Origin of the sequence: Microbacterium sp. JC 701, assembly GCF_021026215.1 — a bacterium.
Classification (GTDB): domain Bacteria; phylum Actinomycetota; class Actinomycetes; order Actinomycetales; family Microbacteriaceae; genus Microbacterium; species Microbacterium algihabitans.
Map to the genome: position 1 here is coordinate 1,497,222 of NZ_JAJNCV010000001.1, position 57,316 is coordinate 1,554,537.

The 57,316-nt window shown below is 71.1% G+C and carries 53 protein-coding genes and 1 tRNA gene (1 of these 54 running past the window's edge); 27 read left to right on the forward strand and 27 right to left on the reverse strand.

The annotated features are described in order from the left end of the window. Positions 1–185: 185 nt before the first annotated feature. Both LPW41_RS07080 and LPW41_RS07085 read right to left on the reverse strand, forming a co-directional pair. On the reverse strand, positions 186–569 hold the full coding sequence (locus tag LPW41_RS07080) for an RNA-binding S4 domain-containing protein (protein ID WP_144828148.1): 384 nt from the start codon (positions 567–569) through the stop codon (positions 186–188). A gap of 42 nt (positions 570–611) precedes the next feature. Beyond that, entirely contained in the window at positions 612–1,190 is a 579-nt protein-coding gene (locus tag LPW41_RS07085; RefSeq protein WP_144828145.1) for a GNAT family N-acetyltransferase, read from the reverse strand. 123 nt (positions 1,191–1,313) lie between these two features. Here LPW41_RS07085 and LPW41_RS07090 point away from each other — a divergent pair. Further along, positions 1,314–1,387 (forward strand) — tRNA-Pro (locus LPW41_RS07090). A 100-nt stretch (positions 1,388–1,487) separates the two neighbouring features. On the opposite strand, the gene LPW41_RS07095 is transcribed toward LPW41_RS07090, so the two are convergent. Further along, positions 1,488–1,757 (reverse strand): hypothetical protein, encoded by a 270-nt coding sequence (locus LPW41_RS07095; protein WP_144828142.1) that lies wholly within the window; start codon positions 1,755–1,757, stop codon positions 1,488–1,490. Between the two features lie 22 nt (positions 1,758–1,779). Next, on the reverse strand, positions 1,780–2,394 hold the full coding sequence (locus tag LPW41_RS07100) for a hypothetical protein (protein WP_230704427.1): 615 nt from the start codon (positions 2,392–2,394) through the stop codon (positions 1,780–1,782). A 127-nt stretch (positions 2,395–2,521) separates the two neighbouring features. On the opposite strand from LPW41_RS07100, the gene LPW41_RS07105 reads away from it, so the two are divergent. The 3 genes from LPW41_RS07105 (at position 2,522) to LPW41_RS07115 (ending at position 5,369) form a co-directional block, all read left to right on the forward strand. Then, positions 2,522–3,229: a hypothetical protein gene (locus LPW41_RS07105; RefSeq protein ID WP_144828137.1), complete on the forward strand. Its 708-nt coding sequence runs from the start codon at positions 2,522–2,524 to the stop codon at positions 3,227–3,229. Between the two features lie 216 nt (positions 3,230–3,445). Beyond that, entirely contained in the window at positions 3,446–4,552 is a 1,107-nt protein-coding gene (locus LPW41_RS07110) for an acyl-CoA desaturase (RefSeq protein ID WP_186325370.1), read from the forward strand. 469 nt (positions 4,553–5,021) lie between these two features. Next, complete coding sequence (locus tag LPW41_RS07115; protein WP_144828131.1) at positions 5,022–5,369, forward strand: YnfA family protein; 348 nt, start codon at positions 5,022–5,024, stop codon at positions 5,367–5,369. Positions 5,370–5,376: 7 nt separating this feature from the next. Here the strand turns inward: LPW41_RS07115 and LPW41_RS07120 are convergent, their stop codons facing one another. The 3 genes from LPW41_RS07120 to LPW41_RS07130 all read right to left on the reverse strand — a co-directional run bounded on the left by LPW41_RS07120 (position 5,377) and on the right by LPW41_RS07130 (position 7,982). Further along, positions 5,377–5,571: an alternative tryptophan synthase beta-subunit gene (locus tag LPW41_RS07120; RefSeq protein ID WP_230704428.1), complete on the reverse strand. Its 195-nt coding sequence runs from the start codon at positions 5,569–5,571 to the stop codon at positions 5,377–5,379. A gap of 402 nt (positions 5,572–5,973) precedes the next feature. After that, positions 5,974–7,278 carry an ABC transporter permease gene (locus LPW41_RS07125; protein WP_144828124.1) on the reverse strand — a complete coding sequence of 435 codons (1,305 nt, stop codon included), beginning with the start codon at positions 7,276–7,278 and terminating at the stop codon, positions 5,974–5,976. Further along, positions 7,275–7,982, reverse strand: coding sequence for an ABC transporter ATP-binding protein (locus tag LPW41_RS07130; RefSeq protein WP_154095881.1), 708 nt, complete (start codon positions 7,980–7,982; stop codon positions 7,275–7,277). The genes LPW41_RS07125 and LPW41_RS07130 overlap by 4 nt, the downstream gene beginning before the upstream one ends. A 132-nt stretch (positions 7,983–8,114) precedes the next feature. On the opposite strand from LPW41_RS07130, the gene LPW41_RS07135 reads away from it, so the two are divergent. Both LPW41_RS07135 and LPW41_RS07140 read left to right on the forward strand, forming a co-directional pair. Beyond that, a complete protein-coding gene (locus LPW41_RS07135; protein WP_186325369.1) occupies positions 8,115–9,308 on the forward strand; it encodes a histidine kinase in 1,194 nt (397 codons plus the stop codon). Further along, complete coding sequence (locus LPW41_RS07140; protein WP_144828116.1) at positions 9,305–9,970, forward strand: response regulator transcription factor; 666 nt, start codon at positions 9,305–9,307, stop codon at positions 9,968–9,970. Before LPW41_RS07135 ends, LPW41_RS07140 begins: the two co-directional genes overlap by 4 nt. Positions 9,971–9,977: 7 nt before the next feature. Here the strand turns inward: LPW41_RS07140 and LPW41_RS07145 are convergent, their stop codons facing one another. Next, complete coding sequence (locus LPW41_RS07145) at positions 9,978–10,412, reverse strand: DUF2000 domain-containing protein (protein WP_230704429.1); 435 nt, start codon at positions 10,410–10,412, stop codon at positions 9,978–9,980. Positions 10,413–10,461: 49 nt separating this feature from the next. On the opposite strand from LPW41_RS07145, the gene LPW41_RS07150 reads away from it, so the two are divergent. Together LPW41_RS07150 and LPW41_RS07155 are read left to right on the forward strand one after the other, a co-directional pair. Beyond that, entirely contained in the window at positions 10,462–11,253 is a 792-nt protein-coding gene (locus LPW41_RS07150) for an AraC family transcriptional regulator (protein ID WP_154095879.1), read from the forward strand. Continuing rightward, positions 11,250–11,645, forward strand: a complete 396-nt coding sequence (locus tag LPW41_RS07155) for a ribonuclease inhibitor (RefSeq protein ID WP_230704430.1) — start codon at positions 11,250–11,252, stop codon at positions 11,643–11,645. Before LPW41_RS07150 ends, LPW41_RS07155 begins: the two co-directional genes overlap by 4 nt. A gap of 12 nt (positions 11,646–11,657) precedes the next feature. Here the strand turns inward: LPW41_RS07155 and LPW41_RS07160 are convergent, their stop codons facing one another. The 10 genes from LPW41_RS07160 to LPW41_RS07205 form a co-directional block, all read right to left on the reverse strand. Further along, positions 11,658–12,485 carry a siderophore-interacting protein gene (locus LPW41_RS07160; protein ID WP_222123884.1) on the reverse strand — a complete coding sequence of 276 codons (828 nt, stop codon included), beginning with the start codon at positions 12,483–12,485 and terminating at the stop codon, positions 11,658–11,660. Next, complete coding sequence (locus LPW41_RS07165; protein WP_144828109.1) at positions 12,478–13,509, reverse strand: iron chelate uptake ABC transporter family permease subunit; 1,032 nt, start codon at positions 13,507–13,509, stop codon at positions 12,478–12,480. The genes LPW41_RS07160 and LPW41_RS07165 overlap by 8 nt, the downstream gene beginning before the upstream one ends. Then, positions 13,506–14,546 (reverse strand): iron ABC transporter permease, encoded by a 1,041-nt coding sequence (locus tag LPW41_RS07170; RefSeq protein ID WP_230704431.1) that lies wholly within the window; start codon positions 14,544–14,546, stop codon positions 13,506–13,508. The genes LPW41_RS07165 and LPW41_RS07170 overlap by 4 nt, the downstream gene beginning before the upstream one ends. Further along, complete coding sequence (locus LPW41_RS07175) at positions 14,543–15,463, reverse strand: iron-siderophore ABC transporter substrate-binding protein (RefSeq protein ID WP_230704432.1); 921 nt, start codon at positions 15,461–15,463, stop codon at positions 14,543–14,545. Before LPW41_RS07175 ends, LPW41_RS07170 begins: the two co-directional genes overlap by 4 nt. 173 nt (positions 15,464–15,636) lie before the next feature. Beyond that, positions 15,637–16,584 carry a hypothetical protein gene (locus LPW41_RS07180; protein WP_230704433.1) on the reverse strand — a complete coding sequence of 316 codons (948 nt, stop codon included), beginning with the start codon at positions 16,582–16,584 and terminating at the stop codon, positions 15,637–15,639. Positions 16,585–16,622: 38 nt separating this feature from the next. Beyond that, on the reverse strand, positions 16,623–17,597 hold the full coding sequence (locus tag LPW41_RS07185) for an alpha/beta hydrolase (protein WP_230704434.1): 975 nt from the start codon (positions 17,595–17,597) through the stop codon (positions 16,623–16,625). Positions 17,598–17,742: 145 nt separating this feature from the next. Next, positions 17,743–19,518 carry a Na+/H+ antiporter gene (locus LPW41_RS07190; RefSeq protein ID WP_230704435.1) on the reverse strand — a complete coding sequence of 592 codons (1,776 nt, stop codon included), beginning with the start codon at positions 19,516–19,518 and terminating at the stop codon, positions 17,743–17,745. 274 nt (positions 19,519–19,792) lie between these two features. Beyond that, positions 19,793–23,140: an ATP-binding protein gene (locus LPW41_RS07195; RefSeq protein ID WP_230704436.1), complete on the reverse strand. Its 3,348-nt coding sequence runs from the start codon at positions 23,138–23,140 to the stop codon at positions 19,793–19,795. After that, on the reverse strand, positions 23,137–23,838 hold the full coding sequence (locus LPW41_RS07200) for a DUF4194 domain-containing protein (protein WP_154095874.1): 702 nt from the start codon (positions 23,836–23,838) through the stop codon (positions 23,137–23,139). Before LPW41_RS07200 ends, LPW41_RS07195 begins: the two co-directional genes overlap by 4 nt. Beyond that, the gene (locus LPW41_RS07205) at positions 23,831–25,306 is read right to left on the reverse strand and encodes a DUF3375 domain-containing protein (protein WP_230704437.1); all 1,476 of its coding nucleotides are present in this window, start codon (positions 25,304–25,306) and stop codon (positions 23,831–23,833) included. The genes LPW41_RS07200 and LPW41_RS07205 overlap by 8 nt, the downstream gene beginning before the upstream one ends. A gap of 275 nt (positions 25,307–25,581) precedes the next feature. Here LPW41_RS07205 and LPW41_RS07210 point away from each other — a divergent pair, with 275 nt between their 5' ends. The 5 genes from LPW41_RS07210 to LPW41_RS07230 are packed head-to-tail and all read left to right on the forward strand — an operon-like array spanning position 25,582 to position 33,339. Beyond that, entirely contained in the window at positions 25,582–26,937 is a 1,356-nt protein-coding gene (locus LPW41_RS07210; protein WP_230704438.1) for a hypothetical protein, read from the forward strand. After that, positions 26,931–28,559 (forward strand): S8 family peptidase, encoded by a 1,629-nt coding sequence (locus LPW41_RS07215; protein ID WP_154095872.1) that lies wholly within the window; start codon positions 26,931–26,933, stop codon positions 28,557–28,559. Before LPW41_RS07210 ends, LPW41_RS07215 begins: the two co-directional genes overlap by 7 nt. 17 nt (positions 28,560–28,576) lie before the next feature. Continuing rightward, positions 28,577–30,163: a S8 family peptidase gene (locus LPW41_RS07220; protein WP_230704439.1), complete on the forward strand. Its 1,587-nt coding sequence runs from the start codon at positions 28,577–28,579 to the stop codon at positions 30,161–30,163. A gap of 13 nt (positions 30,164–30,176) precedes the next feature. Continuing rightward, positions 30,177–31,730 (forward strand): S8 family peptidase, encoded by a 1,554-nt coding sequence (locus LPW41_RS07225; protein ID WP_154095870.1) that lies wholly within the window; start codon positions 30,177–30,179, stop codon positions 31,728–31,730. A 46-nt stretch (positions 31,731–31,776) separates the two neighbouring features. After that, entirely contained in the window at positions 31,777–33,339 is a 1,563-nt protein-coding gene (locus LPW41_RS07230; protein WP_230704440.1) for a S8 family peptidase, read from the forward strand. Positions 33,340–33,351: 12 nt separating this feature from the next. On the opposite strand, the gene LPW41_RS07235 is transcribed toward LPW41_RS07230, so the two are convergent. The 4 genes from LPW41_RS07235 to LPW41_RS07250 form a co-directional block, all read right to left on the reverse strand. Then, positions 33,352–35,337, reverse strand: coding sequence for a glycosyltransferase family 39 protein (locus LPW41_RS07235; protein ID WP_230704441.1), 1,986 nt, complete (start codon positions 35,335–35,337; stop codon positions 33,352–33,354). A gap of 136 nt (positions 35,338–35,473) precedes the next feature. Continuing rightward, complete coding sequence (locus LPW41_RS07240; RefSeq protein WP_308071701.1) at positions 35,474–36,976, reverse strand: APC family permease; 1,503 nt, start codon at positions 36,974–36,976, stop codon at positions 35,474–35,476. Positions 36,977–37,059: 83 nt separating this feature from the next. Further along, a complete protein-coding gene (locus tag LPW41_RS07245; protein WP_154095867.1) occupies positions 37,060–38,454 on the reverse strand; it encodes an aspartate aminotransferase family protein in 1,395 nt (464 codons plus the stop codon). Beyond that, complete coding sequence (locus LPW41_RS07250; protein ID WP_144828063.1) at positions 38,451–38,921, reverse strand: Lrp/AsnC family transcriptional regulator; 471 nt, start codon at positions 38,919–38,921, stop codon at positions 38,451–38,453. The genes LPW41_RS07245 and LPW41_RS07250 overlap by 4 nt, the downstream gene beginning before the upstream one ends. A gap of 224 nt (positions 38,922–39,145) precedes the next feature. Between LPW41_RS07250 and LPW41_RS07255 the strand changes: the two genes are divergently transcribed. Continuing rightward, the gene (locus tag LPW41_RS07255; RefSeq protein WP_230704536.1) at positions 39,146–40,780 is read left to right on the forward strand and encodes a cellulase family glycosylhydrolase; all 1,635 of its coding nucleotides are present in this window, start codon (positions 39,146–39,148) and stop codon (positions 40,778–40,780) included. 148 nt (positions 40,781–40,928) lie between these two features. Next, positions 40,929–42,920, forward strand: coding sequence for a glycosyltransferase family 39 protein (locus LPW41_RS07260; protein WP_230704442.1), 1,992 nt, complete (start codon positions 40,929–40,931; stop codon positions 42,918–42,920). A 15-nt stretch (positions 42,921–42,935) separates the two neighbouring features. Here LPW41_RS07260 and LPW41_RS07265 read toward each other — a convergent pair whose 3' ends face one another. Then, positions 42,936–43,727, reverse strand: coding sequence for an alpha/beta fold hydrolase (locus LPW41_RS07265; protein ID WP_144828057.1), 792 nt, complete (start codon positions 43,725–43,727; stop codon positions 42,936–42,938). A 57-nt stretch (positions 43,728–43,784) separates the two neighbouring features. On the opposite strand from LPW41_RS07265, the gene LPW41_RS07270 reads away from it, so the two are divergent. The 6 genes from LPW41_RS07270 (at position 43,785) to LPW41_RS07295 (ending at position 47,428) form a co-directional block, all read left to right on the forward strand. Then, positions 43,785–44,351, forward strand: coding sequence for a mismatch-specific DNA-glycosylase (locus tag LPW41_RS07270; RefSeq protein WP_154095865.1), 567 nt, complete (start codon positions 43,785–43,787; stop codon positions 44,349–44,351). Continuing rightward, entirely contained in the window at positions 44,348–44,761 is a 414-nt protein-coding gene (locus tag LPW41_RS07275) for a DUF2809 domain-containing protein (RefSeq protein ID WP_230704443.1), read from the forward strand. The genes LPW41_RS07270 and LPW41_RS07275 overlap by 4 nt, the downstream gene beginning before the upstream one ends. A gap of 48 nt (positions 44,762–44,809) precedes the next feature. Continuing rightward, positions 44,810–45,106 carry a DUF1905 domain-containing protein gene (locus tag LPW41_RS07280; protein ID WP_154095863.1) on the forward strand — a complete coding sequence of 99 codons (297 nt, stop codon included), beginning with the start codon at positions 44,810–44,812 and terminating at the stop codon, positions 45,104–45,106. A gap of 6 nt (positions 45,107–45,112) precedes the next feature. Next, the gene (locus tag LPW41_RS07285) at positions 45,113–45,574 is read left to right on the forward strand and encodes a prepilin peptidase (RefSeq protein WP_230704444.1); all 462 of its coding nucleotides are present in this window, start codon (positions 45,113–45,115) and stop codon (positions 45,572–45,574) included. Positions 45,575–45,654: 80 nt separating this feature from the next. Further along, complete coding sequence (locus tag LPW41_RS07290) at positions 45,655–46,713, forward strand: YhjD/YihY/BrkB family envelope integrity protein (RefSeq protein ID WP_230704445.1); 1,059 nt, start codon at positions 45,655–45,657, stop codon at positions 46,711–46,713. Further along, positions 46,706–47,428: an NAD(P)H-hydrate epimerase gene (locus tag LPW41_RS07295; protein WP_230704446.1), complete on the forward strand. Its 723-nt coding sequence runs from the start codon at positions 46,706–46,708 to the stop codon at positions 47,426–47,428. Before LPW41_RS07290 ends, LPW41_RS07295 begins: the two co-directional genes overlap by 8 nt. Before the next feature lie 22 nt (positions 47,429–47,450). Here LPW41_RS07295 and LPW41_RS07300 read toward each other — a convergent pair whose 3' ends face one another. Next, entirely contained in the window at positions 47,451–48,206 is a 756-nt protein-coding gene (locus LPW41_RS07300) for a glutamine amidotransferase (protein WP_144828037.1), read from the reverse strand. A 68-nt stretch (positions 48,207–48,274) separates the two neighbouring features. On the opposite strand from LPW41_RS07300, the gene LPW41_RS07305 reads away from it, so the two are divergent. After that, on the forward strand, positions 48,275–48,502 hold the full coding sequence (locus tag LPW41_RS07305) for a response regulator (protein WP_144828034.1): 228 nt from the start codon (positions 48,275–48,277) through the stop codon (positions 48,500–48,502). Next, positions 48,499–49,158, forward strand: coding sequence for a CYTH domain-containing protein (locus LPW41_RS07310; protein WP_230704447.1), 660 nt, complete (start codon positions 48,499–48,501; stop codon positions 49,156–49,158). The genes LPW41_RS07305 and LPW41_RS07310 overlap by 4 nt, the downstream gene beginning before the upstream one ends. Positions 49,159–49,410: 252 nt before the next feature. On the opposite strand, the gene lpdA is transcribed toward LPW41_RS07310, so the two are convergent. Both lpdA and LPW41_RS07320 read right to left on the reverse strand, forming a co-directional pair. Then, a complete protein-coding gene (gene lpdA, locus LPW41_RS07315; RefSeq protein WP_144828027.1) occupies positions 49,411–50,808 on the reverse strand; it encodes a dihydrolipoyl dehydrogenase in 1,398 nt (465 codons plus the stop codon). 9 nt (positions 50,809–50,817) lie between these two features. Continuing rightward, positions 50,818–51,480: a copper resistance CopC family protein gene (locus tag LPW41_RS07320; protein WP_230704448.1), complete on the reverse strand. Its 663-nt coding sequence runs from the start codon at positions 51,478–51,480 to the stop codon at positions 50,818–50,820. A 294-nt stretch (positions 51,481–51,774) separates the two neighbouring features. On the opposite strand from LPW41_RS07320, the gene LPW41_RS07325 reads away from it, so the two are divergent. From LPW41_RS07325 to LPW41_RS07335, 3 genes are all read left to right on the forward strand, one after another. Next, the gene (locus tag LPW41_RS07325) at positions 51,775–52,263 is read left to right on the forward strand and encodes an FHA domain-containing protein (protein WP_144828024.1); all 489 of its coding nucleotides are present in this window, start codon (positions 51,775–51,777) and stop codon (positions 52,261–52,263) included. Beyond that, the gene (locus LPW41_RS07330; RefSeq protein WP_144828021.1) at positions 52,263–52,949 is read left to right on the forward strand and encodes a MerR family transcriptional regulator; all 687 of its coding nucleotides are present in this window, start codon (positions 52,263–52,265) and stop codon (positions 52,947–52,949) included. Before LPW41_RS07325 ends, LPW41_RS07330 begins: the two co-directional genes overlap by 1 nt. A 94-nt stretch (positions 52,950–53,043) precedes the next feature. Continuing rightward, positions 53,044–53,589, forward strand: coding sequence for a MerR family transcriptional regulator (locus LPW41_RS07335; protein WP_136587758.1), 546 nt, complete (start codon positions 53,044–53,046; stop codon positions 53,587–53,589). A 515-nt stretch (positions 53,590–54,104) separates the two neighbouring features. Here the strand turns inward: LPW41_RS07335 and LPW41_RS07340 are convergent. Continuing rightward, positions 54,105–54,917, reverse strand: coding sequence for a ParA family protein (locus LPW41_RS07340; protein ID WP_144781970.1), 813 nt, complete (start codon positions 54,915–54,917; stop codon positions 54,105–54,107). Between the two features lie 68 nt (positions 54,918–54,985). Between LPW41_RS07340 and LPW41_RS07345 the strand changes: the two genes are divergently transcribed. Next, positions 54,986–57,316 carry the 5' portion of a pyruvate carboxylase gene (locus LPW41_RS07345; RefSeq protein WP_230704449.1) on the forward strand. Its footprint extends 1,077 nt past the window's final position, so 2,331 of the gene's 3,408 nt are visible here — the first part of the coding sequence; its start codon is at positions 54,986–54,988; its stop codon lies beyond the right edge, outside the window.

The window sequence follows — 57,316 nt, forward strand, 5'->3', positions numbered from 1 at the left end:
TGAGGTGGCTGAGCTTGTCGAAGCCTCCGGCCCTTCGACAGGCTCAGGGACCTGGGTTACTGCGGGCAGGTGGGGAGGTGGCTGAGCTTGTCGAAGCCTCCGGCCCTTCGACAGGCTCAGGGACCTGGGTTACTGCGGGCAGGTGGGGAGGTGGCTGAGCTTGTCGAAGCCCCCGGTCCCTGCGATCAGTCGAGCTCGCGGCCACGCAGCTTCTCGATGTCACGCCGGTCGCGCTTCGTGGGGCGTCCGGCACCGCGATCGCGCACGGGCACGAACGGCATGCTCTCCTTCGACGGCGGCGGGGGAGTGCGATCGTCGACGGACTCCGCGACCAGGGCAGCGCCGACGCGTTTCGCGATCGTCTTCTTCACCACGAGGATGCGGTCGAAGCCCTGGATACGCACCCGCAACTCATCGCCCGGCCGCACCGGCTGCGCGGCCTTGGCCCGTTCGCCGTTGACGCGCACGTGACCGGCGCGGCACGCGGTCGTCGCCGCGGACCGGGTCTTGTAGACGCGCACGGCCCAGAGCCACGCGTCGACGCGCGCGGTGGTGGGGGCATCGGTCATGTCAGATCCTCGGTGGGCGAACCTCCATCGTAGGTCGGGCGGTCAGTCGCGCAGCGCTAAGGAGACGAGCGCGCGATCCGGCTTGGGTCGATCGACGACGTCGAAGCCGGCGTCCTCGAACACCGACACCGTGCCGCGGTACAGCTGGTTTGCCGACCTTTTCGAGACGGCGGGGTCGAGGGGGTACGCCTCGACGACTCGTGCCCCGGCGTCGCGGGCGGTCGTGACCGCGGCATCCAGCAGCTTCTTCATCAACCCCTGACCGCGGTGGGCCGTGCGGATGACGAAGCACGACACCGCCCACACGTCGTCGGCGTCGAGCGGCTCGGCCGTGGAGGTCGTCACGTCGCGGGTGCGCAGGAGTCGCGCCTGATCGGTGCGGAGGCCGACGCGCACCCATCCTGCCGGTTCTCCGTCGACATAGGCGATGAGCCCAGGGGGCCGCTCGCCCTGCATCTCGGTGCGGAAGCGTTCGGTGAGCTGCTCGCGGGAGTTCTTCTCGAACTCCGCGTTGGTGAGCAGCCACCATTGGCACTGGCATCCGGGACCATCGCCGCTGTCGAGCGCGACCTCGGCGTCGTCGAAGCGGTCGGAGGTCGCGGGCAGGATCTCGATCGTCATGTCGGCGACCGTAGCGAGGGGGTCCGACATCGACAAGGGGGCGGCCACACGCCCGGGCCGTGCGCTGGTTCGCGGCACTGTCGGCGAGGGGCTAATATAGGGGAGTTGCCCGCTCGCGGGTAACGGGATGTGGCGCAGCTTGGTAGCGCACTTGACTGGGGGTCAAGGGGTCGCAGGTTCAAATCCTGTCATCCCGACAGATCGGGCCGGGATCCTTCGGGATTCCGGCCCTTCGTCGTTTCACGCGCGAAGCGCGCGGCAAGCGCACGCATGGTCCGCCGAACGTCCCGCTTCGTGTCACCCCAGGTTGAGCAGCGCGAGGACCGTCACGATCGCGACGCACGACGCGATCAGCATGACCCACTCGGCCCTGCTGCTCGTGGCGCCGGCGCCCGGGGCCGGCGGGAGGCCGAGTTGTTCGCGAAAGCGCGCCTGTTCGGCATCCAGTTCCTCCCGCCACACGTGCGCACCGGGGTCCCAGCGGGCCAGGCTCATGGTGGACCGGAGCAGTTGGTCCTCGACCTCGTCGAGGCGACGGAGAGCCGCCGCGCGATCCTCGGCGTTCACGAGGTCGCATCCATGAACGAGATCACGAGACCGGGTCCTGATCCCGCTCGGCCGCCTCGTAGCGAGCGGCACGCGCGAGCGCCTCGTCGGCGTCGCGGTTCCGCTCGCGTCGCACCGACCAGATGAGGGAGGCAACGGCCACAGCGATGACGATGACCGCGAGGACCCATAGCCCGTTCACCGCGAGCACGAACGCGACGACCGTCAACGCGGAGAGCGGAACGGTCGGAAGCACGATCCGCTTCACCTCGGCATTCGTCATCCCCATGTCCCCAGCCAACAGGTCGCGTGCGCGGTAAGTCCAGCCATTGACCCCCGGCGACGCGGCCGCGTAGGCGGCTGCGAAACCAGTAGGACGCCCCACCATCCACCCGCCCCGCCGCCACGAACAATCGACGTGGCACAGACAGACGCTCGTGAGTTCCTGATCAACGTGATCGATCGGGCCGCGGCAACAGGACGACCTTTCTGGGACGCGACGCCCGAAGAGCGTGCGGCGGTGCGCGAGCGCTTCGGCACTCCCGCGGCGGCCATCCGCGCTTCGCGACACCCGTGCGATGACGGGCAGGGTGTCCTCGCGGCCGACCTCTTCCTCAGCACCGCAATCCTCGTCGAGGTCGCCGTCGACCTCCTTCACGAGGATGGGGCGGGGCGTTCGCGCCAGGAGGCGACAGCGGCGTTGCGCCAGCGGGTCCACGCGCTGTTGGGGTAACGCCTCGCAGCGTCTCCCGGATCGGCGTGACCCGGTGCGGCAGAGTGGACGCATGCTCACCGCCGCAGAACACGAGGAACTGACGGTTTTGCGCGCCCGCGCCTACGGCCGGGGTGCGGACGCGCAGCCTCCGCTCACAGACGAGCACGTCGAGCGACTGCAGGAGCTCGAACACCGCGCGCGGACGACGGCCCGCGGGGAGGCGCCCGCGGATCGAGACCCCGACCCCGAGTCCGACCCCGAGCCCGACCCCGACCCGGAGTCCGAGCTCCGCCCCGCGAATACCGGGCGCGGCCTGAGCAGACGACGCATTGCGATCCTCACCACTGCTGCGCTCGCTCTGGGCCTGCTGGCAGGGATCGTCATCGGAACGACCCTGCCGACGCTGCGCAGCGCGGCGGACATCCCGGAGCTGCGATACGCCGCGACGGGCGAAGACAAATTCCCCATTCCGGAGGCCATGGGGTTGTTGGATGCCGACACCGTTCGCTACGTCGCCTTCTTGGACGACAGTGTGATCTACATCGGGCGCCAGCCCGACCAGCCCGACGAAGTGTGCCTGGCCGTGGTGCAGACGAATACCGGCGGCAATCAGACGACGGCGCAGTGCGGTGCCGCCGACGTCACGGCCCAGGCGAGCGACGACACATGGGTGGTCATCGGGCAGCCCGACACGACCAAGATGAACAACATCGTTCTCGGTCGCTTCGACGCCCGCCAGCTCTCGCCGAGCGTCACCGCATACGTCCTGCGCGACTGAGCGTCGCCGCCCCGGAATACGACCCCCAAGCGGCCCCAGCCTGGCAATCGCCTGGGCAATCGCCCCTGTTCACAGCCACGACCCGCGTGATTCCGGGGCTCGGCACCGCGAAGTATTCGCGATCGCGCATACGCCCCCAGTAGCGTCGCGAACAAGTCCTCGGCATCCGCCTTCGGCTTCGGGCCGCTACGGTCACCCCCACCCGAGGAGCACGCAATGGCTGCACCCGTCATCGAGTCCCGGATGGGGCCGATCCGTCAGACCTACAAGGGGACGACGGACTTCCCGCCCATGGCGAAGGCCTACACCGAGCTCTCGCAGGTCGTGCGCGAAACGGGCCTGCTGGTCCGCGCCCGCCGCTTCTACGCGATGGTCGGGGCCGTGCTCACCCTCGGCTTCGCCGGCTGCGTCACTGGTTTCATCCTGCTCGGCGACAGCTGGTTCCAGCTGCTCATCGCCGCGGCGCTCGGCATTCTGCTCACCCAGGTGGCGTTCCTCGCCCACGAGGCCGCGCACAAGCAGATCTTCGCCTCGGGCAAGGCCAATGACCGTCTGGCGCTGTGGCTCGCTGCCGGCGTGGTCGGCATGAGCCTGTCGTGGTGGACCTCGAAGCACACCCGCCACCACGCCAACCCCAACCGCGTGGGCAAAGACCCCGACATCGAGATCGACACGATCTCGTTCATCGAGGTCGACGCCGCCAAGGCGCGCGGCCTGCAGCGCTGGATCACGCAGCGCCAGGGCTGGGCGTTCTTCCCCCTGCTCACGCTCGAGGGTGCCAACCTCCACTTCATCGGTCTGCGCCACCTGTTCTCGAAGGAGCCGGTCAAGGGTCGCTGGACCGAGCTCGGCCTCATCGCCCTCCGCTTCGCGATCTTCGTCGCTCCGGTGTTCGTCTTCCTGCCGCTCGGCATGGCCTTCGCCTTCGTCGGCGTGCAGCTCGCCGTGTTCGGGCTGTACATGGGCGCCTCGTTCGCCCCGAACCACAAGGGCATGGCCGTCATCGCTCCCGACGCGAAGCTCGACTTCTTCAGCAAGCAGGTGCGCACCTCGCGCAACATCACCGGCGGCTGGTGGGCCACGTGGCTCATGGGTGGCCTGAACTACCAGATCGAGCACCACCTGTTCCCGAACATGCCGCGCCCGCACCTCAGCAAGGCCCGCGCGATCGTCAAGGAGCACAGCCAGACGCTCAACGTCCCCTACGTCGAGACCACGCTGCTGCAGTCGTACGGCATCGTCATCCAGTACCTCAACCGGGTGGGTCTCGCGGCCCGCGACCCGTTCGAGTGCCCGATGACCTCGGCGGCCGCTCGCGCCTGACGTTCTCTGATCCACCACGCCGGAGGGGCCTCGCACAGAGCGGGGCCCCTCCGGCGTTACCGATGGAGCCCCGCTGCGAGATGGTCGAGCCGAGTGGTCAGCCGCTGAACGGCTTCAGCTCGGAGTCCACCCAGGTGGAGGTTCCGGATGCCGGCTGCGCGGCGTACTGCGCCAGCGACAGCTCCCGCGAGTCGTTCCACCCGCGTCGGGCTCGCACGATCGTGAAGCCCTGGCCGCGGAGGTCGCGCGCGGATCTGCGGTGAGCGGGTGGTGCGGGACCTTCTGCCAGCCGCCGGGAATGCGATAGGCGTGAGTGGCGGTACGCGGTCGAGTCATGGTGTCCTCCTGACAAAAACCCCTCGGGGCCACGTCGTTGGAGCGGGGTGGCCAACCTTACGCCGGCTCCGGCGCGCTGTCTGTCCCCCGTTCGGTGGTGTAGGGCCGATCGCGCGTCGCCGACAATGGTCGGGTGACAACCGCGCGCATCATCGTCCTCTTCCTGCTCGCCGCCGTGGCCGAAATCGGGGGAGCGTGGCTCATCTGGCAGGCCGTGCGCGAGAACCGCGGATGGTGGCTCGCGCTGCTGGGCATCGTGGCGCTGGGGGCGTACGGATTCATCGCGGCGCTGCAGCCCGACGCGCAGTTCGGCCGGGTGCTCGCAGCCTACGGCGGGGTGTTCGTCGCGGGATCGCTGGCGTGGGGCATCGTCGTCGACGGGTTCAAGCCGACGACGTGGGACTACGTCGGCTCGGCCGTCGCCCTGGTGGGGGCGGCGATCATCGTGTTCGCCCCGTCGGCGGACACGGCCGGCACCTGACGCGCGGTCAGCTCGGAACGGTCGGTGCGCCCGCGCGCTGCGGCGGATAGTCGCGGAGCGAGATCTCGCGGGTGTCGAACATGCCGCGTCGCGCGCGCACCATGGTGAATCCCTGATGGCGCAGTTCTTCGGCCACCTCCGGGGTCAAGGTCTCGTGGGAGGTCTTCTCCCAGCCGCCGCCGAGCGAGTACACATGTGTCACAGTGCGAGGTTTGGTCACGGTCTACCCCCTTCGAGGGAACCGTAGTCCTCGAAAGACCAGTAGTACCGATATTTTCCCTATGCGTAATCTGGGTATCGATTGCCGGACGCAGACATTCAACGTCTCGACTGATGAGTAGTTAGCTAGGCGTACTTTCCCGTTCCTGTCAAGGACCGTTTCCGCTCCAGGCAGGTCAGCCACACTCGATCCATGCAGAACGACAACGCGCCTCACGAGGGCATCGCCGACGACTTCGCCGCCTCCGACACCGCACGTCCCTTCGGGTCGTATCTGTCGGTGATCAACGGCGGCGAGTAGTCGTCCGGAACCTCCGCTAAGGGGTTCGATACGAGAGGGCCGGATGCCATGGCATCCGGCCCTCTTGCGTTCGCGGAACTGCGGTCACTCGTAGCGGAGCGACTCGACCGGATCCGCCCGGGCAGCCCGTGCCGCGGGGAGACTGCCGGCCAGGAACGCGATCGCCATGATCGCCACCGTCGTAACCAGGATCGACGTCGGATCGAACGCGATCAGCTGCAGCCCCGGCAGGTCGCTGAACAGGCTCTGACCGAGCTGTGCGCTCACCGCGGTGCCGACCGCGATCGCCACCGCGGCGCCGATGAAGCTGCCGAGCAATCCCAGGAACACCGCTTCGAGGCTGAAGAGCGAGAACACCCGCCCGCTGCCCATGCCCATCGCCTTCATCAGCCCGATCTCACGGGTGCGCTCCTGCACCGACATCAGCAGGGTGTTGACGATGCCGAAGCTCGCCGCCAGCAACGCGATCACGGCGAACGCGTTCAGCACGAGCACGATGCCGTCGATCACGGCCTTGAAGGTGCCCAGCTGGTCCGAAACGGTCTGGCCGGTGTATCCGGCATCCGTGAGCGTCGTCTTGATCTCGTCGATCTGCGCCGCGGTGGCCGTCGGCGACACGAAGGCGCTCGCGCTGGCGTACCGGTCGAGCTGGTCGGAGGGCACGCCGGTGTTCTGCGCGGCGAACAGGGCGTCTTCGAGGGCGGGATTGGTGGTGAGGGAGGTGGCGTTGGCGAAGGCGCCCTCGGTCACGCCGGTGATCGTCGCCTCGACCAGGTGCGGGGTGCGCACCGGATCCGACACGGCGACGGTGAGGGTGGCCCCGACCGCGTCATCGGCGCTCGAGAACCCGAGCGGCGAGACGAGCGACTCGGGGATCGCCGTCTGCAGGGTCGTGCTCGAACCGTCGGGCGCCGTTCCGGCCGCCAGCTGCGGGGTCTGACCGCTGATCAGCGAGCCCGCCGACGCGACGTAGGGCTGCCCTCCGTCGTACTGCACGAAGTCGATCTTCACGGCCTTCGCGGGGACGACCCGCTCGATGCCCGACAGGCCCTCGATGGTCGAGATGTCGGCATCCGTCAGCGCCGAGACGGCCGTGCTCGCGCCCGGTCGACCGGGGTTCGTGGTGCCGCCGGCGACCGAGTCGGGGTCGTATTTCTGAGGGGCTCCGGATGCCGCATCGCTCGTGCTCGTCTTCGTCACCGTGAGCACGTCGCCGGCACCGATCGCCGAGACCGTGTCGTCGATGAACCGGTTGATGCCCGTGCCGAGCCCGTTTGTCAGGGTGAGGGTGAACGCGCCGACGAAGATCGCGAGGACGGTCAGGATCGTGCGGGTCTTCGAGCGGAACGTGTTGGCCGCCGCGGTGGCGACGAGGTCGGTGGTCTTCATGCCGCACTCCGTTCTTCGGCGACGATCACGCCGTCGCGGATCTGTACGCGGCGATCGCAGCGCGCGGCGAGGTCTTCGTCGTGCGTGACGACGATGAGGGTGATGCCGTGCTCGCGGTTGAGGCGGAACAAGATGTCTTCGACGACGGCGCCGGTGGCGGTGTCGAGATTGCCCGTGGGCTCGTCGGCGAAGATCACCTGCGGGTCGTTGACGAGGGCGCGGGCGATGACCGCGCGCTGCTTCTGGCCGCCCGAGAGGGCCGTGGCCTTGTTCTTCGCCTTGTCCTGCATGTCGAGCTCGGCCAGGGCCGCCAGTCCCCGACGCTTGCGCTCGGCCCGGCCGACCCCGGCGATCTTCAGCGGCAGCACGACGTTGTCGAGTACCGAGGCGTTCGGGGTGAGGAAGAACTGCTGGAACACGAAGCCGAACGTCTTGTTGCGGGTGCGGTTCAGTCGACGACCGCGGAGGGTCGCCGCATCCGTCCCCTCCAAGACCACCGAGCCGGTGGTGGGGGCGTCCATGAGGGCGAGCAGGTGCATGAGGGTGGATTTGCCCGAGCCGCTCTTGCCGACGATCGCGATGCTCTCGCCGCGTCGGATGTCGAGCGACACTCCGCGCAGCGCGTCGAAGCGCGCCGAGCCGCGGCCGTACGACTTGTGCAGGTCCACGACGGAGAAGAGCGGGGGAGGAGGTTCGGTGGTCATGGCTCCACTGTCGTCGCGCGGGCTCGCCGCCGCGTCGCTCAGCGGGGGTGCGGGCATACCCCGGTGGGGGGAGATCTCGTCTGCCCCGAGCGGGCGATGGTCAGACGCTCGCGTGCGCGTCAGACTGGGACGATGCGACCCGACCCGACGACGGACTCCGCGCCGCGTCTGATCCCGGCCGGTCGCGCGTGGCTGCTCGACGTCGTCGCCGCGATCCTCGTGATCGCGCCGGTCTTCGCCCCCGTGCCGTTCCCCGAGCTGCGCCCGTCGAGCCCGCTCGTCTACGCGATCGCGATCGTGCCCGCGCTGCTGCTGCCGTTGCGGCGGCGCTGGCCGCGCACGGTGCTGCTGGCGTGCATCGCGCTGTACGTCACCGCGCTCGTGCTCGGCACGCTGCTGCCCGGGGTCGCGCTGTCGATGGTGATCGCCTCCTACGGCATGGCCGACCGGCTCACACGGCGCGAGGCCGCCCCGGTGGCGATCCCGGCGGTGGTGGGCCTGGTCGGGGTGAGCATCGTGATCGAGCTCACGACGGGGCTCGACACCCGCTTTCTCCAGGTCGGGCTCATGGTGACGCTCGCGGGCGCGCTGGGCGACGCCGCCCGCTCCCGCCGCGCTTACGTCGAGGCCGTGATCGAACGCGCCCGCCGCGCCGAGCAGACGCGCGAGGCCGAGGCCCGGCGCCGGGTCACCGAGGAACGTCTGCGCATCGCCCGCGACCTGCACGACGCCGTCGCGCACCGCATCTCGGTCATCAGCCTGAACGCGGGAGTGGCGTCGTCGACGCTCGAGACGCGGCCCGAGCGCGCCCGCGAGGCGCTGGCGACCATCCGCACCGCCTCGCGCGACGTGCTCAGCGAGATCGGATCCCTGCTCACCGTGCTGCGCGCGCCCGACGAATCCGCTCCGCGCGAGCAGCCCGGCCTCGCGCGCCTCGCAGACGTCGTGGAGTCGGTGCGTGTCGCGGGGTGGGACGTCGTCGTCCGCGATGAGCTCGACCGCGACGACCCGGCCGACGCGCTGCCCCTCTCGGTCGACATCGTCGCCTACCGCGTCGTGCAAGAGGGACTGACCAACGCCCTCAAGCACGGCACCGCGCGTCGCGCGCACGTGCTGCTGCGCCGCGACGGCGACGAGATCGAGATCGTGGTCACCAACCCCCTCGACCGCACGCCCGAGACCGCGTCTCCCTCCGGCTTCGGCCTCGTCGGTCTGCGCGAACGCGTCGAGTCGGTGGGCGGTCACCTCGATGCCGGGCTCGCCCCCGGCGGCTACCGTCTCGCCGCGCGTCTTCCCCTCGCCGTCACCCCCGGAGGTGTCCGATGACCCGCGTGCTCGTGGTCGACGACCAAGCCCTCATCCGCACGGCCGTGCGCGACCTTCTCGATGCCGCGCCCGGCATCGAAGTGGTGGGCGAAGCCGTCGACGGAGAAGAAGCGGTCGCGCTCGCCGCATCGCTGCGGCCCGACGTGGTGGTGTGCGACATCCGCATGCCGCGCCTGGACGGCATCGAGGCCACTCGTCTCATCTGCACCGACCCCGCCCTCGCCGAGACGCGCGTGCTCATCCTCACCACGTTCGAGGAAGACGACTACGTCGTCGCGGCCCTGCGGGCGGGGGCCAGCGGCTTCATCGGCAAGGGAGCCGAGCCCGACGAGATCGTGCACGCGGTGCTCGCCGTCGACGACGGCGGCGCCCTGCTGTCGCCGGTGGCGACCCGGGCGATGATCGAGAGGTACGTGCGCCGCGTCGAGCCGGCGGCCCCGCGGGACGCCCCGTCGCTGGCAATGCTGACCGAGCGCGAGCGCGAGGTGTTGCTGCACGTCGCGCGCGGCCGGTCGAACGACGAGGTCGCGGCCGCGCTGTTCATCTCGCCGCACACCGCGAAGACCCACGTGAAGAACACGATGCTCAAGCTCGGCGCCCACGACCGCGCGCAGCTGGTGATCGCGGCGTACGAGAGCGGGCTGCTCGTTCCGGGGGAGTGAACTCCCGTCACGCGTGGGCGGTGGCGCCTTTCGCCATGCGGTCGACGGCGTTGCGCGGGCCGCGCATCGCGATGCCGACGAGATCGAGATCGGATGCCGCGACCGCGGCCACGGCCGCCCGGTTCGCCGCATCGTGGGACGTGGCGAAGAGCTCGCGCGTGTAGACGGCGAGGGCGACGTCGTCGCGCGCGGCCGCCTTGGCTCGCGCCCTCGTCAGCGTCTCGGCGTCACCGCTCAAGACGATCACCGGCTGCCGCAGCATCGGCAGGTACGTCGTGCCGTCGGCGTCGAGATACGGGTCGCCGACCAGATCTGGCGCGCTCGTGGCGATCGCCGAGATGAGGAACGCGGTGACGTTCAGCTCCTGCCAGGGGGCGAGGTCGTCGCGCAGCATCACGATCACCTTGGTGTCGAACAGGGGGACGGTGTTCTCTTCACTCACCCCTTCAGCATCGGGCGGCGGTGTCGGTGGGGTCTTGTACGTTTCTCACATGGTCGATCGCGTGCGGGCATGGCATCCCGAGGTGCCGCTGCTTCGTGAGAGCTACCACGCCGAGCTCGACCACGCCTACCCGGTGCACACGCACGACGACTGGGCCGTCATGCTCGTCGACCGCGGAGTCGTCTCGTACGCGCTCGACGGAGGCGCCTATTACGCGGCTCCGTCCGCGGTGACGGTGCTGCCGCCGGGCATCCCGCACGACGGACGCTCCGCCCGCGCGGGCGAGGGCTACCGCAAGCGCGTGCTGTACCTCGGTGGGGAGTGGCTCTTGAGTGAGACGGCGGCGCGGATCGCGCGGCGCCCGACCCTGGCCGACCCGCAGGCCATGACCGCGGCACGGCGCGTGCACGCCGCCTTGCGGCATCCGGGAGACGAACTCGCCGCCGAGCACTGGCTGCTCGCGGTGCGCGAGGCCGTGCTCGCCCACGCTGGGTCGGGGATCGCTGCGGCCGCGGACGCCCCGCTCGCCCGCCGCCTGCGCGCGCTGCTCGACGACCGCACCAGCGAGTCGTTCACCCTCGCCGACGCGGCGCGCGAACTGAATGCGCACCCGAGCCATCTCGTCCGGGTGTTCTCGCAGACCTACGGCATCGCTCCGCATCGCTACCTCGTGACGCGTCGCGTCGACACGGCACGCCGATTGCTCGTCGACGGCGTGCGCCCCGCCGAGGCGGCCGTGCGCGCCGGCTTCCACGATCAGTCGCACCTGACGCGACACTTCCGGCGGGTGCTGGGCGTGACCCCCGCGGCCTTCGCGACGTCGGGTGGACGGATGCCATGACCCGGCCGACCTTCGAGATCGACGGAGCGGCGGTGCACGGCATCCCGTCGCTCTACGTCGAACTGAACCGCGTCTTCATGCCCGACGAGGACTGGACCCTGGGCGAGAGCCTCGATGCGCTCGACGACCTGCTGTACGGCGGCTTCGGCGATCTGCGCGGGGCCGAGCCGGTGCGGGTGGTGTGGCGCGACGCCGAGGTCGCGCGCGGGGCGCTCGGCGTCGAGACCACGCGGGAGTACTACCGCGCGAAGCTGGAACGCCCCGAGGTGTACGCCGCACCTCCCGCGCAGCGTGCGCTCGACGCGCTCGACGCTGGTCGCGGCGAGACGTACTTCGAGCTGGTGCTGCGGGTGTTCCGCGATCATCGCAACATCGAGCTCGTGCTCGCCTGAGCGCGACGGGCCTCAGTCGACGAGCGCTCCGCCCTCGCGCCAGTACCCGAGGAACGACACCCGTTCGCGCGCGACGCCGAGCTCGCGGACCAGCACGCGACGCGCCGCGGTCACCACACCCGACTCCCCGGCCAGCCAGGCGTAATCGACCTCCGTCGAGCCCCACGCGCGGACGGCCGCCTCTGTCTCGCCGCGGCCGACGACGCGCACGTCGACCTGGTCGCCCAGCGCCGACACGGTGACGTCGTCGGCGGCATCGCCGATCTCGACGATCGCGACCCCCTGCGCCTGCGCCGGGAGGGCGGCGGCGATGTTGCGGACCGCGGGGATTGCCGTCTCGTCGGCGACGAGCAGAAAGGTGCCGAGTGCGGGCGGCTGCCAGTGGATGCCGTACCCCGTCCACCCGTTGCGCGCATCGGGGCCCGTGATGACGAGCGTCTCGCCGATCTCCGCGGTGCGCGCCCAGCGCGAGGCGGGGCCCTCGGGGGAGTGCAGGTAGAAGTCGACGTCGATCTCGCCGGCCTCGGGCCGGATCGCGGCGGGGGTGTACGTGCGCAGGACGTTGCGCTCGTCGACCGGCAGGGCCTTCCAGCGGGCGTACCAGTCGGAGGGGTGGGGCGTCGGCTCGGCGAGCAGACCGAAGTCGGCGAGGCCGCCGCCGGGCAGCGGGAGCACGAGTTTGATGCGCTGGTCCGCACCCCACGGGGCGAAGTGCCGCAACGTCTCGCCGCCGAAGGTGAGGCGCAGGAAGTGCGGCGAGAGCGCTCGGCGGGCACGAACGGCCACGGGGAACGCGCTGTAGGCCCAGGGACGCGCGAGCAGGTGGGGGGTGTCAGGCACGGCGGCGGATCTCCGAGACGATCATGACGATGAGGTACGCGCCGCCGACCGAGACGGTGACGACGCCGACGGGAAGGGTGACCGGCAGCAGATGCTGCGCGACGGCGTCGGAGGCCAGGAGCAGCAGCGCCCCGACGAGTCCCGAGAGCGTGAGCGACAGTGAGGGCGAGCGCGCGAGGCGCCGGGCGATCTGCGGGGCAGCGAGCGCCACGAACGCGATCGGGCCGGCGATCGCGGTGGCGCCCGCGACCAGCACCACACCGATCAACAGGGCGAGGCTGCGCACGAGGTGCGGGCGCACGCCCGTAGCGGTGGCGAGGTCGTCGCCGAGCTCGAGCTGGCGCAGGGCGGGCACGAGCGCGAAGGCGGCGAGGGCGACGGGCGCGGCGATCAGCAGCACACCGCCGAGAGCGTCGCCGGTGACGCCGTTGAGCGAGCCGTGTCCCCAGGCCGAGGCGAACATCGCGGTCTCGAGCTCGACGTGCAGCAGCATCCACGTGTTGAGCGAGGCCAGCATCGCCGAGACGCCGATGCCGACGACGATGAGACGGAACCCCTGGATCCCTCCGCGATACGACAGCAGCCAGATGACGACGGATGCCGCGAGGCAGCCGACCAGCGAACCCGCGGCCCGCGCGGGCCACGACGGCGACACGAGCACCAGGGCGATCAGCATGCCGGTGAACGCGCCGTTCGACAGGCCCAGGATGTCGGGGCTCGCGAGGGGATTGCGCGTCACCGTCTGGAACAGCGCCCCCGCAATCGCCAGGAGCGCGCCGAGGGCGACCGCCGCGAGCACGCGGGGCAGTCGCCACCCGACGACGACGGTGGTGTCGAGGGGCGTCCCGCCTCCGAGGAGCGCGCGGACCACGGCATCCGGAGCCACGGGGTAGGTGCCCCACCCCAGCGACAGCACCGCGAGGGTCAGGATCGCGGCGAGGGTGGCGGCTCCGACCACGACGCTGCGCGGGCGCAGGCGGACACCGCCCCGCGCGAGACGCGGGGAAAGAGCGACGATGGTCACAGCGCCGCCGCCCTGCGTCGACGTGCGAGGGCGATGAGCACGGGGGCGCCGACGAACGCGGTGACGATCCCGGCGGGTACCTCGGCCGGCGCGATGATCACGCGGCCGAGGACGTCGGCCAGCAACACGACGATCGGGGCGGCGAGGGCGCTCAGCGGCAGGATGAGGCGCTGATCGGGGCCGGCGATCCAGCGGGCGACGTGCGGCACCATCAGTCCCACGAACGACAGGGGTCCGACCAGGGCGGTCGCGGCCCCCGCGAGAACGGTGACGGCGGCGACGGATGCCACGCGCACCCGGCCGACACGCACGCCCTGCGCCTGCGCGAGATCGTCGCCCAGGGCGATCGCGTTGAGCCCGCGACCGAGGCCGAACGCCACGAGCAGACCGAGCGCGACGAACGGCGCGACCGGCAGGATGACCTCGAGCCCGCGGCCGAGGAGCGATCCGGCGTTCCAGCCGCGCATCGTGTCGAAGGCGTCGGGGTCGCTCAGCATGAGCCCCGAGGTGATGCCCGAGAGCACGGCACCCACGGCGACTCCCGCGAGCACGAGGCGGATCGGGTCGGCCCGACCGCGCCCGGCCGATCCGACGAGCGCGACCGCGACGGTCACGACCAGCGCCCCGAGGAACGCCGGCCACACCAGCAGGAGCGAGTTCTGGATGCCGAAGACCGCGACGGTGAGGGCGACGGCGAACGCCGCCCCCGCGTTGACGCCCAGCACGCCCGGGTCGGCGAGCGGATTGCGCGAGAACGACTGCATGAGCGCTCCCGCCACGCCCAGGGCCGCTCCCGCGACGACCCCCGCGATCGTCCGCGGGACCCGGAGCCCTTGCACCACGAAGTCGGTGTCGGGGGTGCCGGCGCCCGTGAGCGAGGCCCAGACCGCCGACAGGGGGAGCGGGTTGGCGCCCATCATGAGCGACAGGGCGACGGCGACGGCGAAGACCGCTGCCAGCACGAGGGTGCCGGCGGCGGTCCTGCCGAGGCGCGCGGGGCGGGCGGGGGCCGCCGCCTGCACGGGCGCAGACGTCATTTCGCCGAGGCGAGGAAGGTCTCGATGTCGTCGAGCACCGACTGCGCGCCCTTGGGCCCGACGCCCGCGACCCAGGTGCTGTTGTCGACCAGCGTCACGACGGGGAAGGCCGCTGCGTTCTGGGCGATGGCCGCCGGGATCGTCGAGCGGTCGGTCACGTCGGTGGTGGTGACGAAGACGGCGTCGGCGGTGGCGCTCGCGATGTTCTCGGGCGAGATGTCGGCCTGCAGTCCGTCCTTCCACTCGTGGTCGGGGATCGTGTAGCCGACGCACTCCAGCAGGCTGCCGGCGAACGAGACCGGACCGTACAGGCTCAGGGTCGTCTCATCGCGCGGGCGGATCATCTCGGCGGTCTTCCCCGCGAGCTGGTGCGCCGCCTCGATCTCGTCGCAGCGGGTGTCCACGGCATCCACCGCCTTCTTCACCTCGTCTTCGCGGCCGAGGGCCTCGCCGACGAGTGCCGCGTTGTCGCGCCAGGGGTCCGCCTGCGTGGCGATGAAAACCGTCGGGGCGATCGCACTGAGCTGGTCGTAGAGGGCGGAGTGGCGGGACTCGGTGCCGAGGATCAGGTCGGGCTGCAGCGCCGCGATCGCTTCGAGGTCGGGCTCGCTGACGGTGCCGACGGAAGCGACCCCCTCGGCGCCGAGGTAGCTGGGCACCCCGTTGACCATGTTCGCCACGGCCGTGCCGACCGGGGTGATGCCGACCGCGACCGCGGTGTCGAGCTCGAGAGGCTCGAGCGTGACGACGCGCTGGGGAGCATCGGTCACCGTGGTGGTGCCGCGGGCGTGCGCGACGTCGTGCGTGGCGGCGGTGGCATCGGGGGCGGATGCCGCACCACCGGCGCACCCGGAGAGCACGAGGGTGAGCCCGGTGACGGTGGCGAGGGCTAGGCGGGAGGAGGCGCGCGAGGGCATGGCGAGATGTCCTTTCGGGAGGGGATGCCGTGGCTTCGAGTTAGGCAAGGGTTACCTTACTAGACTCGAAGAACGGCGCACATCGCCCGCTCATCGCCACGCGTGCGCTTCGGCATTCGCGCCCGGCCCGTCGGGGCCTCGCGAAGGCGGCGAGGGCTTCGCCGCGGTGGCGCCTAGGCCAGCCGCTGCAGTAACCGCGCCGCGAGGAAGCGGGCGCGTCCCCGCGGGCTCAGCGGGTCGTACCCGAGCTGGCGCGTCCACGTCTCGTGGCGCGACTGCAGGCTGCTGTGGTGCATCGACAGACGCGTCGCGGCCGCGCGGATGCTCTCGCTGTCGACCACCACGTCGAGGGCCTCGAGCGCCCGGGCATCGAGGGCGTCGAATGCTTCGACATCCGGATGCCGCGGCGCCGACGCCTCGAACGATCGCGCCAGCATGATCAGCACGCCGAGGTCGGCGGCATCCATCACACGGTGCCGGTCGTCGGCGAGGCGCAGCGCGAGACGGGCGTCGGCGCAGGCGCGGGGGAGATCGTCGAGGTCGCTCGCGACGCTCGTTCCGACGGGTCCGTCCGGGGGCACGACGTCGCCGAGACCGATCCACACCGCCCCCTCGTTCGTGGCGAGCACGGTCGAAGCCGTGAGCACGTGGCGGGAGGTGGGCGGGGCCGCCACGACGCGCACGGCACCGCTCAGGCGCAGGCGGTGGGCGGCGGCCTCGCGATCCACTCGCGAGGTCGTCGGGTCGATCACGCGTTCGACCGCGCTCATCGTCGGGTCGGCGCGCGCGACGATGATCGAGAGGGCGACCTGCGCGCGGTCGATGATCATGGCGTCGTTCAGGCCGGCGCCGTCGGGGCGCTCGAGCCACACGCGTGGCGCGTCGGCGGCATCCGCCCCCTCGGGCTCTCGCGGTGCGGTGCGCCCGCCGTCCGCATCGACGCCGATGAGACGGCCCCGCACCCGTGCGCCCGCGGGCACGCCGCTCAGGATCGCCGCTGCCCGCACGACCGACTCGGCACCCGCGCCGCCCGCAACGAGCGAGTCGAAGTATCCGATGATCTTCACCGACTCGCTCGCTGCCGGGTCGAGCACCCTCAGTCGTCCCGCGAGCTCCTGCATGGGTCACTCCTTCGTCGCGCCCAGCCTAAGACCGCGGCTCAGCCGAGCAGGCGGCGGATCCAGCGATCGCGCGCGTCGACGGCGTCGTGCGAGAGGGCGGCCTGCGGCGCGAAGCCCTCGAAGGCGTGGAACGCGCCCGGCCAGACGTGCAACTCGGCCTGCCCGCCGGCCGCCCAGATGGCCGAGGCGTAGGCGACGTCCTCGTCGCGGAACACCTCCGCGCTCCCGCAGTCGATGAACGCCGGGGGCAGGTTCGACAGGTCGGTGGCCCGCGCGGGCGCGGCGTAGATCGAGACGTCGTCGGTGCCCCGGCGTTCGCCGAGCAGGGAGTTCCAGCCCAGCAGGTTGCTGCCGCGGTCCCACACCCCGACGCCGTCGATCTGGTGCGTCGACACCGTCGCATCGCGGTCGTCGAGCATCGGGTACATCAGCATCTGCCCGACGAGGTGGGGTCCCCGCCTGTCGCGGGCGAGCAGGGCGACACCCGCGGCGAGACCCCCGCCGGCGCTGCCGCCGGCGATCAGCAGACGCTCGCTCTCGATGCCGAGCCGGTCGGCGTTCTCGGCCGTCCACACGAGCCCCGCGTAGCAGTCCTCGACGGGGTAGGGATCGGGGAACTCGGGGGCGAGCCGGTACTCGACGCTGACGACCACGGCGTTGTAGCGGTGGATCCACTCCGCGAAGGCCTCGACGGCCGTGAACCTGTCGCCCATGATCATTCCGCCGCCGTGGGTGTGGAAGATGCCGGGTCCGGTTCCGGTGCGCTCCTTCGCCTCGATGACCGAGACGACGATGTCGGCCCCCTCGAACCCGGGTATCGTCACGTCGCGCGACTGCAGCTGCGCCGACTCGAGGATCTCGGCGGGAGTGGGCAGACCGGGCAGGGAACCGGCGCGCATCGCGGGCAGCATCTCGGCCGTCAGGGTGGACGGAAGCATCTGGCTGATCACCTCGAGCATGGGGGCGAGCTCGGGGTCGAAGGGCGGGCGGGGCAGGATGCCGGGGGCGGTCACGGTGACTCCTTCGTCGGGGACGCCACGTCGCGTCCGCTTCGATCATGCGGCTCGACGTGCGCTGTGCGTCCCCGCCGGACGGCGGGAGAATCGCGGGCGGATGCCGCCGGGTGGCGGGAGCGGGGTTCGGTCGCCCCCGCCGCGGCTACTCGCTCGCCTTTTCGAGCCCCCGCGCGCGGATCTCCTCCAGGTCGAGACCGGCGAGGATCTTGCGCGCGACGAGGTCGTCGATCGTGCCTTCGCGGCGCAGGCGCAACAGCACCTCGCGCTTGCGGTCGAGGATCGCGAGCCGCAGCCGCTGCGCCTCTTTGTGCCGCAGCAGAGGCGAGCGCTGCGTCACGTCGATGTCGTCGCTCACGGCGATCATCTGCAGCGGCCCGGTGAAGGCCGTGCCCTCGTCGTCGGTGCCCGACGAGGCGCGGTCGGCGTTGCGCTTGTCGGACTCGGGCGCCTCGGGCGGGAGCGGCCCCGTCGCCGAGCTGTCGTCGTCGAACGAGGCGTCGAGCTCGGCGAGGTCACGCTCCTCGATCGCCCGCTGGCGGGCGACGGCGCGCGCGTTGGCGAGCTCCAAACGTTCGTACCCTTCGCGCCGCGCACGGTCACGGACCCGGTCGCTGATGCCGTGCTCGACCGCGAGGTCGTCGAGGGCCGAGAGAGCAGCCCCCGAGATCGCGCGTTCGGCGAGTTCGTACTCCTCGATCGCGGCGTCGTCGTTGGGGAGCTTCGCCCACTTGATGACCGCCGGCAGCAGCGGCCCCTGCACGAGCAGGGTGAGCACGATGACACCCGCCGTGACGAACACGATCGCGTCACGACCGGCCACCGGGTCGCCCGCGGCCGTGGTGACCGGCACCGACAGGGCGATGGCGAGCGACACGGCTCCGCGGAACCCGGCCACGGTGCTCACGATGCGCGATCGATGCCGCAGCGACCGCGACGATCCGGCGGCGGGACGCGAGAACGGCGAGAACAGCCACTGGAACAGGTAGCGCACGACGAACAGGGCGATCCAGGCGGCCACGGTCACCAGGAGCAGGATGCCGATCTCCGACCCTGAGATCTCGTGCAGCACGAGCTGCACCTCGAGCCCGATGAGCACGAAGAGGGCGCCGTTGAGGAGGTAGACGCCGAAGGGCCAGGTGGCATCCGCCGCCCTTCTCGACATGGCCGTGGTGATGCGCGGCGACACCCACGCCATGATGAGGCCGGCGAATACCACTGCGAGCACGCCCGAGGCGTCGATGATCTCGGCGATGAGGAACGACACGAACGGCACCAGCACCATCGTGAGGTTGATCGTCAGGGTCGACTGCATGCGCCGCAGGGCGAAGAACGCCGCGGCGGCCACGGCGATGCCCGCGGCGGCTCCGCCGAGGTACGACAGCAGCACCATGCCGGTGATCTGCAGAGGGGTGATCTGGTCGCCGAGCAGCAGCGCGACGGCGATCGCGTAGAGCACGAGGGCGGTGCCGTCGTTCGTCAAGCTCTCGGCCTTGAGCTTCATGAAGGTCTTGGCGGGCAGCAGTCGGCCGAGGGCGGCGACGGCCGTGGCGTCGGGCGGGGCGACCGCGGCGCCCAGCACGAGAGCGGCCTCCCACGGCACACCCATCCAGGTCGCGACCCCGGCGACGGCGAACGCGGATGCCACCACGAGCAACGTGCTCATCGGGATGATGTAGCGCAGCGAACGGCGCACCGACCGCAAGGAGGTCGTCCACGCCTCGCGGAACAGCATGACGGGCAGGAACAGCAACAGCACCGTCTCGGGCGGAAGCTCGATCTGGCGCAGCTCGGGGATGAAGCCGAGCGCGAGGCCGATGACGAGCAGCACGAGCGGTGTCGCGACGCGCAATCGGGGAGCCAGGACGGTGCCCACGAGCATCGCCAATCCCAGCAGAACCGTGATCTCGAGTCCTTGCATGCCTGCCGCCTTCCGCCGTGCCCCTGAGCACAGCGTAGAGAGGGTCGCGGACATTCCCGAGGGTGGCATTTCCGCCGGCCCGATTCACACCCTCCGAGATCCGCGCATCTTCAGCCGCGACCCCCGGATTTCCGCTGAGGTTGCGCTGATTGCGGAGGTTGTCCGAGGCGCGCCAAAAAGTGCTCGCCTCACAATCTCCGCGATCCGCGCACCCTCAGCCGCGTGACCCCCATCCCGACTGAGGTTGTCCGATCCGCTGAGGCTGCGCCACGGCTCACGCCGGCAGCGCCACCTTCGCCTTCGCCCACGAGCGCCCGCGGGTGTCCTTGAGGATGTCGTACTCGACGTCGACGTGCGGCTCGATCGCGCTGTACTTGTCGTTCGGCGCACCGATGACGAGCTGGAATCCGAGGCCGCGCCAGGCTCCGATCGCGCGCTTGGTGAAGTGCGCGTCGGCCTTGATGAGCGCTTCGTCGAGGAAGACGGGGGCGTAGCGCGGGCGCTCCGACCCGGCGTCACCGAGCTGGTAGCGCAGGGCGGCACCGACGATGAAGGCGATGAGCTCCTGCGATTCGCCGCCCGACTTCTCGCCGATGTGGTCGTACAGCGCCACGTGCTCGCCGGTGTCGGCGCGGAAGCGCTCGGCGCTGACGCGCACGTGGTTGCGCACGTCGACGAGGTCGGCGAAGTCGGGGGCGGTGGGGCGGATGCGGTTGATCAACCGCGCCATGCGCCCGTACACGGCCTCGCGCTCCTCGTCGGAGGAGGCCGCGTCGATCGCCGCGCGCACGTCGCGCAACTCGCGGCGGAACCGCTTGCGCACCTCCGACTGGCTCTCGCGCGGCACGATCTGCAGGCGGTGCTCGTCGTCGTAGAACGGGAGGTCCTGCATGATGTCGTTGATCGGGGCGATGCGCTCGCGGATCTCGCGCAGCGCGCGCGTGAGCGCGGAGTCGAGGCTCGTGAGGTCGTTGCCCGAGAGGCGCAGCAAGGAGTCGCGCCACTCGGCCTCGAGCTCGTGCAGGCCGCTAGCCTCGAGCTCGCTGAGGATTCGCTCGAAGTCGCCGAGCGCCTCGTCGGGGTCCGCGAGCAGGTTGGGGCTGGGCCACCGGTCGGTGAACGCGGTCATCGTGCGGCGGAGGCTGTCGCGCTGGTCGCTCCACGTCTCCTGCGCCGCGCGCTGCTCCTCGAGCAGGCGCTTCGACGCCGACTCGAGGGCCGCGTCAAACCGCGCGAGCCGCTGCGAGGGCGAGACGTCCTCGCCGGAGGGCGCCACGAACAACCCGTCGAGGTACGCGACCTCGTCGTCGGTGAGCGTCATCTCGCGGTCTTCGGCCCGTTCGAGCAAAATCTGCGCGGCATCCACGTCGTCGGTGATCTCGGCCCAGCGTGCGGCGAGGGCCTGCTGCTCGGTCTTGGCCCCGCCGATCTCTTCGCGCAGGCGCGCGACGCGGGCCTTCGCGCCCGAGATCTGCTCCTGCAGCTCGGCGATGCGGGGGTTTCCCGCGGTGACCTCGACGACGGTCTCGTTCCAGCGGTCGAGATCGCGTTCGACGGATGCCACGTCGACCTGGTCCCATGACAGATCCGCGATCTTCTCGAGGGCGCCGCGCCGGTCGTCGAAGGCGTCGAGGGCGGCGGCGGCCTCGTCGACCGCGGCCTTGGCCGAGGTCAGGTCGCGTCGCACGGTGACGATCTGCTCGCCGAGCTCGGTCAGGCGCACGCGCGACGAGAAGCCGAGGATGCTCTGTCGCGCCGACCCGCCGTGGGCGCCGCGGGCGCCCTGGCTCGTCTGGCCCGAGATCGTGAGCGCCATGCGGTGCTGCGAGAGCTCCGACGCGGCATCCACGCACACGAAGGAGAACTGCTGCTCGAGGCGGTCCTGCAGCCAGCCGGTGAAGGGGGAGGAACGGAACTCCAGGCGTCCGGGCAGGGTCGCCGGGTCCAGTGCGCCGCGCTCAGGGAGGTCGGTCGGCACGCCCTCGAAGCGCAGACGCTCGCCGAGGCGCACGCCGTCGATCGCGGAGCGGAACGAGGCCAGGTGAGCGGCGTCGACGAGCAGCGTCGTGGCGAAACCGCCCAGGGCGAGGGTGAACGCCCCGCGCCACGGCTCGAACTCGGTGCGCACGTCGACGAGCTCGGCCACGAAGGGCAGCTCGGCGGCGGTGAGTCCCGCGGCCGCGGCCAGCGCCTCGCGCGCCTCGTGCAGGCGCGGGGGGATGTTGTCGTCGCGGGTCTGCGTGCGCCGGTGCTCGGTCTCGAGAGCCGCGAGCTGCTGGCGCAGGTCGGTGTGCCGGCTGCTGGCGGCGACGAAGGCGTCGCGCACGGCGCTCTTGGCACCCGTGTCGGCGAGGGTGCGACGCGCCTCGGCGACGAGCGCGGCGAACTGCTTCTCGGTGGTGACCTCGACCGAGAGCACGGCGAGGGCCGCCTCGAACCGCTCGCGGTCGCGCTGCATGCCGGCCAGGCGCCGCTCGAGGGTCCGCAGCTCGCGCTGCGCCGCGTCGAGGCGGTCGCCGCCGGCCGCGCGCAGCACGTCGCCGAGGCCTTCGCGTTCGGCCTCGGCCGCGTCGGCAAGGGCCTGGCGCTCGCGCACGAGTGCGTCGGTGGCGTGCGTGCGGTCGCGCAGCTCGGCCTCGACTGCTTCGAGCAGGTCGACCCGGCGCTGCGCGCGCCAGAGCGAGGCGCGCGACTCGGGGTCGCCGAAGCGTCCGAGCGCGTCGATCAGGCGCAGGCGCTCGGCGGCGTCGTCGATGCGCGTCTTCATGCCGCGGATCGGCTGCAGGGCCCGCACTTGCTGGCGGGCCTCGAGCATGCGCGTGCGCGTCGACTCGAGCCCGTCGAAGTGCGTGACGACCGCGTCGGCGACGGAGAGCGTCTCGGGCTCTTCGAGCACCATGCGCTTGTACAGGTCGTCGACGGTGGTGATCTGCTGCCCGGCCTGGATGCGCGCGAGCAGGCTCATCGCCTTCGCGCCCGCTCCCGCCGCGCCGATGCCGAGCACCGTGTGCAGTCGCGCCGAGAACTCGCGGTCGGTCGCGAGGGTGTCGAGGCCGGTGGCCCGCACCGCGGAGTCGGAGAGGTGGCTCTGCGCCGCGCGCTCGAGCTGGCGCAGGTCGAACGCCCCGTGCACGGTTGCGCGCACCTTGACGGCGTCGTCGAGGGTGCGGGCGGCGGCGGGGAAGTACCAGGCCCGCACCGCCGTGAAGCGCGCGCCGTCGTGGTCGGCCCAGGTCATGCCGATCGCGGTCCACGTGTCGACCCCGTCACCGCGCAGCACCCGCACCTTCGTGCCCTCGTCGGTGCGCGACTCGTCGAGCTTGCCGCGGCCGTACGAGAGGATGTTGCGCTGCTCCTGCCCGCGCGGGCGCCCGACGACCGCGCCGTTCGAGGCGCCGTTGAAGGGGGTCGTGTGCGGCATCATCAGCGCGACGTACGCGTCCATGAGCGTGGACTTGCCCGAGCCCGATCCGCCGCACAGCAGCGTCGCGGTCGGCGCGAAGCGCACGCGGTGCGTGCCGTCGTACCCGCCCCAGTTGATCAGCTGCAGGTCTTCGGCGACCCACTGCTGCCCGCGCGAGGCGGCGGGGATCAGCCCGAACAGCGTCTCGAGCATGGTCATACGAGTTCCTCCTCGAGGGCGTCGGCGGGGGCGGATGCCGCGGCATCCGTCACCTGCTCCTCCAACCACCGCTGCAGGTCGCGCAGCACCTCGGCGCTGAGCACGATCTCGATGAGCGGCCCGATGCGGTAACGCCCCTCGGACTCCTCCTCGATGATGCCCTCGCGGTCGAGGCGCGCGATCGCGGTGCGCACCGCGCGCTGCTGGCTCGCGCGGGTGCCGTCGGTCTCGCTGAAGTAGGTGAGCACCGTCTGCTCGACCTCTTCGACGTCGACGCGGGCGGATGCCGTGCCGGCGGTCGTCTCGCGCTGGAACACCGTGCGCAGGTAGACGAGCACCAGCGTCTCGGCGCGCGAATACGCCTCGTCCTTCAGCAGGATCGGCACGTCGAGCTCGTCGCTGCGCACCTGCTCCTTGTAGGCGACGCCGCGGGCGTGGTCGACGACGAGCCGCACGAACAGGTCGTTCAGGCGCGACTCGATCATCTGCTGGTGCTCCAGAAGCAGCTTCCACTCGGCAGGGGAGTTCTCGGCGACGAGGAAGCGCCGCTGCAGAATGCGCACGAGCACGCGCCGCACGTCGGCGTCGAGCGTGCCGCGGTCGCCCGCGAACAGCGCGTCGGGGTCGTTCTCCATCGCGACCGGGGCGATGAACGCGGGGCTGTCGTCCCCGCCGGAGGGAGCGTCGACGTCAGTCATCGGCATCCGTTTCTGTGTGGAGCTGGGCGGAGACCGCCCCGAAGGCGAAGCGTCGGGTCGTGCCGTCGGGGCGCACGGCCTCGACGATCGAGACGTCGTCGTGCTCGACGAGGCCGGCGCGGTGCACGATCTCGAGCAGTCCCACGAGGTCGACGGGGCGTCGCGTCTCGGCATCCGCTCCCGCGAAGGCGGTCGCGAGGTCGAAGCCGTCGCCGAGCGATGCGACGTACTGCTCGAGCTCGGCGTAGTGCGGGCCGCCCCACGCGCGCGTGTCGGCGTCGACGAACTCGACGTCGGAGTCTCCGGATGCCAAGGGCTCCGGCGCCCCGGGAGGACGCACGTCGCTGAGGGATCGACGCAGGTGCCCGATGTCGGCGAGGGGGAGCGTCCGCACGGGCTCGACGCGGCCGGGGGAGCGGGTCTGGCTCCAGCGGTGAAGGCCCGCCATGACGCCGCGCAGCAGGTCGTCGACCTGTCGGTCGCGGATCGGGTCGTGCGTGCGCACCTGCGCGGTGATGACGTGCGAGGCGCGTCGCTGGGCGGTGAGCACCTCCTGCACGCCGGCCTCGACGCGCCGCGCGATCGCGTCGAGCTCGCCGCGCTGCTCGGGCGTCATCAGGCGCGAGAACGGCTGGGTGAGTACGGCGTGCAGCTGGTCGGTGAGGTCGTCGATGTTCTCGGGGTCGCCGATCAGGCGCAGTGCGCCCTGGAACGCGCGCCCCTCGGGGGTCGCCTGCATCACCTGTCGGCCGCGCTCGAGGTATTCGCGCAGCACTTCGCCGGTGGGGCGCACGTCGCGTCGCAGCTCGGCGACCACGTCGCGCTGCATCGCGGCGATCGACTCGGCGACGCGCGAGAAGTCGGCGGGCAGCTCGCGTGCGAGGTGGATGACGTTCTCGGCCTCTTCGAGCAGGTGGTCGTCGTCGAGAGGCTCGACCACGCCCTCGTCGAGAGCCGCGATCTCGGCGTCCAGGGCGGCCCGCTCCTCGAGCAGGGCCTCTCGGCGGCGGGCGGGATCGCTCTCGGCGTCGCGCGCGAGCCGATCGACGGCGTCGAGCAGCGTCCGCACGCGCGAGCGCGAGACACGGGCACGGCCGCCGCCGGCACGCCCGGCGATCTCGAGGGCGCCCACGGCGTGGGCGGAGAGGCGGTAGACCTCGACGTCGTCTTCGATCTGCAGGCCGAGCCAGCCCACGCGCACCCACCCGCGGCAGATCTCGCGCGCGGTACCGGCGGGGATACGTCGATCGTCGTCGGTGTCGATGCCGGCGGCCCGCAGCTCGTCGATCGCCTCGGCGACCTCGACGTGCGCGTCGGCGACCGCGACGGCGGGGCGGTCGGGGGTGAAGACGACCGACAGGACGGCGACGACGAAGGGGGCGAAGCGCCCGTGCAGCAGGTCGAGCGTGGGATTCTTGAACGCGGTCGCCGAGCGCAGGTACGCGGCTTCGGCTCGGGTTCTGCTCACTGGCTGAAGTCTACCGGGGGCGCGCGGCGTGCCCCGGCGAGCGCCGGGCAGGTGAGAGCACGGGTGAGCACGAGCCCCGCACGCGGATCGCCCGCGCGGTCGTCTGCGCGATGCGATCCGCGCGGAACGGCGACCGGATGCCGTCGGCCCCGGCCTTCACCCCCCGTCGCGAACCGCGCTCCCAGCGCGTCCCTCGCCGACGCATAGGGAAATGTCACCCGCACGTCGTGGGTCCTCAGCCGTGACGCCCACCGGCCCGTCAGGAAGGACGACCTGTGCGACACTCCGTCGATCGCCCGCTCCACCTCCCCGCCCACCCCACTCGCCGCGTCATCCTGCACGGTGCCGCGTGGGCGGTGCCCGCGGTGGCCTTGGTCGCCGCGACCCCCGCCTTCGCCGCCTCGGGCAAGACGCTCTCGTTCTCGGCGGCGTCGTACTCCGGCGTGACCTGCGGCACGATCACCACCGCCGTCGTCAAGGCGGCGAACGGCGCCGCGGCCGCGGCCGGGGTCAGCATCGCTCTGCAGCTGTCCGGCGGATACACCTTCGACGGGGGCGGCACGTCCGCGACCGTCGTGACCGGCTCCGACGGCTCGGTGTCGTGCGGCACGATCCACGTGCCCGGCAACGGAGCCACCGGCACGCTGTCGGCGTCGTCGTCGGGCGCCACGAGCGCCTCGGCCTCGCTGACGGCAACCGATGCCCGTATCCTCACTTCGCCGAGCGGCCTCGCCGACGCGACGAGCGTCCCCACCGGGTCGACCCCCGTCGGCCAGGACTACTTCCTCGCGGGCGGCGTGCTCTACAAGTCGGGCACCGGGGCCGTGGCCACCGGCATCGCGGCCGTGGGTCGGCTGGTCGAGTCGCCCTCGGGCAACGCGACCTTCCTGCTGCCGGTGCGGCGCGACGACGGCTCGGCGGCGGTGTTCAGCACGAGCGCGGGCACGTTGACCACCGTCAGCGGTACGCCGTCGGGAGCGACCCCCCTCGCCGCCGACCTCTTCCTCTCGGGCTCCTCGATCTACCGGGGTGGCGCTGCCGTGGCCACCGACGTCGCCGAGGCGGGTCAGCTCATCTCGCACGACGCGGGCAGCGGCTCGTCGAGCACCTTCTTCCTGCCGTATCGCTCGAGTGTCGGGTCTGCCCGCATCCTGCGCCTGCCGAACAACGACGTGCGTACCGCGCCCGAGTACGGCACGGCGAACGGTCCGGGCGGTGGCGCGACGCCGATCGCCGACGACCTCTTCCTCTCCTCCGGGAACATCTACCGCGTCAGCTGGGACGGCACCAGCGCCTACGGCACCGGCATCGTGGCATCCGGAATCGCCGCGTTCGGGACGCTCACGCCGAACCCCTACTACTCGGGCGAGCGGTTGCTGCCGGTCCGTCGCACGAGCACCGGCGAGGCGGCCCTCTTCATGGTCTCGGGCAACAGCGTGCGCACGGCGACCAACGTGCCGACCGGCAGCACGCCGCTCGGCGCCGACTTCTTCGCGTCGAACGGAACGATCTACCAAGACGTCTCGGGGGGCGTCGCGAGCTCGGTCTCGGCTTACGGCGCGGCGGGTCCGGCGGCCTTCGGCTCGAACAAGGTCACCGTCCCGTTCACCGTGTCGAGCTCGTCGTGCTGAGCGTCGATCCCTCCCGACGTCACGGTCCGCGCGGCGCTCTGCGATGGGTGGCCGTCGGCCTGACCGGCGCGCTTCTCATCGCCGGGGGAGTGACGCTCGCCGTATGGCCTGCAGCCGACCACTCCGCCCCCGCCGCTGCGGCGGCGGCCGGCCCGGCGCCGTCGAGCACTCCCTCGGTTTCGGAGTCATCCGATCCGTCCACCGCCACCGAGGGGTCGGGCGTCGCGGCGGCCGACGAGTGGGTCCACGCCGTCCAACTCCCCGCCGATGCGACCGACGACCAACGCCTGCAGGCCAAGCTGGCGTACGACCTCATCACGGTTCCGCTCAGTCAGCGCGACGCTCTGTTCTCGCTTCCCGGCGTCGAGGCCGTCGCACCGGTCGTGCGCGATGACACTCTGTCGGTGGCGGTCCTGCGCGAGCAGTCCGACCTCGTGAGGGCGAGCATTCCGGATGCCGTGGTCGAGCCGAACGAGGTCGCCAAGGTCGAAGCCGATCAGACCCCCGTCCCGTCGTGGGGGCTCGACTCCGTTGACAACGCCGGCGGGGCGCAGGACGGTCACTACCGCTACGACAACGACGGAACCGGCACGACGGTCTTCGTGATGGACAGCGGCGTGCAGTCGAACCATCCCGATTTCGGGGGCCGCGTCGACGTGGCTGCAGGGAAGGACTTCATCAACGACGGTCGCGGCACCGAGGACTGCCTCGGCCACGGCACCCACGTGGCCGGAATCGTCGGCAGCACCACCTACGGCGTGGCCAAGAAAACCCGCATCATTCCGGTGCGAGTGTTCGGTTGCTCCGGAACCGGCTCTGCGATGGACGTCTATTACGCCCTCAACTGGATCACCGACAACAACCGATGGCCCAGTCAGATGGTCATCAACATGAGCCTGAGCGTGCCCAAGTACTTCCCGATCAACAACACGGCATCGTTCGCGAACAGTCGCGGCTTCGTCGTGATCGCGGCCGCGGGCAACGAGTCCGACGATGCCTGCAACTCGTCCCCCGGTTCGACGTCGTCGGTCATCACGGTGGGGTATTACACCAAGGCGCTCAACTACAGCGGCTACAGCAACACCGGCCCGTGCGTGAAGGTCGTCGCACCGGGTGGGGAGATCACCTCCACCTATCTCAACAGCGGGACGGCAACCGCCAGTGGAACGTCGATGGCGGCGCCGCACGTGTCGGGCCTCGCGGCGCGCCTGCTGCAAGCGCACCCGTCGTGGGTCGGGTCCGACGTGTTGAACTCCTTCAACACGGCCGCCTCGACCGGCCGCCTCGGCAACATGCCGGCCAACACCGTGAACCTGATCGCGACCATCCCTGTGGCGGCTGCGCAACCGCAGGTCACCTCGTTGACGACGAGCACCGCCTCAGCCGGCATCGGGCTGTCGTGGACGACCAACGGCGTCGGAACCTTCACCGCCTTCTCGCTCACCGTCACCGACACCGCGACGGGGCTCGCCTACCCGGTGACCGTGTCGGGCACCAAGGCATCGACGGTCTTCACGAACGTCATCCCGGGCCACGCCTACTCGATCAAGATCATCGGCACGGCGACGCTCTCCTCGGGCGCCTCGGTGACGACCGACCCGGTCACGGCCACCGGTCCCTGACCTCGGGAGGGCCATTCATGTCGTTCGTCACCCTCCCCTCCCGTTCTCGACGGGCGTGGTCCTTCGGCCTCGTCATCACTCTGCTCGCATCGGGCGGCGTCACCGCGGCAGTGATGTCGTCGTCCTCGGCGGGAAGTTCCGTTGCTTCGTCGATCTCACCCGTTCCCGGCGAAAGCGCCGCCGAGCCCCAGGTCGCTGTTGCTGCCCCCGCCCCTGCCGAGGACGCGCCGTCGTGGTCGGCGCAGTTCGGCGTCCCCGCCGACGCCACCGATGAGGAGCGCCTGCAGATCAAGTCGTCGTTCGACATCGTCACGGTGCCGCTCGCCGACAAGGACGCCCTGGCGGCGCTGCCGGGCATCACGCTCGCCGGCCCGATGACCTTCGGCGACACCTTCATGGCCGCCGTGCCGCACGCGCAGACCGAGCTCGTACGGGCGCAGTTTCCGGATGCCGAGATCGAGCCGAACAGCGAGGTCACGCCCGACGGAGACCAGACGCCCGTCCGCTCGTGGGGTCTCGACGTGGTCGACAACTCCGACGCCGCACAGGACGACCACTACCTGTACGACGCGACGGGTGCGGGCACCACGGTCTTCGTCATCGACAGCGGTGTACGAGGGTCGAACGCCGACTTCGGCGGGCGCGTCGACACCTCGATGGGGCGCGACTTCATCAACGACGGTAACGGCACCGACGACTGCTCGGGGCACGGCACGGCCGTGGCCGGCACCGTGGGCAGCACCACCTACGGCGTGGCGAAACAGGCCAAGATCGTTCCCGTCCGCGTCTTCGGATGCACGGGCGGTGGGCTGGCCTACGACTTCGTGAACGCGGTGAAGTGGATCGTCGACACCTACCCGCCCGACCGCATGGTCATCAACATGAGCCTCGGCATGGGCCGGTGGGCGACGTTGAACACCATGGTGAACTACGCCGCCACGCACGGTTTCGTCGTCGTCGTGAGCGCGGGCAACAACAGCCGCGACGCCTGCACGCAGTCGCCGGCGGCGGCCGAGAGCGTCATCACCGTCGGCGCCTTCAACGAGCAGCGCAGCTACAGCTCGTACAGCAACTACGGCAAGTGCGTGAAGACCCTCGCGCCCGGCGACAACATCGCGACGATCCCGATCCAGGGGACCATCGCGTACGCCACCGGCACCTCGATGGCCACGCCGCACGTCTCCGGGCTCGCCGCGCGTCTGCTCGAGCAGCACCCGACCTGGACCACCGCCGACGTTCTGGCGTTCCTGAACACCCCCGCCGCGGCCGGACACATCTCGAACGTGCCGGCCGACACGGTGAATTTCACCGCCGCGATCCCGATGGTCCCGCGGATCACGTCGCTGACGACCGGCACCGCGGCGAGCGGCATGTCGCTGACCTGGACGACCAACGGCGTCGGCACCTTCACGTCGTTCTCGATCACCGTCACCGACACCACGACGGGTCGCACTCACCCCGTCACCGTGTCGGGCGGGCGATCGTCGACGGTGTTCACCGCCACGCAGAGCGGGCACGCCGACAGCGTGAGCATCACCGGCGCGGCGCGCATGCCGTCGGGCGTCGAACTGACCGCCGACCCGGTGACCGCGACCGGTCCGTGACAGAAGAGAGCGCATGATCGATCGTCACCGTTCCACCCCACGCCGAAGCGGCGTCATCGCGGCCGTGGCCGCGGGCCTCGCCCTCGTCGGCGCCGTCACCGCGACCGCGTGGTGGGGGCCCGTCTCGGCGGCACCCGACGGGGCGCGCGCAGCGGCGGTGGCACCGGCGCCGCAGCCCGAGGGGTCGTCGGCGGTCATCGACGACTTCCCCATCCCGGCGGATGCCACCGACGCCGAGCGCGAGCAGATCAAGCTCTCGTACGACATCGTCGCCGTCCCCGTCGACCAGCGCGACGAGGTTCTCTCGGTTCCCGGGGTGTCCGCCGTCGCACCGGTCACCGTGGGCGACACCTTCGTCGTGGCGGTGCCGGCGTCGTCCGCCGACCTGGTGCGGGCGAGCGTTCCCGACGCGGTCGTCGCGCCGAACCCGGTGGTCACCGTCGCGAGCGACGAGACACCCGTTCCCTCGTGGGGTCTCGACGTCGTCGACAACACCGCCTCCGCCCACGACGACCACTACCTGTACGACTCCACCGGGGCGGGTGTCACAGCCTTCGTCATCGACAGCGGGGTGCAGTCGACGCATCCCGACTTCGGAGGCCGGGTCGATGCGGCCGCGGGCAAGGACTTCGTCGGCGACGGGAACGGCACGGAGGACTGCTTCGGCCACGGCACGCACGTCGCGGGGACGATCGGCAGCACCACGTACGGGGTGGCGAAAGAGGTCCGCATCATCCCGGTGCGGGTGTTCGGGTGCCAGGGTCAGGGGTCGGGCTACGACATCCTGCGGGCTCTCGACTGGATCTACCGCACCTATCCGACCGGGACGCAGTCGGTCATCAACATGAGCCTGGGCATGCCGACGTTCTCGTACGTCGACGCCTACGTCAATGCGCTGAGCGACCGGGGATTCGTCATCGCGGCGGCCGCGGGGAACGACGCCAAGGACGCGTGCACGTCCTCGCCGGCGAGTGCGGCGAAGGCGATCACCACCGGGGCCTACGCCGACGACAACGCCTTCGCGTGGTACAGCAACACCGGCCCCTGCGTGAAGATCCTCGCCCCGGGGAGCGACATCACCTCCACCTGGATCGGCTCTCAGGTGGCGGTCGACAGCGGCACCTCGATGGCCAGCCCCCACGTCGCCGGTCTCGTCGCGCGGCTGCTGCAGGAGCATCCGACGTGGAAGACCGCCGACGTGCTGCAGTACTTCGGCACCTCTGCCGCGACGGGGCACATCACCGGCGTCCCCTCGAACACCGTCAACCAGGTCGCCGCGGTTCCCGGCGTGCCGCGCGTGAAATCCCTCACCGCGACCGCAGCCGCCTCCGGCATCGCCCTGTCGTGGACGACCAACGGCATCGGCACCTTCACGACGTTCTCGCTCGAGGTGACGGACACCACGGCGGGCCGTTCCTATCCGGTCACCGTCTCGGCGCTGCGCTCGTCCACGGTCTTCACCGACGTCGTGAGCGGGCACGCCTACACGATCACCCTCACCGGTTCGGCGCGCATGCCGTCCGGCGCCCTCGTCACGACCGACCCCCTGACGGTCGCCGGGCGCTGACCCCCGTCCCGCACCGCGCCCACTCGAACACCCTCTAGGAGACCCCGTGACCGACCGCACCGCTCTCGATCGACTCCGCCGGTGGGGCGCCCTCGGACTGGCCGGAGGGCTTCTGCTCGGCGCCGGCATCGTCGTGGCGGTGTCCGCACCGGGCGGGGCGGACGCCCTCCCGGCCACCGCCGCGAGCCTCGCCGTCGACCCTGCTCCGACGAGCGACGCGACGCCTCCCGCGGAGGCGGTGGTCGACGACTTCCCGATCCCCGCGGATGCCACCGACGCCGAGCGTCAGCAGATCAAGCTCTCGTACGACATCGTGACGGTGCCGGCCGACCAGCGCGAACAGGTGCTCGCGATCCCCGGGGTCACGGCCGCAGGCCAGGTGACCCTCGGCGACGAGTTCTACGCGGCGGTTCCGGCCGCGGCATCCGACGCCGTGCGCGAAGCGCTTCCCGACGCGCAGGTCACCCCGAACCCCGTGGTGCGCGTAGCAGCCGATCAGTCGCCCGTGGGGTCATGGGGGATCGACGCGGTCGACAACGTCGCCGGTGCTCAGGACCAGCACTACCTCTACGACTCCACCGGCGCCGGCACGACGGTGTTCGTCGTCGACACCGGTGTGTGGGCCGATCATCCCGACTTCGGCGGCCGCGTCGACGCCGCGGCGGGCAAGGACTTCATGAACGACGGCCGGGGCACCACCGACTGCCAGGGCCACGGCACGATGGTGGCGGGCGTGGTCGGCAGCTCGACCTACGGCGTCGCCAAGCAGGCGCGGATCGTGCCGGTGCGGGTGTTCGGCTGCTACGGAGAGGGCAACGGCTGGGACGTCATCGCCGCCCTCGGCTGGATCTCCGACAACTTCTCGGGGCAGAAGGCGGTCGTCAACCTGAGCCTCGGCACCCCGGAGTGGGACACCCTCGACAACGCCTCCAGTGCCCTCGTCGACAAGGGCTTCGTCGTCGTGGCGGCCGTCGGCAACGACCAGGTCGACGCGTGCACCGTCTCGCCCGCGCGGGCGCCGAAAGTGATCGCGGTGGGGGCGACCGAGCCGGCGGGCGACTTCCTCTACATGAGCAACCGGGGTCCGTGCGTCGACGTGCTCGCCCCGGGCGGCAGCATCACCTCGACCTCGAAGGACGGGGGATCGGGCCTCGCCAGCGGCACCTCACTGTCGAGCCCCCACGTCGCCGGCCTCGCCGCCCGCCTGCTGCAGGAGCCCCCGACGTGGACGGCCGCCGACGTCTCGCAGTACTTCGCGAACACCGGGGCACGCGGGCACGTCGGAAACGTGCCGGCGAACACCACCGACCTGCTCGCAGTGATCCCCGCCGAGCCGAAGATCACCGCGCTGACGGCGAGCACCGTGAGCGCGGGCACGAAGCTGTCGTGGACGACCAACGGCATCGGCACCTTCACCTCGTTCGCGGTGACGGTGACCGATACGACGACGGGTCGCTCCTATCCCGTGACCGTCTCCGGTTCGCGCTCGTCCACCGTTTTCACGAACCGGGTCTCCGGGCACGCGTACACGGTGAGCATCTCGGGGTCGGCGCGGATGCCCTCGGGGGCCTCCGTCACGCCGGCGACCGTCACGGCATCCGTCCCCTGATCGCGGGCGGGGTCACCGGCAGTCGTACAGGGTGACCCCCGTCGCCTTCGACGCGGGTCGACCATCGCCGGCCTCCTTCGCGGGGGCGAACGTCACCGTCGTGAGGGCACGGCAGCCGGGGCCGGTCGCCACCTCGCGCACGGGATCGCCTTCGGGGGCGCCGTAGGCCACGGCGAACAGGTGCACGCGCCCGGTGCTCACCATCTGCGCGAGCTGGTCGGCGGTGAACACCGGCACGTGACCGCTGTAGCCCCCATCGGTGAGCACGCGCGCACCGGTGGCATCGATGATCTGCGCCGAGATCGCCCACGAGTCGGCGACGAACAGCGGCGTCCCCTCGGCTCCGCCGCCATGCTTCTCGGCGAGCGACACCAGCTGGGCGAGCGCCGGCGTCAGCGACGGGTGGCCACCCCACGGCGCGGGTGTCGACACCGTGAAGACCTCGTCGCGGTTGCCGCCGACCGCAGTGACACCCACGTACGCGTCGCCACCGCTGCCGTCGCGGGCGTCGTCGAGCACCTGCAGGCTCGTCGCGACCGGCAGGCACAGCAGGGCGATGGCCAGAGCGAGAGGAGCGGCCCGTCGCAGCGGCCGGGGGGCCCTCCGCCCGCGCAGGGCCGCGACGAGCCCGGTCACCAGGCCTGCCGTACCGAGGGCGATCGCGGGGATCAGCAGCACGGACGGAAGCAGCGCCTGCGCGATGAGCCACGCCCACCACCCGGCCTGCGCGAGGACGACGGCGGGGAGCATCAGGCGCAGCGCGACGTTCCGCGCGCGCAGGAGCCGGACGCCCTCGCGCCACGCGATGGCGGTCAGCAGCGCCATCGGCACGCCCAGCGATGCGACGTACGCGGTGTGCGGCACGCGCGTGACGGTGAGCACGGCCGCGGCCGTCGCCAGCCACACGGTCGCCGCGACGACGAGGGCGAAGCGCACGCGGCGAGCCGACGGAAGAGCTCGACCGCGTGGGCGGCGGGCGTAGCGCCAGAGCCCCAGCACGATGCCGGCGAGGGCCGCGGGGTAGAGCCAGCCGATCTGTGTGACCAGCGGCAGCTCGACGAGTTTCGACAGGGTCGGCAGACTGCCGTGCTGCCCCGTCGAGGCGGGGGAGAAGAGAGCGTGCACGATGCTTGCGAGCGTCGAGCCCACGCCGCCCGCGCCGCCCGACGAACCGACCGACCCCGGGTAAGCGCCGGGGGCGAGGCGGTCCAGTCCGTTGTAGCCGAACACCATCGCGAAGATGTCGTCGTCGGTCGACCCGTCGACGTAGGGGCGGCTGCCCGCCGGCACGAGCGCGAACACCACCATCCACGCCACCGAGACCACCACCGACACCCCGGTCACCGCACCGGCGCGGGCGAGGGCGCGACGGCGGTCCGGCACCGCGACGAGCGTGGCCACGATCAGCGCCGGCAGCACGAACCACGCCGACATCATCTTCGCCTGGAAGCCGATGCCGACGAAGAGGGCCGCCATCAGCAGCGGCCCCCAGCGCGCAGTGAGCATCGCGCGCTGCCACCACACCACCGCGACCGCAAGCGACATCGTCAGCAGGCCGTCTTCCATCGGATGCGCGAACATCGACACGAAGATCGGGGTCGACGCGGCGGCCGCGGCGGCGACCAGCCCCGCACCGCGCCCTCCCCATCGCAGCGCGATCACCGCGCACGCGACGACGGTGATCACACCCTCGATCACCTGGGGCAGGGCGATGGCCGAGACCGACATGCCGAACACGCGGATGCTGAGCGCCTGCGGCACCGCGAAGCCGCTGAGCTTGTCGAGGGTGACCGTGGCCGCCGGATCGAACGCCCCGAAGAACAGGGCGCGCCACGACTGCGACATCGATCGCGCCGCCGCCTCGTAGAACGAGAAGTCGCCCCCGCGCGAGAGGTTCCAGCACGTGAGCACGACGAAGCCCGCGACGATGAGCACGAGCGAGAGGCGCGCCCACCATGGCTCGCGCCACCAGCGCGCGAGAGGCGGGGCAGGGGTCACGATGCACAGGGTCGCGCGGTCAGGACGGTGGCGGATATCAGCCGGATATGAGAGCGCTGTCAGTTGGGCGCGGTGCCCGGACGCGCGAAGGCCGCGGCACCCGGAAAGCGATGCCGCGGCCTGTCAGCGGGGCGGGTCAGATCTCGGAACGCGGCCCCGGCATGGTCTTGTTGAAGCCGGTGACGGGCTCGTTCTCATCGAACGAGGCGATCGGGCGGCGGAACCCGCGGGTCAGCACCAACAGGTACACGACGCCGATCCCGGTCCAGATCAGTCCGCCGATGAGGGCGTGCATGTCGAGGTTGACCCACAGCAGGCCGGTGAGCACCATGCCGATCGCCGGCATGACGATGTAACGGAGGATGTCGGCCGGTGTCTTGCGCCGCCCCTGTCGCACCGCGAACCACGCGATCACCGAGACGTTCACAAAGGTGAACGCCACGAGCGCGCCGTAGTTGATGTACGCCGCGATCTGCTCGAGGGTGAACGCGATCGCGAGCAGGCTCACCACGCCGACGATGACGATCGAGAAGGTCGGGGTGTGGGTCTTCGGGTTGATGAAGCCGAAGATCCGGCGCGGCAGCACGTTGTTGCGGCCCATCACCATGAGCATGCGCGAGACCGACGCGTGCGAGGCGAGCCACGACGCGAGCGTCGCCGCGAACCCGGCCGCGGTGAGCACCGCCTGCAGCACCGGACCGCCGACCTGCACGCCGATCTCGGGCAGCGTGCTGTCTTCGATCGCCTCCTGCGGGAAGGCCGTCGAGTCGGGGAAGCGAAGCTGCGTCACGTACGCCGCGACGAGGAAGATGACGCCACCGGCGACCAGGGTCAGCAGGATCGCGCGCGGCATGATCTTCGGCGTCTTGGCCTCTTCGGAGTACATCGAGACCGCGTCGAAGCCGATGAACGAGAAGCACACCACGGTTGCCCCCGCCAGCACGGCACCGAACTGCACCTCGCTGTGGGCGAAGGGGGCGATCGAGACCGCGGTCCCGGCTCCCGCGCCGCCGACGAGCTGCACGACGACCATCACGACGAACACGGTCATGACGAGGATCGAGAACACCAGCAGGATCATGTTGACGTTCGAGGTGCCGCGCATCGTCAGGTAGATCACGCCCGTGACGCCCGCGGTGAAAACGATGACCCAGATGAAGCCGGGCACGTCGGGGAAGAGCGCCTCCATGTAGCTGCGCAGGATCAGCGCGTTCACCATCGGCAGCAGCATGTAGTCGATCAGGGCGGTCCAGCCCACGACGAAGCCGACGCCGGGGTGGATCGACTCGCGGGCGTAGGTGTACGCGGAGCCGGCGCTCGGGATGACGCGGACCATCTTGCCGTAGCTGATGGCGGTGAAGACCAGCACGACGAGCGCGACCGCGTAGGCGGCCGGCACGACGTTGTTCGTCTTCTCGGCGACGAGGCCGAACGTGTCGAAGACGACGGTGGGGGTCATGTACCCCAGACCGAGGCCGACGATCGACCAGAGGCCGAGGGTGCGGGCGAGTTTCGCTCCCGAGCGGGATGCGGCCGTCGTGGCGGCGAGGTTGTCGTTCGTGGCTCCTCCTAGAGGGTGCGGTGCGCGATCGGGCGTCGCGTCCGAGGGGCTGATGTCGGGGTACAGCGGGCGGAGCACCGCTCGGGGTGGGAGCGGGGGAGTCGGCGCGGGTGGCGCCGGGAGGGACCGGATGCCGACGTGGTGGCGCCGGCATCCGGAGATCAGAGGCGGGTCCAGGCCTCGGTCAGCACGGAGCGCAGGATCTGCTCGATCTCGGTGAACTCCGCGGGACCGAGGGTCAGCGGGGGTGCGAGCTGGATGACCGGGTCGCCCCGGTCGTCGGCGCGGCAGTACAGGCCCGCGTCGAACAGGGCCTTCGAGAGGAATCCGCGCAGCAGGCGCTCGGACTCGTCGTCGTCGAAGGTCTCTTTGGTCGCCTTGTCTTTGACGAGCTCGATGCCGAAGAAGTACCCGTCGCCGCGCACGTCGCCGACGATCGGCAGATCGAGCAGCTGCTCGAGCGTCGAGCGGAAGACGGGGGAGTTCGTGCGCACGTTCTCGAGCAGTCCCTCCTCTTCGAAGACGTCGAGGTTCTCGAGCGCGACCGCCGCCGACACCGGGTGACCGCCGAAGGTGTAGCCGTGCGGGAACGTCGCGTCGCCGTGGGCGAAGGGCTCGTAGATGCGGTCGCTGATGATCGTGCCGCCCAGGGGGGAGTACCCGCTGGTCACGGCCTTGGCGAAGGTGATCATGTCGGGCTGGTAGTCGTAGGCCGAGGCGCCGAAGTAGTGGCCGAGCCGGCCGAACGCGCAGATGACCTCGTCGGAGACCAGCAGCACGTCGTACTTGTCGCAGATCTCGCGGACGCGCTGGAAGTAGCCGGCCGGGGCGGGGAAGCACCCGCCGGCGTTCTGCACGGGCTCGAGGAAGACGGCGGCGACGGTCTCGGGGCCCTCGAACTGGATCATCTGCTCGATGCGGTCGGCGGCCCACAGGCCGAACTCCTCGGGGGTGCCGCCGCCGAAGCCCGACTCGGCGGCGCGGTAGTAGTTGGTGTTGGGCACGCGGAATCCGCCCGGGGTGACCGGCTCGAACATGTGCTTCATCACCGGCAGGCCCGTGATCGCCAGGGCGCCCTGCGTGGTGCCGTGGTAGGCGATCGCGCGCGAGATGACCTTGTGCTTGGTGGGCTTGCCCTGCGTCTTCCAGTACTGCTTCGCGAGCTTGAACGCGGTTTCGACGGCCTCTCCGCCGCCGGTGGAGAAGAAGACGTGGTTCAGATCGCCCGGTGCGAGGTTCGCCAGGCGCTCGGCGAGCTCGATGGCCGCGGGGTGCGCGTACGACCACAGGGGGAAGAACGCGAGCTCCTCCGCCTGCTTCGCCGCAGCCTGCGCGATGCGGCGCCGTCCGTGGCCGGCGTTCACCACGAACAGGCCCGCGAGCCCGTCGATGTACTTCTTGCCCCGGGCATCCCAGATGTGGTGGCCCTCGCCCTTGACGATGATCGGCACCCCGGGACCGTCGGTCATCGTCGACTGACGGGAGAAGTGCATCCAGAGGTGGTCGCGGGCCTTGGCCTGGAGGTCGGCATGCTGGTCGGTTTCGATAAGAGTCATCGCGTTCCCCAGTTGTAGAGCTGACGGTGGAGCTTGAGATAGACGAACGTCTCGGTCGAGACGACGTCGGGCAACGACCGGATGCGGTCGTTGAGCACGTCGATGAGGTCGTCGTCGCTCTCGCAGACGATCTCGACGAGCAGGTCGAACGAGCCGGCCGTCGACACCACGTAGGTGACGCCCGGGATCTCGCTCATGGCCCCGGCGACCACGCGGGTGTCTCCCGACACGCGCACGCCGATCATCGCCTGGCGGGCGAAACCGAGCTGGAGCGGGTCGGTGACGGCGACGATCTGCAGGACACCGGCCTCTTGCAGCTTCTGCACGCGCTGGCGCGTGGCCGTCTCGCTGAGACCGACGGCTTTGCCGATCTCGGCGTACGACCGGCGCCCGTCTTCTTGCAGCTGTTCGACGATCGCCTTCGAGACGTCGTCGAGCACGGCGCTGCGCTCGATCGGAGGAGTCATGATCGGCGACGGTATCAGCGGATTGTCAGGTGTATCAATGGTGATCTCGACATTTCACACGCGGAAACACGACGGAAACCGTCGCTGATCGCGGACGCGGCGACGCCGAATCGCGCGAGGCGGTCCCGTGCGGGTCAGAGCAGGGGGCCGGATGCCGGGATGCCGGCGTTTCGCGCGTGCGCGGGGCGGCGCCGGGCACCGCTACGATGACCGCGGGGGTGCCGATGTCCGGATGGCGCGCGCGGTGGGCGACACTGCGACGATCGGCGCGCCGTGTTTCCGCGATCACGGTGGCGCTGGTGCTCCTGGCATCCGGGGTCGTCGCCGCTCCGGCCGCCTCCGCCGCCACCCTTCCGGGCTGGTTGTCGACGCGCGGAGCGAGCATCGTCACGGCATCCGGAACGCCCTACACGATCAAGGCCGTCGCCTGGTTCGGCATGGAGACCTCGAACTGCGCGCCGCACGGCTTGTGGTCGATCTCGCTCGACGACGGGCTCGACCAGATCGCGCGCATGGGCTTCACCACCATCCGCCTGCCCTTCTCGAACGAGTGCCTCGCGGCGAAGTCGTCGAACTCGATCAACAGCTACGTGAACCCGCAGCTGGCCACACTGTCTCCGCTGAAGCTCATGGACGCCTTCATCGCCCGCGCGAAGGCGCACGGGCTGTCGGTGATCCTCGACCGGCACCGGCCCGACTCGGGCGCGCAGAGCGAGCTCTGGTACACCGCGCAGTACAGCGAGAAGCGGTGGATCGACGACTGGAAGATGCTCGCGGCGCGCTACAAGAGCGACTCCACCGTCATCGGCGTCGACCTGCACAACGAACCCCACGGCCCCGCCTGCTGGAACTGCGGCGACCCGAAGCGCGACTGGCGGGCCGCCGCCACGCGTGCGGGCAATGCGGTGCTCGCGGTGAACCCCAAACTGCTCATCATCGTCGAGGGCGTCGAACGCCAGAACGACGGCTCGAGCACCTGGTGGGGCGGCGGCCTGAAGGACGCGGGCGCGGCTCCCGTCTCGCTCACGGTGAAGAACCGCGTCGTCTACTCGCCCCACGACTACCCGGCCACCGTGCACCAGCAGTCGTGGTTCTCGGCGCCGAACTACCCCGCGAACCTCGAGTCGCTGTGGGACGCGAACTGGGGCTACCTCGTGCGCACCAACACCGCGCCCGTGCTGCTCGGCGAGTTCGGCACGAAATACGAGACCGCGAGCGACAAGGCGTGGCTGAAGTCCCTCGTCGGCTACCTCGCGAAGACGAAGATCAGCTACGCGTACTGGTCGTTCAATCCCAACAGCGGCGACACGGGCGGCCTGGTCACCGATGACTGGAAGACGCCGCAGAAAGCGAAGCTGGCGGCTCTCGCGCCGATCCTCACGCCGGTGAAGACACCGACGCCCAGTCCGACGCCCAAGCCGAGCACGACGCCGAAGCCGACCGCGAGCGCGACGCCCAAGCCGAGCACCACGCCCAAGCCGACGGCCAGCGCGACGCCGAAGCCGAGCGCAAGCGCGACGCCCAAGCCGACCGCGAGCACCACCCCCAAGCCGACCGCGAGCCCGGGCCTGGCCGCGACCTGGATCCCGCAGAGCGTGTGGGGCGAGGGCTACGTCGCCGAGCTGTCGCTGACGGCCTCGGGAGCGGTGAAGCGCTGGACCGTGTCGTTCGACGCCCCCGGCACCACGGCCGTCACCAGCGCCTGGGGCATGAGCTGCGCGGTCAGCGGCACGAAGGTCACCTGCACCGGCAGCGACTGGGCCGCGACGCTGGGCGCCGGACAGAGCGTGCGGGTCGGGCTGCAGGCCTCGGCCACCGCGGCGCCGAAGGCTCCGAAGCTCTCCGTCTCCGCCTCCTGAACCGCCTGAACGCGAGAACGTGACCGGCGCGGATGCCCGGGGAGTCGGCATCCGGACCCTTCTTCTCCGGATGCCGCGGCCGCCACTCATCAGTCACGCATAAGAACCGCTAGGCCGCGGTGAGGGAGCGCCTGCCTACGATGCGCCGGTGACCGCCACTCTGCCCGCATCGTCCGCCGCCGCCCCCGCCCTCCCGGCCCTGCGCCGCCCCGGCGGCTGGACCCTCGGCCTGCTCGCCATCGGCCTCGGCGCCCTGGTGCTGACCGGGTGGCAGGTGTGGGCGGGAGCACCGAGCGAGTACTACGCCTCGATCGCGCTGTCGATGAGCAGGAGCTGGTCGAACTTCTTCTTCGGCGCCGTCGACCCGGCGGGCACTGTCACGCTCGACAAGATCCCCGGCTCGTTCTGGATCCCGGCGCTGTTCGCGCGCGTGTTCGGCTACTCGGCGTGGGCCGTGATCCTGCCGAACGCCCTCGCCGCCGTCGGTGCGGCCCTCGTGACCGCCGTCACCGCTCGCCGACTCGCGGGGGTGCGCGCGGGCCTCATCGCCGGGGCGGTCGTGGCGGTCACGCCGATCCTCGTGGCGGTGGCCCGCTCGAACCAGCCCGAGGCCTTCTTCGTGCTCGGGCTCTCGCTCACCGCGTGGGCGGCGGTGCGGGCCGTCGAGCAGCGCAGCCTCGGCTGGCTGGTCGCGGCGGGGGCGCTGGTGGGACTGTCGTTCCAGTTCTACATGCTCGAGGCGTGGGCGGTGTGGCCGGCGCTGGCCGCCGCCTACCTGTTCACGCGGCAGTCGTGGGCGCGGCGCCTCGGGCACCTCCTCGTCGCGGGTGCGGTGAGCGCTGCGGCCTCGCTGTGGTGGGTGGCCATCGTCTCGCTCATCCCGGCGGGGAGCCGCCCCTACGTCGGCAGCACCCTGTCGAACAACCCGTGGGAGATGGTGTTCGGCTACAACGGTCTGGGGCGCTTCTCGGCGACCGCCGACATCGGCTCGTTCGAGTCGTTCACCCCGCCGTTCTCGGGCGACCCCGGAGTGCTGCGCCTGTTCAACGCGCAGCTGGCCGGGCAGATCGCGTGGCTCGTCCCGGCCGCGCTGGTGGCGATCGTCGTGCTGTGGGTGCTGCGGTTCTCGCGGCCGCTGACCGTGCTGCTGACGGTGTGGACGGCGACGTTCGCGGCGATGTTCTCGGCGGTCGCCGGGATGCACCAGTTCTACACCGCGGCCCTCGCCGTTCCTCTCGCGCTGACGGTGGCGACCGCGCTGGCCGTCGCGCATCGCGCCGGCAAGACCTGGCCCCAGGTGGTGATCGTCGGCGCGGCCGGGGCGACGGCGCTGGGCATCGGCATCGCGATGGGCGGATACAGCGTCCCGGTGTCGATCGTGCAGGCCCTCGCCGCCGCCGCCGCGATCGTGTTGCTGGTGCTGCGTCGCGGATCCCGGCTGCTCGTGACCTCGGCGCTGATGATCGGGCTGCTGCTGACCCCGGCGGTGTGGTCGGCGGTCACCATCGCCCACCCCAATTCCATCAACCCCGTCGCCGGGGGCGTGTCGGAGGTCTCGGGCGGAGACTTCGGCCGCGCCGGCTTCGCGGGCGGAGCGCCGGGCGCCGGGCAGGCTCCGGGGCAGGGCTCGGGCGGCGCGCCCGGGTCGGGCACCGCGCCGGGCTCGGGCACCGGTCAGGGCTTCGGGGCGGGGCAGGGCCGATCCGGTCAGGGCTTCGCGCAGGGCGGCACGGGACAGGGCCGCACGCGCGACGGCGGCGCGGCCTTCCCGGGCTCCGGCAGCACGGGCGCCGATACGGCTCTGCTGTCGTGGCTTGAGTCGCACAGCACCGGCGGCACGTACCTCGCCGCGACCTTCGGGGCGCAGTCGGCCGCGCAGCTGATCGTCGCCTCGGACGGCGGGTCGTTCCTGCCCATCGGCGGCTTCAACGGCACGGATGCCGTGCCCACCCTCGACGCGTTCGTCTCGATGGTGCAGTCGGGTGAGGTGCGCTATGTCATCGGCGGCGAGCAGCGCGGGTCGGGTGCCCCGGGGTCGTCCGCGTCGACGACGTCGAGCTCGGCGCAGATCCGCGACTGGGTCACGCAGCACTGCGCGACCGACAGCTCGGCTCCCTCGACCGTGTACGACTGCGCCTGAGGTCGCGCGAACGCGTCAGCGGCCGAGGAACTCCAGGCCCGCCTCGCGGAACGCCCGCGAGCCCGGCGCGTTGACGTGGTGCCGCTTCGGGATGTCGGCGAACTCGCCGCGGGGGAGCAGGCCCGCGAGGTGCGCCGACTGGTCGTGGATGGGGTCGTCGGTGCCGGTTGCGATGAGCACCGGCTGCTGCGGGGGCGACGAGGGGTCGGGGTCGGTCTCGCCCAGGCGCATGCCCTCGGCGATCGCGACCAGGGCCCGCAGGTCGTTGCCCGGCACGCGCTCGGCGAGCGAGACGTAGCGCAGGGTCGTGGCATCCTGAACCGGCTCGCCGTGATCCAGGAACGCGCGCGCCTGATCGACCCGCAGACGAGCGAGGGGACGACCGTCGGGAATCCCGCCGAGCACCGCCCGCTCGACGTGCTCGGGGGCGTCGACGGCGAGCTGCCAGCCCACGCGGCCGCCGAGCGAGTAGCCGAGGTAGCGCACCTGGTCGACGAGGTAGGTGTCGAGCACCGCCACCAGGTCGGAGACGAGCGTGGGCATCGTGTACGACGCGGCGTCGTAGGGCTTCTCGCTCGCGCCGTGACCGCGCTGGTCGACCGCGATCACGCGGTAACCCGCACGCAGCAGGTCGCGCACCCAGCCCGTGTTGACCCAGTTGTCGCGGGTGCTCGAGCCGAAGCCGTGCACGCACAGCACCGGATCGGCCTCGACATCGCCCCACGAGTAGGTGGCCAGGCGCACGTTGTCGCCGACGATGACGAACTGCGCGGGAGGGATCTCGGTGAGGGCGGGCACGGCATCCATTCCTCCGATCCTGGCAGACGCCCAGGGTCGTCCCGAGGTAGTGGTCATAGTGGTCTCATGGGATATACGCGCGCCGAGCTCGAGTCGTTCCGGGATGCCACGCGGCCCGACCTCGTCGAGCCGGGCGTCCGCCTGCTGTTCGTCGGCATCAACCCCGGCCTGTGGACCGCGGCCACCGGCACCCCCTTCGCGCGACCCGGAAACCGGTTCTGGCCCGCGCTGGTGAAGGCGGGCATCCTCCCGCGCCTGCCGGCGTACTCCGAGCCGCTCGGCGACGACGACCGCCGGCTGATCTTCGACGCGGGGGTGGGGGTGAGCAATCTCGTGGCCCGCGCGACGGCCCGCGCCGACGAGCTGTCGCGCGACGAACTGCGCGAGGGTGCCGCAGCTCTCGTCGACCGGGTCGCCGCGTGGAGCCCTCGCGCCGTCGCCGTGGTCGGCCTCACCGCGTACCGGCAGGGCTTCGGCCGCCCCAAGGCCGCGGCGGGGCGACAGGACGAGGCGATCGCCGGGGTGCCGACCTGGGTGCTGCCGAATCCGAGCGGGCTCAACGCCCACGACACCGTCGACTCCCTCGCCCGCGCCTACGCCGAACCTGCGCGGGCGGCGGGGATCCTCGCGTGAGGCGGCGTCGTCTCGCGGCCCTCGTCGCGCTCGCCGCCGTCATCGCCGCGGGGCTGCTCGTGCACAAGGCTCTGCCCGGGTCGACGGCGACCGACGTCGCGGGCGACGCGCTGTACGCGGTGGCCGCCTTCACCGGACTCGTCCTGCTCTTCCCGCGCGCTCCGCGCTTCGCGCTCGCCGGGGCCGCGGCCGTGTGGTGCGTGGGCGTCGAACTGCTGCAGTTGACCGGGGTGCCGCTCGCGCTGGCCGAGCGCGTGCCGCCGGTGGCGCTGCTGCTGGGCACCGGGTTCGATGCACGCGACCTCGTCGTCTACGTGTGCGCGGTGGCGGTCGCCGTCGCGGTCGACATCGCGGTGTCGCGGCTTCTCCCCAGGGGGACGGCGCGCACGGGTGTCGGAGCACCCGGGTAACGTGACCGCCACATCACCGAGGAGGTTCCGGATGCCGAGGGCAGTGTCGTGATCGTCGACTTCGAGGGCGACGTGTTCCGGTGGGAGGCCCGTTCCGACAGCGACTGGTACTTCGTGGCCGTACCGCCCGAGCTGAGCGAGGAGATCCGCGAGGTGCAGACCTTCCGCCGGGGTTTCGGGGGAGTGCGCGTCGACGCGACCATCGGGGCGACGACCTGGCGCACGTCGATCTTCCCGCAGGCGAGTGACATGTACGTGCTGCCGCTCAAGCGTGCGGTGCGCGAGGCCGAGGGCATCGATCCGGGGGCGATCGTGCGCGTCGGCCTGTTCGTGCTCGACGCCTGACCCCGGATGCCGGTGGTACTCCTGCTCGCGCTGTCGGTCTTCGGCGTGGCCGGTGTCGTGCTCGCCGTGATCGACGCGCGCACCCACCGGATCCCCGACGTCGTCGTCATCCCGTCGACGATCGCGGTGCTCGCGCTGATGGCGGTCGCCGCGGGCGTGCTCGGCCAACCCGGCCGGGCGGTCGCGGTGGCCGGGGGAGCGCTCGCCGCCTTCGGCGTCTGTCTCGTGCTGCACCTCGCCCGTCCGGCGGCGTTCGGCGGGGGAGACGTCAAGCTCGCTGCCTTGGTCGGCGCGACGCTGGGTTGGTTCGGCCCGGGCGCCGTGGCATCCGCCCTCTTCGTCGCCTTCGCGGGCGGAGCCGCAGCGGGCATCGCGGCGTGGGCGGCAGCAGGGCGCCGGGCCGAGGTGGCCTTCGGGCCCGTCCTGGTGCTCGGGGCGGGGTGGTCGCTGGCGCGGGCGGCGCTGTGAGGGGCGGCGCAGACTGTCGCGCCGCCCCGGATCGGTCAAGCCCCGCGGTGCGAGGCGTCTCGCGCGGATACCCTGACCCCATGGCCGACCTCATCCGTCGCGTCACGGCGTGGGCTCTGTCGCTCCGCCTCGTGCGCGCCTTCCTCGTCTACTCGGGAGCGCGTGGTCCGATGCTGGCCGACAGTGTCACCTACCGCACCCTCTTCAGCCTCTTCGCCGCGGTGCTGCTGGGCTTCTCGTTCGCGACCGTGTGGCTCGCCGGCAACCCCGACGGGATCGCCGCCCTCGAGCGTTCCGTCAACAGCGTCGTGCCGGGTCTCGTGGGCCCCAACGGGCTGCTCCAGCTCGACGGAATCAAGGCACCCGAATTCACGATCGCCGGGATCATCGCGATCCTCGGTCTGCTGGGTGCAGCCATCGGCGCCATCGGGTCGCTGCGTTCGGCGTTCCGGCAGATCGCCGGGGTGACCACCGACGACACGCTGCCGATCCTCGTGATCGTGCGCAACCTCCTCGTCGCGCTCGGCATCGGCGTCGCGCTGGTGGGTGCGGCGATCGTGACCTTCCTCGCCACCGCGGGGCTCACCTTCGTGCGCGAGCTGCTGGGGATCTCCGCCGACTCCTGGGTCTCGGCGGTGCTGACGTGGCTGCTCTCGACCGCGGTCGTGCTGGTGCTCGACACCGCCGCGGTGGCCGTGGCCTTCGCGGCACTGTCGGGCGTGAAGACGCGTCGCAGCACGCTCCTGCGCGGAGCCCTCCTGGGCGGTGTCGGGCTGGTCGTCCTGCAGCAGCTGTCGGGACTGTTCGTCGGCGGCGCCACCAGCAACCCCCTCCTGGCGACGTTCGCCTCGCTCATCGCGTTGCTGCTGTGGCTCAACCTGTCGAGCCAGGTGATCCTCATCGCCGGGGCCTACATCACAGTGGCCACCGAGGAGGATCTCGACCGCGTCCGCGCGAAGTACGGTGCGTCGACCCTCATCCAGTTCCGCGTGCGCCGGGCCGAGAAGGCCGTGCGCGCGGCGACCGGTGAGCTCGACGCGGCGCGCGAGGCCGAGAAGAAGGAGCGCGAGACGCTCGCGAAGAGCGATCCCGCCGCCGCCGAGCGCGAGAGCGCTGCGGAGGCGAAGTCGCATGTCTGAGCGCGCGGCCCCGCTCGCGGCCGAGCGCACACCGGCCTATACCGCCGACGCCGTGCGCGCCGCCGAGAAGCCGCTGCTCGAGCAGGGCGTGCCTTTGATGCGCCGCGCCGCGGCGGCTCTGGCCGACGTGGTCTCCGACGAGCTCGCGGCCCATCCGGGGCCGGTGCTCGTCCTCGCGGGCGCGGGCGACAACGGCGGAGACGCCCTGTACGCCGCGGCCGAGCTGGCCCGCGCGGGAGCCTCGGTCGACGTCGTGCTCGTGCGCGACCGCGTGCATCGCGCGGCGCTCGACGCGGCTGTCGCCGCGGGTGTGCGCGAGTGCTCGGGAACCGACGCGTGCGCGCGGATCGCCGACTACCGCGTCATGGTCGACGGGATCCTCGGCATCGGCCGTCTCGCCGACCGGCGGCTGCGTGGCAGCGCCCGTGCGCTCGTCGAGAAGATCCTCGCGCTCGACGCTCGTCCCCGCATCGTCGCCGTCGATCTGCCCAGCGGCCTCGACCCCGATGACGGGACGGCGGATGCCGCCGTGCTCGCCGCCGATGTCACCGTCACCTTCGGCGCGGTCAAGGCCGGCCTCGTGCGCGGGCGCGGTCCCGAGCTGGCGGGGAGCGTGCACCTGGTCGACCTCGGGCTCGAGCCGTACCTGCGGCTCGCGCACCCCGCGGTCACCGCGCCGATCGTGCTCGCACGCTCGACGGTGCGCGTGCGCTGAGGTCAGCGCCGAGCCGCCGAGGTCAGCGGGCGTAGCGCTCGACGAACGTGCGCAGCATCCGCGACGGTTCCGTCACGGGGGCGCGGCGCACTGCCGAGAGGGTGAGGTCGAGCTCGTCGGAGGCGAAGTAGCCGTACTCCGCGTAGGCGTGGATACGCGTGACGATGCCGTCGACGTCGAGCTCGGGGTGGAACTGCGTCGCATACACGTGGGATCCGAGACGGAACATCTGCACCGGGCACGTCGGCGACGACCCCAGCAACACCGCCTCGGGCGGGAGGGCGCTGATCGCCTCTTTGTGGCCGACGAAGGCGGAGAAGGTCGAGGGCAGGCCCGCGGCGAGCGGATCGGCGCGCCCCGCCTCGGTGAGGGTCACGTCGACGACGCTGATGGGTTCGGCGAAGGTGCCGTCGATGGGGGCTCCGAGGTGCGTCCCGAGAGTGCCGACGCCGTAGCACGCGCCCAAGAAAGGCAGGTCGCGAGCGACCACCTCGTCGACCAGGGCGGCCATCTCGGCCTCGACCCGGCGCTGCACCGCCGACTTGCGCTCGAACGGGTCGGATGCGTTGAAGGGGCTTCCGCCGACGAGGATGCCCGACACCTCGTCGAGATCGAGCGCGGGGAGGGCATCGCGTTCGAGACGGATGCGGCGCAGCCGTTCGGGTGGGAGGCCCGTATACCGCAGGAAGAGCGCGTACTCCTCGTCGGCCGGGCGGTCCTCCGCGCGCGTGGCCAGCAGGACGAACGGGCGATCTCCGGGCAGGTCGGTCGTCGTCACCCGAGCGATTCTAGGCGAGCCCTGTCAAGTCACCGGCCCGCAAGGAGGGCGCCGTCTACGCTGAGGTCATGGCTATCGCACGACTTTCCGGAGGCCCGCTCGACGGGCAGGTCCTTCCCCTCGACAACGAGTCCGACGACACGCTGATCATGCCCTACAGCGAGGGTCAGCTCGTCTACCGCCGCGACGGCGGTCTCGAGAACACGGGCGACTCCGACGGCCCCACGCAGGCGGTCTTCGTGTTCGCCGAAGAGACCGAAGACATCAACCCCGACGCCGACGGACGCGACGATTGAGCGCAGGCCCCTCGGGCGGCCCGGCATCCGGGGCCTCGAACGTCGAGATCGAGTCGAAGTACGACGTCGATGACGACACGCCCCTTCCCGATTGGTCGGCGCTGCCGGGTGTGGTGAGTGTCGGGGAGCCCGAACCGCGCGACCTCGACGCCCGCTACGTCGACACGGCGCACCACGATCTGTCCCGCAAGGGCATCGCGGTGCGCCGCCGTCGCGGCGGGCCCGACGAGGGCTGGCACGTGAAGGGCCCCCGCGAGGGCGGTGGGCGACGCGAGACCCAGTGGCCGCTCGGCGAGGTGGCCGACGACGACGCCGATCCCGTCGTTCCGGCTGAGATCCAAGAAGCCGTCTCCGCGTGGGCGCGACCGCCGTTCCTCCCGCTCGCGCGCGTGCGCAACCAGCGCACGGCGTACGCGCTGACGGATGCCGAGGGCGCCCTCGTCGCGGAGTTCGTCGACGACCGGGTGCGGGCCCGTGACGAGCGACGCGGTGTCGACTCGTCCTGGCGCGAGTGGGAGGTGGAGCTCGGCCCCGCTGGCCCCTCCGACGACGCCGGGCGCGCGAAGTTCTTCGCCGCGGTCGACGCGGCCGTGGCCGCCGCCGGGGGCCGGCCCGCGGCATCCGGATCGAAGCTCGGCCGCGCTCTGGGGCACTGAGCCCGCGCGTGAGCCGGCGCTCTGGGGCACTGAGCCCGCGCGTGAGCCCCCGGGTTCGCTCTCGCGGTCGCTCCTGACGCCGAGACTGCATCTCGCTGACGAGTTCGTTGCAGCGTGACGCAGAGTTGTCAGCGAGATGCAGTCTCGCGGTGTTCCTCGCGCCGCGAGCGACGTCACGGCTGCAGCCAAGACCCTCGAGATCACGAAAGGCCCGCCCGGGCGAACCGGGCGGGCCTTTCGTCGATCAGCTGATCAGAGGTTGATCATGTGGCCGGTGAGGCCGTGGAAGGCCTCCTGCAGGCCTTCCGACAGCGTCGGGTGGGTGTGCACGTTGCGTGCGGCCTCGAGGGCGGTGAGGTCCCACTTCTGCGCCAGGGTCAGCTCGGGCAGCAGCTCCGACACGTCGGGGCCGATGAGGTGGCCGCCGATGAGCTCGAGCGTCTCGGCGTCGGCGACGAGCTTGACGAAGCCGACGGGCTCGCCGAGGCCGTTGGCCTTGCCGTTGGCCGAGAAGGGGAACTTCGCGACCTTGATGTCGTGACCGGCGTCGCGCGCCTGCTGCTCGGTGAGGCCGAACGAGGCGACCTGCGGGTTGCAGAAGGTGGCGCGGGGCATGTTGCGGTAGTCGCCCAGCGTCTGCGTCTCGGCGCCGGCGATGGTCTCGGCGGCCACGACGCCCTGCGCTTCGGCCACGTGGGCCAGCTGCAGCTTGGCGGTGACGTCGCCGATCGAGTAGATGTGCGGCACGTTGGTGCGCATGTGGTCGTCGATCTCGATGGCGCCGCGCTCGGTCAGCTTGACGCCGGTGTTCTCGAGACCGAAGCCGTCGACCTTGGGGGCGAAGCCGATCGACATGAGCACGCGGTCGGCGTCGATCGAGCTCTGCGAGCCGTCCTTCGCCGTGTAGGCGACGGTGACCTTGTCGCCGTGGTCGGTGACCGACTCGACCTTGGTCGAGGTGAGGATGTCGACGCCGTAGCCCTTGTACTGCTTCTGGATCTCCTTCGAGACCTCGGCGTCTTCGTTCGGCAGTGCACGGTCGAGGAACTCGATGATCGTGACCTTCACGCCGTAGTTCGTCATGACGTACGCGAACTCCATGCCGATGGCGCCGGCGCCGACGATGACGATCGACTCGGGGAGCTCGCGGGTGAGGATCTGCTCCTCGTAGGTGACGACGTTCTCCGACAGGGTGACGCCGGGGAGGAGGCGCACGGTCGAACCCGTGGCGATGATGACGTTGTCGAACGTGACCTGCTCCTTGGAGCCGTCGGTCTTGGTCACGTCGATCGTGTGGTCGTCGGCGAAGAAGCCGCGGCCCTCGTACTCGGTGACCTTGTTCTTCTTCATCAGGTAGTGGATGCCCTTGACGTGGCCGGCGGCGACGCTGCGCGAGCGGTCGAACGCCTTGCCGAAGTCGAAGGTGACGTCACCCGAGATGCCGAACAGGTCGGCCTTCGCGTGGAACGTGTGCGCGAGGTCGGCGTTGCGCAGGAGGGCCTTGGAGGGGATGCAGCCCACGTTGAGGCACACACCGCCCCAGTACTTCTCTTCGACGATCGCGACCGACAGTCCGAGCTGTGCGCCGCGGACGGCGGCGACGTACCCGCCGGGACCCGCACCAAGAATGACCAGATCGTAATGAGGCATGGTTCCAGCCTATCGCCCGGCGGTGCCGCCACCGGCGGTCTTACGACCGCTGCGGGAGGCGAAGACGTAGACCAGCACCCCGGCCACGATCACGAGGATCACCGCGAGCAGGATCAAGGGCAGGGGAGAGGGTGCGGAAGCCTCGTCGACCGGTGCCGCGGTCGCGCTCGAGGTCGGATCAGCGCTCGGTGCGGACGTCGCAGACGGGGTCGGGCTCACCGCGGGGGTGGTCGTCGTGGGAGTCGCCGAGGGGGTGGGCGCTGCGGCCGGCACCGTGAAGGCGAAATCGCCGCTGATGGGGTGGCCGTCGCTCGACACGACGCGCCAGACGACGCTGACCGCTCCGGATGCCGCGCCCGCCAGCGACTGCGTGACCGTGGTGCCCGAGACCTCGGGCGCGCCATCGGCCAGCGACGCCCCCGATGCGTCCTTCACCTCGACGACCGTCGCCCCGGCGTCGGTAAGGACGTCGGCGCTGAAGGTGAAGGTGATCTGCGCGGGAAGGGCGTCGAGCACGGCGTCGGCGGAGGGGTCGGTGGAGACCAGCTCGTCGTGCGCGGCGGCGGGCAGAGCGGGCACGAGCAGAGCGGCTGCGGCGAGCAGACCGGCGGCCAGCGCGGCGGTCCAGCGGGGCAGGCGGGCCCGGCGGTGCGGGGTCGGAGAAGAGGTCACTCCTCGACCCTACTGACGACCTCCGACACCGGGCCTGGGAGCGGGCTGCGGCCGATGCGCGGCCCCCGATTCGGGAGCGCTTTCGCGATCGTGGGCGTGTCGGGGTGAAGCAGACTCGACACGGCCCCGCCCGGGTCGATAGGTTCGAGTGTCTCGTCGGTCGTCTCCGCGGCCCGAACCGCGGTGTCGGTGTCGACGGATCGAGACGTAAACACGCATCGCCATAGCCCGCTCGAGATCGGTCGATCTCCCCCTCGTCGACCGATCGGTTATGGTGAAACAGAAGGAGAAGCCGTGGACGAGACCAGCCGATTCGAGCGCGACGACATCCGACGCGCGGCCGACGCCGCAGCGAACGACCGGGCGCACGACACGACCCAGACCCACGACGCCGATCTGTCGTTCGTCCCCTTCGGGGCCGACCTCAGCGAGGCCGAGCTCGAGGCGATCGACGCACTGCCCTCCGGCGCCGCGTTGCTGATCGTCCGCTCCGGCCCGACGACCGGCGCCCGCTACCTGCTCGACACCGACGTCACCACCGTCGGGCGACACCCCGAGGCCGACCTCTTCTTCGACGACGTGACCGTGTCTCGTCGTCACGCCGAGATCACCCGCACCGGCACCTCGTTCGAGATCGTCGACCAGCGCTCGCTCAACGGCAGCTACGTCAACGGCGAGCGGGTCGATCGTTCGGCGCTCGTCAACGGCTCCGAGGTGCGCATCGGCAAGTTCCGCCTCAACTTCTTCGGTTCGCCGGTCGATCTGCCCGCGGCTGATCGCTGATGCCGGCAGCCCCCTCCCGTAGTCGTCAGGCGGCTGCGGGGCTGCTCAGCATCGGCCAGGTGCTCGCCCGCCTCACCCCCGACTTCCCGGCGTTGACTTCGAGCAAGCTGCGCTTCCTCGAGGTGCAGGGCATCGTCACGCCCACGCGCACCGAGTCGGGCTACCGCAAGTTCTCGCCCGCCGATCTCGAGCGCCTGCGCATGGCGCTCACGCTGCAGCGCGACCACTACCTGCCGCTCGTCGTGATCCGCGACTACCTCGCCGAGCTCGACGCGGGCCGCAATCCCGCTCCGCCGACGTCGATCCCGTCGATGACGAACACGCCGCGCCGCTACCGCCGCGACGAGCTGCTGGCGGCCGCGGGTTCCGCTCCGCAGCTGCTCAACGACGCGATCAGCACCGGCGTCATCACGGCATCCGACACGTATCCCGAGCAGACGGTGACGCTGCTGCGCTCGCTCGTGGCGTTGGATCGCCACGGCATCGAGCCGCGTCACGTGCGCGCCCTGCGCCAGAGTGCGGAGCGCGAGGTCTCGCTCGTCGAATCGGCTCTGTCGGCCCTGCTGCGGCGCCCCGACGCCTCGTCGCGCGCGAAGGCGAACGAGCTCGCTCCCGAGCTCGCGGCGCGTCTCGACGAGGTCCGCGGCATGTTCGTGCGCGAGGCGCTGGAGCGGATCCTGTCCTGAGTGCGACACGCCGCGGCCCTCGGAGCGGATGTCATTGCCGGGGGACCCTCGCTGATCTAGCGTGGAGGAAACGACAGATGAGGAGGGCGCGAGCATGAACGCTGGCGACGCAGTCGGCGAACCCCGGTTCGCCACCGACCTCCTCTTCACCGACGGTCTGCCCGAGATGGACGACGACACCGGTTACCGCGGTGCGGTCGCCGCTCGCGCCGCCGGGATCACGTACCGCCAGCTCGACTACTGGGCCCGCACCGAACTCGTCGTCCCGACGGTCCGCGGTGCGAGCGGCTCCGGGTCGCAGCGTCTCTACGGCTTCCGCGACATCCTCGTGCTCAAGCTCGTCAAGCGCCTACTCGACACCGGTATCTCGCTGCAGCAGATCCGCACCGCGGTCGACCAGCTGCGTGCCGCGGGCATCCGCGACCTCGCCGGAACGACCCTCATGAGCGATGGCGCCTCGGTCTACCTGTGCACCTCGAACGACGAGGTCATCGACCTCGTCAGCCGCGGTCAGGGCGTCTTCGGCATCGCCGTCGGCAAGGTGCTGCGCGAGGTCGAATCCACGCTCGTCGACTTCGAGAAGGCGACGCCCGACGCCGTCGACGAGCTCGCCGCCCGCCGGGCCGCCCGCACCGCCTGACGCGTTTCATCTTCGAGATCCCGGATGCCATGGCATCCGGGATTCTGCTTTGTGGAGCTCGAGGTAGCTGAGCTTGTCGAAGCCACCGGTGCCGCGGCGGGTCCCGGGCCCTTCGGCAGGCTCAGGGACCTGGGTTCGCGCGGATGACGCGTCCGACGCGGGTCCCGGGCCCTTCGACAAGCTCAGGGACCTGGGTTCGTCCGCGGCGGGTCCCGGGCTTTTCGACAGGCTCGGGGACCTGGGTTCGTCCGCGGCGGGTCCCGGGCCCTTCGGCAGGCTCATGAACCTGGGTTCGTCCGCGGCGGGTCCCGGGCCCTTCGACAGGCTCAGGGACCTGTGTTCTTGCGGACGCGGGTCCCGGGCCCTTCGACAGGCTCAGGGACCTGTGTTCTTGCGGACGCGGGTCCTGGGCCCTTCGACAGGCTCAGGGACCTGAGTCCGCGCCAGTGGCCCGGGCGCGAACGAGAGACGCCGCCCGGCTGCGAGGCAGCGGGACGGCGTCTTCGTGGAAAGGATCAGGCCTGCGGGGCCTCGGACTCGACCGGGATGCGGCCGGTGCGCACGATCCGGTCGAGAAGCGCGTCGAAGTCGGCCGCGAGTTCCTGCGCGGAGTCGCCGGGCCACACGTGCAGCGGCTTGGCGGCACCCTGCGCCTGCTGGAGCGAGGTGCGCTCGGGCAGCTGCGGGTTGAGCACGAGCGGGCCGAACATGTCGCGCAGTTCTTTGATGCGGAACTGGTGCTCGATCGACTGCGGGCGCACGCGGTTGACCACGACGCCGAGGGGCTGCAGGCGCGGCGAGAGACCGCGGCGGATCTCCTCGATCGCGCGCAGAGCGCGGTCGGCAGCGGCGACAGAGAACAGGCCGGGCTCGGTGACGACCACGACGCGGTCGCTCGCGGCCCACGCGGTGCGCGTGAGGGCGTTGAGCGAGGGGGCGCAGTCGATGAGCACGAGGTCGTACTCGCTCTCGATGGTCGCGAGGGCTTCCTCGAGCTTCCACACGTCGCGCACGCTGGGGTGCGGCCCGTCGAAGTTGATGGCCGACGGGCTGCCGATCAGCACGTCGATGGTGCCGGGGTGCACCTTGGCCCACCCGCTCGAGGTGATCGCCTGTCGGACGACCTTCTCTTTGGGGTTGGCCAGGACATCGGCGATGTTGAGCCGACCGGCGACCTGGATGTCCATCCCGGTCGACACGTCGGACTGAGGGTCGAGGTCGACGACGAGAGTGCGAACGCCACGTGCGAAGGCTGCGGAAGCCAGCCCGAGTGTCACGGTCGTCTTGCCGACCCCGCCTTTGAGAGAGCTGACGGAGAGTACGTGCACGAGAGTCCACGTTACCGTCCCCTAGGCTGTGAGCACATTCAGCTCCGCCAGCTTGACGTGAGGTGCGCATGTTCTCGAAAATCCTGGTCGCCAATCGCGGAGAGATCGCGATTCGCGCGTTCCGTGCCGCCTACGAGGTCGGAGCGCGCACCGTCGCGGTCTACCCGTACGAAGATCGCGCCTCGCTCCACCGTCTGAAGGCGGACGAGGCGTACCAGATCGGCGAGCGGGGACACCCCGTGCGCGCCTACCTCGACGTCGACGAGATCATCCGCGTGGCTCGTGAGTGCGGGGCGGATGCCATCTACCCGGGCTACGGCTTCCTGTCCGAGAACCCGGAGCTCGCCGAGAAGGCCGCCGCCCACGGCATCACCTTCATCGGGCCGCCCGCCGAGGTGCTCGCCATGGCGGGCAACAAGGTGACGGCCAAGGAGCACGCGATCTCGGCCGGAGTGCCGGTACTGCGCTCGACGCCGGCCTCCGCCGACATCGACGAGCTGCTCGCGCAGGCCGACGAGATCGGCTTCCCGATCTTCGCCAAGGCCGTCGCCGGCGGTGGCGGGCGCGGAATGCGCCGCGTGGAGTCGAAGGGCGAGCTCGCCCCGGCCCTGGCCGAGGCCATGCGCGAGGCGCAGAGCGCGTTCGGCGACCCCCGCATGTTCCTCGAGCAGGCCGTGCAGCGCCCGCGTCACGTCGAGGTGCAGATTCTCGCGGATGCCGCGGGCGAGACCGTGCACCTGTTCGAGCGCGACTGCTCGGTACAGCGTCGCCACCAGAAGGTCATCGAGATCGCGCCCGCGCCGAACCTCGACGACGCCGTGCGGCAGGACCTGCACCGCTACGCCGTGGCCTTTGCCCGCTCGATCGGGTACCAGAACGCCGGAACCGTCGAGTTCCTTCTCGAGACCGCCGGCCCCCGCACGGGCGAAGTCGTCTTCATCGAGATGAACCCCCGCATCCAGGTCGAGCACACCGTGACCGAGGAGGTCACCGACGTCGACCTCGTACAGTCGCAGATGCGCATCGCCGCGGGCGCGACCCTCGCCGAGCTGCACCTGCAGCAGGACGACATCCACCTGCGCGGTGCGGCGCTGCAGTGCCGCATCACCACCGAAGACCCCACGCAGGGCTTCCGCCCCGACACGGGCAAGATCACCACGTATCGCTCGCCCGGTGGCGCCGGCATCCGCCTCGACGGCGGCACGACCGCCGCGGGCTCGCAGGTCAGCCCGCACTTCGACTCCATGCTGTCGAAGCTGTCGTGCCGCGGCCGCGACTTCCCGGCCGCGGTCGCCCGCGCCCGCCGTGCCCTGGCGGAGTTCCGCATCCGCGGCGTCTCGACGAACATCCCCTTCCTACAGGCCGTGCTCGACGACCCGGCGTTCGTCGCGGGCGACCTGAGTACGTCGTTCATCGACGAGCGTCCCGAGCTGCTGAAGGGGCGCGAGTCGAAGGACCGCGGCACGAAGATCCTGTCGTGGCTCGTCGACACCACGGTCAACCGCCCGAACGGCGAGAACCCGCTGTCGATCGACCCCGCCGCCAAGCTCCCGCGCGTCGATCTCGCGGATGCCGCTCCGGCGGGCTCGCGCCAGCGCCTGCAGGAGCTCGGCCCGGTCGGCTTCGCCCGCGCCCTGCGCGAGCAGACGGCCCTCGCCGTCACCGAGACCACCTTCCGCGACGCCCACCAGTCATTGCTGGCCACGCGCGTGCGCACGCGCGACCTCGTGCGGGTCGCCCCGTACGTCGCGCGCATGACGCCGCAGCTGCTGTCGGTCGAGGCGTGGGGTGGGGCGACCTACGACGTCGCCCTGCGCTTCCTCGGCGAAGACCCGTGGGAGCGCCTCGACGCGCTGCGCCAGGCCCTTCCGAACGTCGCGATCCAGATGCTGCTGCGCGGGCGCAACACCGTCGGGTACACCCCGTACCCCACGGAGGTCACCGATGCGTTCGTGGCCGAGGCCGCGGCATCCGGAGTCGATATCTTCCGCATCTTCGACGCGCTCAACGACGTGTCGCAGATGCGCCCCGCGATCGACGCCGTGCTGGCCACCGGCACCGCGGTCGCCGAGGTCGCGGTCTGCTACACCGGAGACCTGCTCGACCCAGCCGAGAAGCTCTACACGCTCGACTACTACCTGGGCCTGGCCGAGCAGATCGTCGACGCGGGCGCCCACGTCCTCGCGATCAAAGACATGGCGGGCCTGCTGCGTCCGGCCGCCGCCGCGAAGCTCGTGACGGCGCTGCGCGAGCGCTTCGACCTGCCGGTGCACGTCCACACCCACGACACCGCGGGCGGGCAGCTCGCGACGCTGCTGGCCGCTTCGGCGGCGGGGGCGGATGCCGTCGACGCGGCGTCGGCGCCCATGGCGGGAACCACGAGCCAGCCGTCGCTGTCG

Bases quoted from the DNA above. Each gene is read 5' to 3' on its own strand.
- LPW41_RS07265 (WP_144828057.1), bottom strand. From the start codon at position 43,727: ATGGATGCCGTGCCCGCCCTCACCGAGATCCCTCCCGCGCAGTTCGTC.
- LPW41_RS07330 (WP_144828021.1), top strand. From the start codon at position 52,263: ATGCCGGCAGCCCCCTCCCGTAGTCGTCAGGCGGCTGCGGGGCTGCTC.
- LPW41_RS07195 (WP_230704436.1), bottom strand. From the start codon at position 23,140: ATGACCATGCTCGAGACGCTGTTCGGGCTGATCCCCGCCGCCTCGCGC.
- LPW41_RS07105 (WP_144828137.1), top strand. From the start codon at position 2,522: ATGCTCACCGCCGCAGAACACGAGGAACTGACGGTTTTGCGCGCCCGC.
- LPW41_RS07250 (WP_144828063.1), bottom strand. From the start codon at position 38,921: ATGACTCCTCCGATCGAGCGCAGCGCCGTGCTCGACGACGTCTCGAAG.
- LPW41_RS07220 (WP_230704439.1), top strand. From the start codon at position 28,577: ATGTCGTTCGTCACCCTCCCCTCCCGTTCTCGACGGGCGTGGTCCTTC.
- LPW41_RS07290 (WP_230704445.1), top strand. From the start codon at position 45,655: ATGGCCGACCTCATCCGTCGCGTCACGGCGTGGGCTCTGTCGCTCCGC.
- LPW41_RS07150 (WP_154095879.1), top strand. From the start codon at position 10,462: ATGGTCGATCGCGTGCGGGCATGGCATCCCGAGGTGCCGCTGCTTCGT.
- LPW41_RS07140 (WP_144828116.1), top strand. From the start codon at position 9,305: ATGACCCGCGTGCTCGTGGTCGACGACCAAGCCCTCATCCGCACGGCC.
- lpdA (WP_144828027.1), bottom strand. From the start codon at position 50,808: ATGCCTCATTACGATCTGGTCATTCTTGGTGCGGGTCCCGGCGGGTAC.
- LPW41_RS07200 (WP_154095874.1), bottom strand. From the start codon at position 23,838: ATGACTGACGTCGACGCTCCCTCCGGCGGGGACGACAGCCCCGCGTTC.
- LPW41_RS07190 (WP_230704435.1), bottom strand. From the start codon at position 19,518: ATGCAAGGACTCGAGATCACGGTTCTGCTGGGATTGGCGATGCTCGTG.
- LPW41_RS07335 (WP_136587758.1), top strand. From the start codon at position 53,044: ATGAACGCTGGCGACGCAGTCGGCGAACCCCGGTTCGCCACCGACCTC.
- LPW41_RS07110 (WP_186325370.1), top strand. From the start codon at position 3,446: ATGGCTGCACCCGTCATCGAGTCCCGGATGGGGCCGATCCGTCAGACC.
- LPW41_RS07125 (WP_144828124.1), bottom strand. From the start codon at position 7,278: ATGAAGACCACCGACCTCGTCGCCACCGCGGCGGCCAACACGTTCCGC.
- LPW41_RS07170 (WP_230704431.1), bottom strand. From the start codon at position 14,546: ATGACGTCTGCGCCCGTGCAGGCGGCGGCCCCCGCCCGCCCCGCGCGC.
- LPW41_RS07085 (WP_144828145.1), bottom strand. From the start codon at position 1,190: ATGACGATCGAGATCCTGCCCGCGACCTCCGACCGCTTCGACGACGCC.
- LPW41_RS07270 (WP_154095865.1), top strand. From the start codon at position 43,785: ATGGGATATACGCGCGCCGAGCTCGAGTCGTTCCGGGATGCCACGCGG.
- LPW41_RS07080 (WP_144828148.1), bottom strand. From the start codon at position 569: ATGACCGATGCCCCCACCACCGCGCGCGTCGACGCGTGGCTCTGGGCC.
- LPW41_RS07225 (WP_154095870.1), top strand. From the start codon at position 30,177: ATGATCGATCGTCACCGTTCCACCCCACGCCGAAGCGGCGTCATCGCG.
- LPW41_RS07130 (WP_154095881.1), bottom strand. From the start codon at position 7,982: ATGACCACCGAACCTCCTCCCCCGCTCTTCTCCGTCGTGGACCTGCAC.
- LPW41_RS07135 (WP_186325369.1), top strand. From the start codon at position 8,115: ATGCGACCCGACCCGACGACGGACTCCGCGCCGCGTCTGATCCCGGCC.
- LPW41_RS07285 (WP_230704444.1), top strand. From the start codon at position 45,113: ATGCCGGTGGTACTCCTGCTCGCGCTGTCGGTCTTCGGCGTGGCCGGT.
- LPW41_RS07180 (WP_230704433.1), bottom strand. From the start codon at position 16,584: ATGCAGGAGCTCGCGGGACGACTGAGGGTGCTCGACCCGGCAGCGAGC.
- LPW41_RS07155 (WP_230704430.1), top strand. From the start codon at position 11,250: ATGACCCGGCCGACCTTCGAGATCGACGGAGCGGCGGTGCACGGCATC.
- LPW41_RS07255 (WP_230704536.1), top strand. From the start codon at position 39,146: ATGTCCGGATGGCGCGCGCGGTGGGCGACACTGCGACGATCGGCGCGC.
- LPW41_RS07305 (WP_144828034.1), top strand. From the start codon at position 48,275: ATGGCTATCGCACGACTTTCCGGAGGCCCGCTCGACGGGCAGGTCCTT.
- LPW41_RS07295 (WP_230704446.1), top strand. From the start codon at position 46,706: ATGTCTGAGCGCGCGGCCCCGCTCGCGGCCGAGCGCACACCGGCCTAT.
- LPW41_RS07175 (WP_230704432.1), bottom strand. From the start codon at position 15,463: ATGCCCTCGCGCGCCTCCTCCCGCCTAGCCCTCGCCACCGTCACCGGG.
- LPW41_RS07245 (WP_154095867.1), bottom strand. From the start codon at position 38,454: ATGACTCTTATCGAAACCGACCAGCATGCCGACCTCCAGGCCAAGGCC.